This window comes from Acidobacteriota bacterium (assembly GCA_039683095.1).
Taxonomy (GTDB): domain Bacteria; phylum Acidobacteriota; class Aminicenantia; order Aminicenantales; family Saccharicenantaceae; genus RBG-16-66-30.
This window is the reverse complement of sequence record JBDKSB010000012.1, coordinates 1-54,308: the sequence shown is the minus strand read 5'-3', so window position 1 is coordinate 54,308 and position 54,308 is coordinate 1. Positions and strand designations below refer to the sequence as shown.

57 protein-coding genes, 3 tRNA genes and 1 riboswitch (1 of these 61 running past the window's edge) are annotated in these 54,308 nt (G+C 66.1%); of the genes, 34 read left to right on the top strand and 26 right to left on the bottom strand.

All coding sequences use genetic code 11. The annotated features are described in order from the left end of the window. The 5 genes in view from ABFD52_08130 to pstB are tightly spaced (at most 53 nt apart) and all read left to right on the top strand, a layout consistent with a single transcriptional unit that may run on beyond the window. Positions 1-143: the 3' end of a phosphate ABC transporter substrate-binding protein gene (locus tag ABFD52_08130; GenBank protein ID MEN6560725.1), read on the top strand. 655 nt of this gene lie to the left of the window's left edge; the window shows 143 of its 798 coding nt (coding positions 656-798); its start codon lies off the left edge, out of view; it ends in the stop codon at positions 141-143. Between the two features lie 21 nt (positions 144-164). Beyond that, entirely contained in the window at positions 165-1,055 is an 891-nt protein-coding gene (gene pstC / locus ABFD52_08125) for a phosphate ABC transporter permease subunit PstC (protein ID MEN6560724.1), read from the top strand. Positions 1,056-1,108: 53 nt separating this feature from the next. Further along, entirely contained in the window at positions 1,109-1,891 is a 783-nt protein-coding gene (pstA, locus tag ABFD52_08120; protein MEN6560723.1) for a phosphate ABC transporter permease PstA, read from the top strand. Between the two features lie 2 nt (positions 1,892-1,893). After that, positions 1,894-2,652: a phosphate ABC transporter ATP-binding protein gene (locus ABFD52_08115; GenBank protein MEN6560722.1), complete on the top strand. Its 759-nt coding sequence runs from the start codon at positions 1,894-1,896 to the stop codon at positions 2,650-2,652. Between the two features lie 6 nt (positions 2,653-2,658). Then, on the top strand, positions 2,659-3,411 hold the full coding sequence (gene pstB, locus ABFD52_08110; protein MEN6560721.1) for a phosphate ABC transporter ATP-binding protein PstB: 753 nt from the start codon (positions 2,659-2,661) through the stop codon (positions 3,409-3,411). A 24-nt stretch (positions 3,412-3,435) separates the two neighbouring features. On the opposite strand, the gene ABFD52_08105 is transcribed toward pstB, so the two are convergent. Further along, a complete protein-coding gene (locus ABFD52_08105) occupies positions 3,436-4,395 on the bottom strand; it encodes a radical SAM protein (protein MEN6560720.1) in 960 nt (319 codons plus the stop codon). Between the two features lie 61 nt (positions 4,396-4,456). Between ABFD52_08105 and ABFD52_08100 the strand changes: the two genes are divergently transcribed. Further along, entirely contained in the window at positions 4,457-5,116 is a 660-nt protein-coding gene (locus ABFD52_08100; protein ID MEN6560719.1) for a DedA family protein, read from the top strand. Positions 5,117-5,146: 30 nt separating this feature from the next. Here ABFD52_08100 and surE read toward each other — a convergent pair whose 3' ends face one another. The 4 genes from surE to ABFD52_08080 all read right to left on the bottom strand — a co-directional run bounded on the left by surE (position 5,147) and on the right by ABFD52_08080 (position 6,877). Further along, positions 5,147-5,956: a 5'/3'-nucleotidase SurE gene (surE, locus tag ABFD52_08095; protein ID MEN6560718.1), complete on the bottom strand. Its 810-nt coding sequence runs from the start codon at positions 5,954-5,956 to the stop codon at positions 5,147-5,149. Next, complete coding sequence (locus tag ABFD52_08090; GenBank protein ID MEN6560717.1) at positions 5,953-6,306, bottom strand: cupin domain-containing protein; 354 nt, start codon at positions 6,304-6,306, stop codon at positions 5,953-5,955. The genes surE and ABFD52_08090 overlap by 4 nt, the downstream gene beginning before the upstream one ends. A 54-nt stretch (positions 6,307-6,360) precedes the next feature. Continuing rightward, positions 6,361-6,437, bottom strand: a tRNA-Pro gene (locus ABFD52_08085). Positions 6,438-6,475: 38 nt separating this feature from the next. Beyond that, the gene (locus ABFD52_08080) at positions 6,476-6,877 is read right to left on the bottom strand and encodes a MerR family transcriptional regulator (protein ID MEN6560716.1); all 402 of its coding nucleotides are present in this window, start codon (positions 6,875-6,877) and stop codon (positions 6,476-6,478) included. 104 nt (positions 6,878-6,981) lie between these two features. Between ABFD52_08080 and ABFD52_08075 the strand changes: the two genes are divergently transcribed. Continuing rightward, positions 6,982-8,355: a replication-associated recombination protein A gene (locus ABFD52_08075; GenBank protein ID MEN6560715.1), complete on the top strand. Its 1,374-nt coding sequence runs from the start codon at positions 6,982-6,984 to the stop codon at positions 8,353-8,355. On the opposite strand, the gene ABFD52_08070 is transcribed toward ABFD52_08075, so the two are convergent. Next, positions 8,352-8,564: a hypothetical protein gene (locus ABFD52_08070; protein ID MEN6560714.1), complete on the bottom strand. Its 213-nt coding sequence runs from the start codon at positions 8,562-8,564 to the stop codon at positions 8,352-8,354. The genes ABFD52_08075 and ABFD52_08070 overlap by 4 nt on opposite strands. A gap of 93 nt (positions 8,565-8,657) precedes the next feature. On the opposite strand from ABFD52_08070, the gene ABFD52_08065 reads away from it, so the two are divergent. Continuing rightward, positions 8,658-9,779, top strand: a complete 1,122-nt coding sequence (locus ABFD52_08065) for a PQQ-binding-like beta-propeller repeat protein (protein MEN6560713.1) — start codon at positions 8,658-8,660, stop codon at positions 9,777-9,779. 67 nt (positions 9,780-9,846) lie between these two features. Then, on the top strand, positions 9,847-10,392 hold the full coding sequence (locus tag ABFD52_08060) for an HDIG domain-containing metalloprotein (GenBank protein MEN6560712.1): 546 nt from the start codon (positions 9,847-9,849) through the stop codon (positions 10,390-10,392). A 105-nt stretch (positions 10,393-10,497) separates the two neighbouring features. Here the strand turns inward: ABFD52_08060 and ABFD52_08055 are convergent, their stop codons facing one another. Together ABFD52_08055 and ABFD52_08050 are read right to left on the bottom strand one after the other, a co-directional pair. After that, positions 10,498-12,456, bottom strand: coding sequence for a TonB-dependent receptor (locus ABFD52_08055; protein MEN6560711.1), 1,959 nt, complete (start codon positions 12,454-12,456; stop codon positions 10,498-10,500). Next, a riboswitch (molybdenum cofactor riboswitch) is annotated at positions 12,447-12,568 on the bottom strand. It overlaps the preceding gene by 10 nt. 64 nt (positions 12,569-12,632) lie before the next feature. Then, complete coding sequence (locus ABFD52_08050; protein ID MEN6560710.1) at positions 12,633-14,039, bottom strand: amino acid permease; 1,407 nt, start codon at positions 14,037-14,039, stop codon at positions 12,633-12,635. 140 nt (positions 14,040-14,179) lie between these two features. Between ABFD52_08050 and ABFD52_08045 the strand changes: the two genes are divergently transcribed. Continuing rightward, a complete protein-coding gene (locus tag ABFD52_08045; GenBank protein ID MEN6560709.1) occupies positions 14,180-15,811 on the top strand; it encodes a M28 family peptidase in 1,632 nt (543 codons plus the stop codon). A 73-nt stretch (positions 15,812-15,884) separates the two neighbouring features. Further along, the gene (mobB, locus tag ABFD52_08040) at positions 15,885-16,562 is read left to right on the top strand and encodes a molybdopterin-guanine dinucleotide biosynthesis protein B (GenBank protein MEN6560708.1); all 678 of its coding nucleotides are present in this window, start codon (positions 15,885-15,887) and stop codon (positions 16,560-16,562) included. Between the two features lie 60 nt (positions 16,563-16,622). Here mobB and ABFD52_08035 read toward each other — a convergent pair whose 3' ends face one another. The 4 genes from ABFD52_08035 to ABFD52_08020 all read right to left on the bottom strand — a co-directional run bounded on the left by ABFD52_08035 (position 16,623) and on the right by ABFD52_08020 (position 21,047). Beyond that, positions 16,623-17,015 carry a hypothetical protein gene (locus ABFD52_08035; protein MEN6560707.1) on the bottom strand — a complete coding sequence of 131 codons (393 nt, stop codon included), beginning with the start codon at positions 17,013-17,015 and terminating at the stop codon, positions 16,623-16,625. Between the two features lie 344 nt (positions 17,016-17,359). Next, on the bottom strand, positions 17,360-18,937 hold the full coding sequence (locus tag ABFD52_08030) for an aldehyde dehydrogenase family protein (protein ID MEN6560706.1): 1,578 nt from the start codon (positions 18,935-18,937) through the stop codon (positions 17,360-17,362). A 47-nt stretch (positions 18,938-18,984) separates the two neighbouring features. Continuing rightward, positions 18,985-19,212: a MoaD/ThiS family protein gene (locus ABFD52_08025; GenBank protein ID MEN6560705.1), complete on the bottom strand. Its 228-nt coding sequence runs from the start codon at positions 19,210-19,212 to the stop codon at positions 18,985-18,987. Next, positions 19,209-21,047, bottom strand: a complete 1,839-nt coding sequence (locus ABFD52_08020; GenBank protein MEN6560704.1) for an aldehyde ferredoxin oxidoreductase family protein — start codon at positions 21,045-21,047, stop codon at positions 19,209-19,211. The genes ABFD52_08025 and ABFD52_08020 overlap by 4 nt, the downstream gene beginning before the upstream one ends. Before the next feature lie 172 nt (positions 21,048-21,219). Between ABFD52_08020 and ABFD52_08015 the strand changes: the two genes are divergently transcribed. From ABFD52_08015 to panD, 5 genes are all read left to right on the top strand, one after another. After that, positions 21,220-21,423, top strand: coding sequence for a PspC domain-containing protein (locus tag ABFD52_08015; GenBank protein MEN6560703.1), 204 nt, complete (start codon positions 21,220-21,222; stop codon positions 21,421-21,423). Positions 21,424-21,508: 85 nt separating this feature from the next. Beyond that, positions 21,509-22,180 carry a deoxynucleoside kinase gene (locus ABFD52_08010; GenBank protein MEN6560702.1) on the top strand — a complete coding sequence of 224 codons (672 nt, stop codon included), beginning with the start codon at positions 21,509-21,511 and terminating at the stop codon, positions 22,178-22,180. Between the two features lie 128 nt (positions 22,181-22,308). Then, positions 22,309-23,196: a 3-methyl-2-oxobutanoate hydroxymethyltransferase gene (panB, locus tag ABFD52_08005; GenBank protein ID MEN6560701.1), complete on the top strand. Its 888-nt coding sequence runs from the start codon at positions 22,309-22,311 to the stop codon at positions 23,194-23,196. After that, the gene (panC, locus tag ABFD52_08000; protein ID MEN6560700.1) at positions 23,193-24,038 is read left to right on the top strand and encodes a pantoate--beta-alanine ligase; all 846 of its coding nucleotides are present in this window, start codon (positions 23,193-23,195) and stop codon (positions 24,036-24,038) included. The genes panB and panC overlap by 4 nt, the downstream gene beginning before the upstream one ends. Before the next feature lie 10 nt (positions 24,039-24,048). Continuing rightward, positions 24,049-24,411, top strand: a complete 363-nt coding sequence (gene panD, locus ABFD52_07995; GenBank protein MEN6560699.1) for an aspartate 1-decarboxylase — start codon at positions 24,049-24,051, stop codon at positions 24,409-24,411. Here panD and ABFD52_07990 read toward each other — a convergent pair. Genes ABFD52_07990 through secA form a run of 3 tightly spaced genes read right to left on the bottom strand, consistent with a single transcriptional unit; the run spans position 24,398 to position 28,922 of the window. Further along, the gene (locus ABFD52_07990; protein ID MEN6560698.1) at positions 24,398-24,811 is read right to left on the bottom strand and encodes a DUF6529 family protein; all 414 of its coding nucleotides are present in this window, start codon (positions 24,809-24,811) and stop codon (positions 24,398-24,400) included. The two genes, panD and ABFD52_07990, sit on opposite strands and share 14 nt — an antisense overlap. A gap of 30 nt (positions 24,812-24,841) precedes the next feature. Continuing rightward, positions 24,842-26,308: an IMP dehydrogenase gene (guaB, locus tag ABFD52_07985; GenBank protein MEN6560697.1), complete on the bottom strand. Its 1,467-nt coding sequence runs from the start codon at positions 26,306-26,308 to the stop codon at positions 24,842-24,844. 22 nt (positions 26,309-26,330) lie between these two features. Further along, positions 26,331-28,922, bottom strand: coding sequence for a preprotein translocase subunit SecA (gene secA, locus ABFD52_07980; protein MEN6560696.1), 2,592 nt, complete (start codon positions 28,920-28,922; stop codon positions 26,331-26,333). 137 nt (positions 28,923-29,059) lie between these two features. Here secA and ABFD52_07975 point away from each other — a divergent pair, with 137 nt between their 5' ends. Next, positions 29,060-29,878 carry a hypothetical protein gene (locus ABFD52_07975; GenBank protein MEN6560695.1) on the top strand — a complete coding sequence of 273 codons (819 nt, stop codon included), beginning with the start codon at positions 29,060-29,062 and terminating at the stop codon, positions 29,876-29,878. Between the two features lie 39 nt (positions 29,879-29,917). Here ABFD52_07975 and ABFD52_07970 read toward each other — a convergent pair whose 3' ends face one another. Beyond that, complete coding sequence (locus ABFD52_07970) at positions 29,918-32,008, bottom strand: S46 family peptidase (protein ID MEN6560694.1); 2,091 nt, start codon at positions 32,006-32,008, stop codon at positions 29,918-29,920. Between the two features lie 199 nt (positions 32,009-32,207). Here ABFD52_07970 and ABFD52_07965 point away from each other — a divergent pair, with 199 nt between their 5' ends. Beyond that, a complete protein-coding gene (locus ABFD52_07965) occupies positions 32,208-32,450 on the top strand; it encodes a FeoA family protein (protein ID MEN6560693.1) in 243 nt (80 codons plus the stop codon). Beyond that, complete coding sequence (feoB, locus tag ABFD52_07960; protein ID MEN6560692.1) at positions 32,437-34,368, top strand: ferrous iron transport protein B; 1,932 nt, start codon at positions 32,437-32,439, stop codon at positions 34,366-34,368. Before ABFD52_07965 ends, feoB begins: the two co-directional genes overlap by 14 nt. Positions 34,369-34,502: 134 nt before the next feature. Here feoB and uvrC read toward each other — a convergent pair whose 3' ends face one another. From uvrC to ABFD52_07945, 3 genes are all read right to left on the bottom strand, one after another. Further along, the gene (gene uvrC, locus ABFD52_07955) at positions 34,503-36,287 is read right to left on the bottom strand and encodes an excinuclease ABC subunit UvrC (protein MEN6560691.1); all 1,785 of its coding nucleotides are present in this window, start codon (positions 36,285-36,287) and stop codon (positions 34,503-34,505) included. A 30-nt stretch (positions 36,288-36,317) separates the two neighbouring features. After that, on the bottom strand, positions 36,318-38,324 hold the full coding sequence (gene uvrB / locus ABFD52_07950) for an excinuclease ABC subunit UvrB (GenBank protein MEN6560690.1): 2,007 nt from the start codon (positions 38,322-38,324) through the stop codon (positions 36,318-36,320). A gap of 88 nt (positions 38,325-38,412) precedes the next feature. Beyond that, a complete protein-coding gene (locus ABFD52_07945) occupies positions 38,413-38,787 on the bottom strand; it encodes a polymer-forming cytoskeletal protein (protein MEN6560689.1) in 375 nt (124 codons plus the stop codon). A gap of 117 nt (positions 38,788-38,904) precedes the next feature. Between ABFD52_07945 and ABFD52_07940 the strand changes: the two genes are divergently transcribed. The 3 genes from ABFD52_07940 (at position 38,905) to ABFD52_07930 (ending at position 40,748) form a co-directional block, all read left to right on the top strand. Then, a tRNA-Gly gene (locus ABFD52_07940) sits at positions 38,905-38,979 on the top strand. 13 nt (positions 38,980-38,992) lie between these two features. Next, the gene (locus tag ABFD52_07935) at positions 38,993-39,799 is read left to right on the top strand and encodes a biotin/lipoate A/B protein ligase family protein (protein ID MEN6560688.1); all 807 of its coding nucleotides are present in this window, start codon (positions 38,993-38,995) and stop codon (positions 39,797-39,799) included. A 49-nt stretch (positions 39,800-39,848) separates the two neighbouring features. Beyond that, entirely contained in the window at positions 39,849-40,748 is a 900-nt protein-coding gene (locus tag ABFD52_07930) for a hypothetical protein (protein ID MEN6560687.1), read from the top strand. A gap of 100 nt (positions 40,749-40,848) precedes the next feature. Here the strand turns inward: ABFD52_07930 and ABFD52_07925 are convergent, their stop codons facing one another. The 5 genes from ABFD52_07925 to ABFD52_07905 are packed head-to-tail and all read right to left on the bottom strand — an operon-like array spanning position 40,849 to position 43,970. Further along, complete coding sequence (locus ABFD52_07925; protein MEN6560686.1) at positions 40,849-42,171, bottom strand: hypothetical protein; 1,323 nt, start codon at positions 42,169-42,171, stop codon at positions 40,849-40,851. After that, entirely contained in the window at positions 42,161-42,385 is a 225-nt protein-coding gene (locus ABFD52_07920) for a DUF5668 domain-containing protein (GenBank protein ID MEN6560685.1), read from the bottom strand. The genes ABFD52_07925 and ABFD52_07920 overlap by 11 nt, the downstream gene beginning before the upstream one ends. 11 nt (positions 42,386-42,396) lie before the next feature. After that, complete coding sequence (locus ABFD52_07915; GenBank protein ID MEN6560684.1) at positions 42,397-42,885, bottom strand: DUF5668 domain-containing protein; 489 nt, start codon at positions 42,883-42,885, stop codon at positions 42,397-42,399. 18 nt (positions 42,886-42,903) lie between these two features. Beyond that, positions 42,904-43,419, bottom strand: a complete 516-nt coding sequence (locus ABFD52_07910) for a zf-HC2 domain-containing protein (GenBank protein MEN6560683.1) — start codon at positions 43,417-43,419, stop codon at positions 42,904-42,906. Further along, positions 43,416-43,970: a sigma-70 family RNA polymerase sigma factor gene (locus ABFD52_07905; protein ID MEN6560682.1), complete on the bottom strand. Its 555-nt coding sequence runs from the start codon at positions 43,968-43,970 to the stop codon at positions 43,416-43,418. Before ABFD52_07905 ends, ABFD52_07910 begins: the two co-directional genes overlap by 4 nt. Positions 43,971-44,195: 225 nt before the next feature. Here ABFD52_07905 and ABFD52_07900 point away from each other — a divergent pair, with 225 nt between their 5' ends. Genes ABFD52_07900 through ABFD52_07890 form a run of 3 tightly spaced genes read left to right on the top strand, consistent with a single transcriptional unit; the run spans position 44,196 to position 46,790 of the window. Further along, entirely contained in the window at positions 44,196-44,780 is a 585-nt protein-coding gene (locus tag ABFD52_07900; protein ID MEN6560681.1) for a sigma-70 family RNA polymerase sigma factor, read from the top strand. Continuing rightward, positions 44,767-45,192 carry a hypothetical protein gene (locus ABFD52_07895; GenBank protein MEN6560680.1) on the top strand — a complete coding sequence of 142 codons (426 nt, stop codon included), beginning with the start codon at positions 44,767-44,769 and terminating at the stop codon, positions 45,190-45,192. Before ABFD52_07900 ends, ABFD52_07895 begins: the two co-directional genes overlap by 14 nt. Positions 45,193-45,206: 14 nt before the next feature. Continuing rightward, positions 45,207-46,790 carry a PDZ domain-containing protein gene (locus tag ABFD52_07890; protein ID MEN6560679.1) on the top strand — a complete coding sequence of 528 codons (1,584 nt, stop codon included), beginning with the start codon at positions 45,207-45,209 and terminating at the stop codon, positions 46,788-46,790. Between the two features lie 65 nt (positions 46,791-46,855). Here ABFD52_07890 and ABFD52_07885 read toward each other — a convergent pair whose 3' ends face one another. Then, entirely contained in the window at positions 46,856-47,437 is a 582-nt protein-coding gene (locus ABFD52_07885; protein MEN6560678.1) for an RNA methyltransferase, read from the bottom strand. Between the two features lie 93 nt (positions 47,438-47,530). On the opposite strand from ABFD52_07885, the gene ABFD52_07880 reads away from it, so the two are divergent. The 3 genes from ABFD52_07880 (at position 47,531) to ABFD52_07870 (ending at position 48,581) form a co-directional block, all read left to right on the top strand. Then, positions 47,531-47,616: transfer RNA gene (locus tag ABFD52_07880), tRNA-Leu, on the top strand. Positions 47,617-47,863: 247 nt separating this feature from the next. Further along, entirely contained in the window at positions 47,864-48,142 is a 279-nt protein-coding gene (locus ABFD52_07875) for a hypothetical protein (protein MEN6560677.1), read from the top strand. Continuing rightward, positions 48,114-48,581, top strand: coding sequence for a hypothetical protein (locus tag ABFD52_07870; protein MEN6560676.1), 468 nt, complete (start codon positions 48,114-48,116; stop codon positions 48,579-48,581). The genes ABFD52_07875 and ABFD52_07870 overlap by 29 nt, the downstream gene beginning before the upstream one ends. Positions 48,582-48,604: 23 nt before the next feature. Here the strand turns inward: ABFD52_07870 and ABFD52_07865 are convergent, their stop codons facing one another. Continuing rightward, the gene (locus ABFD52_07865; protein ID MEN6560675.1) at positions 48,605-48,853 is read right to left on the bottom strand and encodes a hypothetical protein; all 249 of its coding nucleotides are present in this window, start codon (positions 48,851-48,853) and stop codon (positions 48,605-48,607) included. A 221-nt stretch (positions 48,854-49,074) separates the two neighbouring features. Here ABFD52_07865 and ABFD52_07860 point away from each other — a divergent pair, with 221 nt between their 5' ends. From ABFD52_07860 to ABFD52_07835, 6 genes are all read left to right on the top strand, one after another. Continuing rightward, on the top strand, positions 49,075-49,365 hold the full coding sequence (locus ABFD52_07860) for a helix-turn-helix domain-containing protein (protein ID MEN6560674.1): 291 nt from the start codon (positions 49,075-49,077) through the stop codon (positions 49,363-49,365). A gap of 52 nt (positions 49,366-49,417) precedes the next feature. Further along, complete coding sequence (locus ABFD52_07855; protein MEN6560673.1) at positions 49,418-49,681, top strand: DUF5659 domain-containing protein; 264 nt, start codon at positions 49,418-49,420, stop codon at positions 49,679-49,681. Further along, positions 49,678-51,693 carry a CHC2 zinc finger domain-containing protein gene (locus tag ABFD52_07850; GenBank protein MEN6560672.1) on the top strand — a complete coding sequence of 672 codons (2,016 nt, stop codon included), beginning with the start codon at positions 49,678-49,680 and terminating at the stop codon, positions 51,691-51,693. Before ABFD52_07855 ends, ABFD52_07850 begins: the two co-directional genes overlap by 4 nt. Before the next feature lie 464 nt (positions 51,694-52,157). Next, entirely contained in the window at positions 52,158-52,730 is a 573-nt protein-coding gene (locus ABFD52_07845) for a hypothetical protein (protein ID MEN6560671.1), read from the top strand. A 504-nt stretch (positions 52,731-53,234) separates the two neighbouring features. After that, on the top strand, positions 53,235-53,759 hold the full coding sequence (locus ABFD52_07840) for a hypothetical protein (protein ID MEN6560670.1): 525 nt from the start codon (positions 53,235-53,237) through the stop codon (positions 53,757-53,759). A 277-nt stretch (positions 53,760-54,036) separates the two neighbouring features. Beyond that, on the top strand, positions 54,037-54,276 hold the full coding sequence (locus ABFD52_07835; GenBank protein MEN6560669.1) for a helix-turn-helix transcriptional regulator: 240 nt from the start codon (positions 54,037-54,039) through the stop codon (positions 54,274-54,276). The last annotated feature ends 32 nt before the right edge of the window (positions 54,277-54,308 follow it).

The window sequence follows — 54,308 nt, the reverse complement described above, 5'->3', positions numbered from 1 at the left end:
ATGGCCGCTACCGGCTCGTCCGGCCGTTCCTCTTCGTCAGCCGGGGCGAGCCGGCCGGCCATGCCAGGGAGTTCATCGACTTCGTCCTGTCCGCGGAAGGCCAGAAGCTGGTCACGAAGGAGGGCCTCCTCCCGGTCCGCTGACCGGAAGGGGAGGGGCGGGCGATGACCGGAGCCAAGAGAGCCAGGGCGGGGAACAGGCTCGAGCGGAACGACCGGCTCATCCGGCTGGCCCTCCTGGTCGTCGCCTTCTCGGCCGTCTCCGTTCTCCTGGTCATCACCGTCTTCATCGTCGGCCAGGGAACGCCGATCATGTTCCGCTACGGCCTCAAGAGCTTCCTGGCCGGCTCCGACTGGTACCCCTCTGAGAAGCTCTTCGGGCTCTGGCCCATGATCGTCGGCTCGCTGGCCGTCACGGCCGGGGCCCTGGTCATCGGCGTCCCCTTCGGCCTGTCCTGCGCCATCGTCCTGACGGAGTTCGCCTCCAAGAAGGTCCGCCGCCTCATCAAGCCCGTGATCGAGCTGCTGGCGGGCATCCCGTCGGTCGTCTACGGCTTCATGGGCGTCGTCATCCTCGTCCCCTTCATCCGCCGGGCCTTCGGCGGGCCGGGCCTGTCCGTCCTGGCCGCCTCGATCATCCTCGGCGTCATGATCCTGCCGACCGTCATCTCCATCTCCGTCGACGCGCTCCAGGCCGTGCCGCCGTCCTACCGCGAGGGCTCGATCGCCCTAGGCGCGACCCGCTGGCAGACGGTCAGGATGGTACTCTTCCCGGCCGCCCGCTCGGGCATCATCGCCAGCGTCATCCTGGGCATGGGCCGGGCCATCGGCGAGACCATGGCCACGATCATGATCGCCGGGAACGCCGCCGAGGTCCCCCATTCGCTCCTGGCGCCCGTCCGGACGCTGACCTCGAACGTCGCCCTGGAGATGAGCTACGCCACGGGCGAGCATCGCGAGGCCCTGTTCGCCACCGGCGTCGTTCTCTTCGTCATCATCATGGCCCTCAACACGATCGCCAACGCCACCTCGGCCAGGCGGAGGAAGACCCAGTGAAGCGCCTGGGCCCCCGCGCCGCGGAGAAGGCCGCCCGGACCGGGCTGTGGGCCATGACCCTGATCACGGTCGCGGTCCTGCTCTTCATCATCCTCTTCATCCTGCGCCGCGGCCTGCCGGTCCTCAGCTTCGAGTTCTTGACCTCCAATCCCGTGGACATGGGCAAGTCGGGAGGCATCTTCTCGACCGCGGTCGGGACCGTCGCGTTGACCGCGCTGGCCGTCCTCATCGCCGCCCCGCTCGGGGTCGGCACGGCCATCTACCTGACGGAGTACACCTGGGGCGGCCCGGTGACCCGGGTCATCCGCTTCGGGGCCGAGTGCCTGGCCGGCATCCCCTCGATCATCTTCGGCCTGTTCGGCTTCATCCTTTTCGTCACCAAGCTCAGGTTCGGCTGGTCCATCCTCAGCGGCGGATTGACCCTGGCCTTCATGCTCCTGCCGACCATCATCCGGACCTCCGAGGAAGCCATCAAGAGCGTCCCGGCCGAGTACCGCAAGGTCAGCTTCTCCCTGGGCAGCACCAAGTGGCAGACCGTGACCCGGGTCGTCCTGCCGTCGGCCCTGCCGGGCATCGTCACCGGCATCGTCCTCAGCATAGGCCGGAGCATCGGCGAGACGGCCGCCACGATCTTCACCGCCGGGAGCGCCCTGCGGCTGCCGACCTCGATCTTCTCCTCGAGCCGGACGATGGCCGTCCACTTCTACATCCTGGCCCGCGAGGGCATCTCGATGCAAAACGCCTACGGCACCGCGGCCGTCCTGATCATCGCCATCCTGACCATCAATATCTTGACCTATTACCTGATGAACCGCTTCATCAGGAAGTATTCCTAGCCATGAGCGATATCGCCATCGAGGTCCGGGGCTTCAGCCAGTATTTCGGCGAGGTCCGCAAGATCCAGGCCCTCGACCTCGAGGTGCGGCGGCACGAGATCCTGGGGATCATCGGCCCGGCCAGGAGCGGCAAGTCGACTTTTCTCTGCGCCCTCAACCGCCTCAACGACCTGGTCCGCGGCTCGCGCCACGAGGGCGTCATCGCCGTCGACGGCCGGGATATCTACGCGCCGGACGTCGACGTGGTCGAGCTGCGGCGGCGGCTGGGCATGGTCTTCGCGACGCCGGTCCCCCTGCCGCGATCGATCTACGAGAACGTCGCCTTCGGCGCCCGGCGGGCCGGAGTCCGCCGGCGCGACGAGCTCGATGCCATCGTCCGGGACAGCCTGGAGAAGGGCGGCCTCTGGGAGGAGGTCCTGGACCGCCTGGAGACCAGCGGCCAGAAGCTCTCGGGCGGCCAGCAGCAGCGTCTCTGCCTGGCCCGCATCCTGGCCGTCAAGCCCGAGTTCATCCTCCTCGACGAGCCGACCTCCGGCCTCGACCCCATCTCGACGATGAAGATCGAGGAGTCGCTGCGCCGGCTCAAGAAGGACTACACGATCATCCTCGTCACCAACAACACCAAGCAGGCGGCCCGGGTCGCCGACCGGACGGCCTTCTTCCTGAACGGCGGTCTCGTCGAGGTCGGCCCAACGGCCAAGATCTTCACCGCCCCCGACGATCCGCGGACCGACGACTATCTCCGGGGCAGGTTTGGGTAAACGGCCATGGCCATCATCGAAGTCCGCGATCTCGACTTCTTCTACGGCCGGTTCCAGGCCCTGCGGGGGATCACCCTGGACATCGAGGAGCGCCGCATCACCGCGCTGATCGGGCCCTCCGGCTGCGGCAAGACGACCTTCCTCCGGACGCTCGACCGCATGGCCGACCTCATCGACGACGTCCGGGTGACCGGCCGGATCCTCATCGGCGGGCAGGACATCTACGCCCCCGGCACCGATCTCCTGGAGCTGCGCAAGAAGGTCGGCATGGTCTTCCAGCGGCCCAATCCCTTCCCCCTCAGCGTTTTCGACAACGTCGTCTACGGGCTCCGCGTCCACGGCCTCCGGGACCCCGGGGCCGTCGAGGCCCGGCTCGTCCGCAGCCTCGAGGCCGTCCACCTCTGGGACGAGCTCAAGGACCGCCTCGACGAGAACGCCCTGCTGCTCTCGGGCGAGCAGCAGCAGCGGCTGTGCATCGCCCGGCTCCTGGCGGTCGAGCCTCAGATCCTGCTCATGGACGAGCCCTGCTCGGCCCTCGACCTGGCCGCGACGGCCAACATCGAGGACCTCATGGCCGAGCTCAAGAAGCGCTACACCATCGTCATCGTCACCCATAACATGCAGCAGGCGGCCCGCGTCTCCGATGTCACCGGGTATTTCCTGCTCGGCGAGCTGGTCGAGATCGGGGAGACCCGCCGCATCTTCACCGCGCCCCGCGATCCCCGGACCGAGGACTATATCACCGGACGGTTCGGCTGAGGTCGCGGCCGCCGGCCCGGCCGGTCATTTCCAGCGGAAGGGCTTCTCGTTCCGGAAGTCCGGCATCAGGTGCTCGTCCACCTGAAATGGCTGGGGCTGGAGGAAGAGCCGGTCGAGCCCCAGGGCCAGGGCCGCGTCGGCGGCCCGCCGGTACTCGCCGGCTGAGACGCCGCGCCGGAGCTCCTCCGGCGCCCTGAAGCAGGGATGGTACTGGCTCATCAGGCTCAAGCCGATGAACGGCGAGAGGTTCCGGCCGACCCAGTCCAGCAGGACGAGCGTATCCTCGACCGCGCCGGGCAGGACGAGGTGGCGGACGACGAGGCCGCGGCGGGCCGTGCCGCCGGAGCCGATATCTAGGGCCGGCTGCTGCAGCGACATCTCCTTGACGGCCGCGGACGCCTTTTCGAAGTAGTCGGGCGCGGCGGAGTAGCGCTTGGAGAGCTCGGCGGAATGGTACTTGAGGTCGGGCAGGTAGATGTCGACGACGCCCTCCAGGGCCCGGATGACCTCGAGGCCGTCGTAACCGTTGGAGTTCCAGACGATGGGAAGCTCGAGGCCATCGGTCAGGGCCTGGCGCAAAGCCCGCAGGATCGGCAGGACAACGTGGCTCGGCGAGACCAGGTTGATGTTGCGGGCCCCCCGGGCCTGGAGGTCGAGCATCATGGCCGCCAGCGCCTCGTCGGAGACCGGCCGGCCCTCGAGAAGCCAACTCAACTGGTAGTTCTGGCAGAACAGGCACTTGAGGTTGCAGCCGGTGAAGAAGATCGTCCCCGACCCGGATCTGCCGCTGATGACCGGCTCCTCGCCGAAGTGGAGAAGGGCGTGGGACACGGAGGCCAGGCGCCCCGTCCGGCAGACGCCGCCGGCGCCCGCCGTCCGGTCCGCGCGGCAGTCCCGGGGGCAGAGCGCGCAGGACTTCTCGAGCGGGGAGAGGCGGTCCAGGGCCTTCTCGACGCGTTCGAGTTTCAGGGCGTTCATGGTCATGGACCTATATTACCATAGGGGGTTTGATTACCCGGCCCGCCCCGGGTATATTAAGGGACTAATGGAGCTTGTCCGGAAGATCGCCGATATCGTCCTGCACCTCGACCGCTATCTCGGCGCGATCATCAGCCAGTACGGACTGTGGACGTATTCCATACTCTTCGTCGTCATCTTCATCGAGACCGGGCTCGTGATCATGCCTTTCCTGCCCGGCGATTCGCTGCTCTTCGCCGCCGGGACGTTCGCCGCGGCCGGCAGCCTCGACGCCCGCGTGCTCGTCGTCGTCCTGGCCGCGGCCGCGGTCATCGGGGACACCGTCAATTACTGGATCGGCCGCCGTCTCGGCCAGAGGGCCTTCAGCAAGGACGGCGCCCGCTTCTTCAAGAAGGAATACCTCGACCGGACCCACGCTTTCTACGAGAAGCACGGCGGCAAGACCATCATCATCGCCCGCTTCGTGCCCATCATCCGGACGTTCGCGCCCTTCGTCGCGGGCATCGGCCGGATGTCGTACGGCCGGTTCCTGTCGTTCAACGTCCTCGGCGGGGCCGGCTGGGTCCTCCTGCTCGTCGGCGCGGGTTATTTCTTCGGCGCCATCCCCTTCGTCAGGAAGAACTTCTCCGTCGCGATCCTGGCCATCATCCTCATCTCGGCCCTGCCCATCGCCGTCGAATACCTCCGGAACAGGCGAAGGAAACGGGCCGCGATCCCCAAGCCCTAGCCGGGCCGTCCCGGCCGCCCCTGCCCGGGCTCAGCCGGCCGACCGGAGCCTCTTGGCGATCCGGCGCAGCTTGGCCGCGCCCATGGCGTGATGGGCGGTCATGTCGGTCTGCAGGGGGGTCAGGGAGATGTAGCCCGCGTGGGCGGCCACGACGTCCGTTCCGGCGTCGCCCACCCGGCGCGGCGTCCCCGTCCCTATCCAGTAATAGGAGGAGTTGCGGGGATCGGTCTTCTCGATGATCTCGGGGTCGTAGAACTTCCAGCCTAGGCGGGTGATCTTGACGCCTTTGACCGGCGCCGGCGGGATATTGACGTTGAGGGCGGTCGCCGGCGGCAGGCCGCCGGCCAGGACGTCGGCCGCGATCAGCCGCACGATGGCCGCCGCCGCCTTCAGGTCGAAGCGGCCCCTGGCGTCCGGCAGGAGCGATACGGCGATCGAGGGTATGCCGTGGAACGATCCCTGGATGGCGCCGGCCACGGTCCCCGAATAATTGATGTCCTGCTGGCCCAGGTTCGGCCCCGGGTTCATGCCCGAGACGATGAGGTCCGGCCGCCGCGGCAGGAACTTCTGGAGGGCGAAGTAGACGCAGTCGACGGGCGTGCCGTCGACCGCCCAGACCCGCGGCTTGATCCGTTGGGCCCGCAGAGGCTGGCGCAGGGTGACGGCCAGGGAGCAGGCGCTCTTCTCCCGGTCCGGCGCGACGATGTAGGTCGTGCCGAGCGTTCCCAGCGCCCGGAAGAGGGCCTGGATCGTCTCGCGGTAGAACCCGTCGTCGTTGGTCAGGAGGATGACCGGGCGCCGGCCCCCGCGGCTCGCTTCGGTCCGGGCCGTCGTGCTCACGAGGGCTTCTTGATCATGACCAGGAGCATCTTGAACCGGGTCACCGCCTTGAGGGCGTGCGGCACGGCGGCCGGCATGATGATCATGTCGCCCGGCTTGACCCGGTTGGCCCGTCCGCCGATGACGACGTCGGCCCGGCCTTCGAGGTCGATGACCAGGGCGTCGTAGGGGGCCGTGTGCTCGCTCAGCCGCTCGCCCTTGGCGAAGGCGAAGGCGGTCACCGAGCCGGCCTTCCGGCTGATGATCTCGCGGCTGACGATCGCATCGTCCTGATAGGCGACCAGGCCGGCCGGCGCGAGGGCCCGGCCCTTCAGATCGTCTGCGGCTTTGTTCTTCTTCGTCGCGGCCATCGTGAGCTCCTCGGCCCCCGCCGGCGGCCGGGGCGGGATCTGCGGGGTGAGAGTTGGTCGGGACGGGCGGATTCGAACCGCCGACCCCATGCACCCCAAGCATGTGCGCTACCAGGCTGCGCCACGTCCCGGACCAGGGGCCCCTATTATAGCAGAATCGCGGGGCTTTTCAGGTCTTTTTTTTCCGTCCGCCGTCGAGCGCGGAAACGATGTCCTGGAGCTCGTCGCGGACGTTGTTGAGCGTCTTGCGAAGCCGTTCGGGATGGACCGGGTGGGACGGGGCCAGGTGGAACTCCTCCTCGATCCGGCGCTTGATCCCGGCCATGGTCAGCGTTTTCGCGGCCATGAGCTCCTTGACCCGGGCGACGATGGCCACGTCCTGCTGGCGGAAGAACTTCTCGCCGGCCCCGGTCAGGCCGGCGCTGAGGAACGGGAATTCCTGTTCCCAGGCCGTCAGCGTGGCGACATCGACGCCGGTCAGGCGGCTGACCTCGTCGAGCTTGTAGACGAGCTTGGCTTTGGCCTGATCGTCCCTGCCCGGTTTTGTCGGTTGAAGGGCTTCTTTTTTCACGGGCGTCCGGCCAAATCTAACAGGTTCCGGGATCGAGGTCAAGGCGTCCGGGGCGTCCCGGCCGGTCCGGCGGGATGTGATATAATCCGACCGCGATGCCGCCCATGGAAAAGACCGGAAAGGCCAACAGGAAAGACCGCGGGCCGGGGACCCACACGCCGCTGGCCGAGCGCATGCGGCCGCAATCCTTCGACCGCGTCTACGGCCAGGACCACATCCTCGGGCCGGGCAAGCTCCTGGCCGAGCTCATCGAGTCCAACCGCCTTGTGTCCATCATCTTCTGGGGGCCGCCGGGGTCCGGCAAGACGACCCTGGGGACCATGCTGGCCCGCCGCTTCGACCTGCCCTTCGAGTTCTTCAGCGCCGTCCTGTCCGGGATCAAGGAGGTCAAGGAGTTCATGGCCCGGGCCGAGCAGCAGAAGAGGCTGTTCGGCAAGCCCATGATCCTGTTCATCGACGAGATCCACCGCTTCAACAAGGCCCAGCAGGCCGCCTTCCTGCCCTACGTCGAGAAGGGGGACATCATCCTGTTCGGCTCGACGACCGAGAACCCGTCGTTCGAGGTCATCGCCCCGCTCCTGTCCCGGACGCGGGTCCTGGTCCTCAAGGAGCTCGATCACGACGCCCTTGCCCACATCATCCAGGACGCCCTCGAGGACAGGGAACGGGGGCTGGGCGCGGACGGACTGGCGATCGACCCGGCGGCCCGGGACATGCTCGTCGATTACGCCAACGGCGACGCCCGGAGGGCCCTCAACACGCTCGAGATCGCGGCCGGCCTGACCCGCGGCGACAAGACCATCTCCGTGGCCAACGTCCAGGAGGCCCTGCAGCAGCGGACGCTCCTCTACGACAAGTCGGGGGAGGAGCACTTCAACCTCATCTCGGCCCTGCACAAGAGCCTGCGCAACAGCGACGTCGACGCCTCGCTCTATTGGCTGGCCCGCATGCTGGCCTCGGGCGAGGACCCGCTCTACGTCGCCCGCCGCCTGGTCCGCTTCGCTTCGGAAGACGTGGGGCTGGCCGATCCGCAGGCCCTGGCCCTGACCCTCCACGCCAAGGAGGCCTACGACTTCCTGGGGTCGCCCGAAGGGGAGCTGGCCCTGGCCGAGGCGGTCATCTACCTGGCCGCCGCGCCCAAGAGCAACCGGACCTACGCCGCCTACGGGGCGGTCCAGAAGGAGATCGAGCGGAGCCCCCACGAGCCGGTGCCGCTCCAGATCCGCAACGCCGTGACCTCGCTCATGAAGGAGATCGGCTACGGCCGGGAGTATCAATACGCCCACGACAATCCGCTGGCGACAACGGACATGGAGACCATGCCCGAGCGACTGCGGGGCAGGAAGTACTACGAACCGGGGAGCCTCGGCTTCGAGAAGGAGATCCGCAAACGGATCGATTGGTGGGACGCGTTGAAGGCCCGGATCCGGGAAGGCGCGAAGGCCGGAGACGAGGGGGATAAGACGGGCGGGTCCTAGGCCCCGCCCTCGGACGGTTCCGTCCCGGATCTGTCAGCGCTTTTCTCTTCCCGCTCCTTGAGCAGGTAATAGATCTCCCAGCTGATGTCGTCGGCCAGGCAGCCGATGCAGGACTTCGGGGTCGTGGCGATCTCGTCGTCGGCGATCTTGTCCTTGAGGATCTTCTTGACGATGCGGCGGATCTTGTACAGCAGGATGTAGTTGACCATGCCCGGCTCTCAGTCCGGAATCATACCAGTTTGCGGCCGTCCTGGCAAAAGGCGGCCCCCCTATCCTGATTGATATATAATAACAGCGGCGCCATGGCCCGAAAACCGAAGCTCTCCACCGCCGTCGTTCTCCTCTCTTTGTGCGCCGCGTCCGCAGCATGCTCGGCGTCCGCCGCGCCGTCGCGGAGATCCCTCGTCGATCCCTTTCCCCTGCGCTTCCCGCTCGCCGAGGCCGGGTCGCTCGAGATCGACGGCCTCATCGCCGGCCAGCCGCGGGCGCAGGGTGATGTCGTTTATTGTCTCACGAGGGAGGGCTATCTTACGGCCGTCGCCGTCCCGTCCCGGGCCGTCCTGTGGCGATTCAAGGCTGACCACCCGATTTCCTCGTCTCCAGAGATCCACGGCGATTTCGTCCTCTTCCATGACGATGGCGGCGTTCTCTACGGGATCGTCCGTCCCGGGCTGGCTCTCCTTAAAAGGGCCTTCGCCCCGCAGGTGACGACGCCCGCCCATATCTTCGAAGGCGGGGTCGTGTTCGGGACAGGCGACGGGGCGGTCATGGCCTCCGCGCCAGACGGAGACCAGGCGCACGGGAGCAAGCTGCCCGGACCGGAGGCCGGGATCACGGCCGGACCGGTTCCCGTCCGGGATAAAGACGGCGGGCTGGCTCTGACGCTCTTCGGCCGCGCCGACGGCCGGCTTCAGGCCATCGGCAAGGGAGGCCGGCCGGCCTGGGAGTTCCGGGCCGAAGGGGCCGTCGCCGCGGACCCGGCCCAGATGGGACGTCACATCTTCTTCGGCGATACGCAGCGCATGTTCTATTGTCTGGACGCATTTTCGGGAAAGGTGAATTGGCGGCGCCGGCTGCAGGGCGCCCCGCTTCACCCGGCCGTCGTACGGGGAGGGACAGTCGCCGTGGCCGCCTCGAACAGCGTGGTCTACCGGCTAGCCCGGCGCGGCGGCTCGATCCTGTCCTGGGAGCCGGTCCCGTCCCGGATCGTTTACGAGCTCGCCGCGGCCGGCCCGCTCGTCCTCGTCTCCTCGGCCTCGCCGACCGTCACGGCGCTCGACCTGCGGACGGGCAGGAGCGCCGGCCGATACGATGCCTCCGGGCCCCTCGTCGCGGGCGCGGTCTGGTCGTCGCCCTACGTCATCGTTTTCGTCGGGGACGAGGAGTCCGGCCGGCAGAGGATCGTCTTCCTCAGGTCCCGCTGAAGCCCGCCGCCGGGTTGAAAAGCCCGGACGGATGCCGTAGAATCCGCCTTCCTGAAAGGAGAGACCGATGATTCGCGACGAAGCGCTCGCGCTGCTCAAACAGCATCTCCAGAACAAGAACCTCATCAAGCACTGCCTGTCGGTCGAGGCCTGCATGCGCGCCCTGGCCGTGCGGCTAGGCCACGACCCCGAGCCCTGGGCCCTGGCCGGCATCCTCCACGACCTCGACTACGAAGTGACGGACAAGAGCCCCGAGCTCCACACGACCGAGACGGTCAAGATCCTGCGGGAGAAGGGCATCGACGAAGCGGTCATCCATGCCGTATCCGCCCACGCCGGCAAGGCGCCCTGCGAATCGCCCATGGATTGGGCCATCTATTCCGTCGACCCGCTGACCGGCCTGATCATCTCGGCGACCCTGATGCACCCGACGAAGAAGATCAAGTCCATCGATCTCGAGTTCCTCAAGCGCCGCTACAAAGAGAAGAGCTTCGCCCGCGGCGCCCGCCGCGAGGAGATCGAGCAATGCCGCAACCTCGGCCTCGAGCTCGACGAGTTCCTGTCGATCGCCATCGCGGCCATGCAGGGGATCGAGGCCGAGCTCGGACTGTAAAAAAAGGGGAAGGCCGGAGCCTTCCCCGACTGACTCACCTTTCCGGTTCCTGGAACCCGCGGGCAGGACGGGGGACCGCCCCCGTTCGGGGACGGTCCCTCCCGGTCATTTCAGCACATCCAGATTGACGCCGACCTCGAAGTAGCGGCCCCGCCAGGGGAAGCCGGGCTCGGTGTAGAAGTAGTGGTTGAAGATGTTGCCGAGCTTCATGAAGAGCTCGTAGCGGTCCTTGATCTTGTAGCTGGCGATGGCGTCCAGATTGAAGAACGAGGGGATCGTCAGCAGGCTGGCGGGATTGGTCCGGGTGTTCCACCACCAGGACTTCGAGCCCAGCATGCCGTAGAACCCAGCCCGGACGCCCTTGGCCGGCAGGAACGAGACGTCGAAGTTGAGGTTGTTCTTGGGCTGGGCGTCGAGCGGCCGGCTGTCCGTGTCGTTCTGCGGATCGAGGTAGGTGTAGTTGACCGTGGCCTGCAGCCAGCGCAGGCTCTTCTGGGCCTGGACCTCGAAGCCGTAGATGTGGGCCTTGCCCACGTTGAAATACCGCCTGGTCCCGTCCGGCAGGGAGATCGAATCGATGAAATTCCGGAAGCGGTTGAAGAAGACGCTCCCCATCACGTAGACGGGGCCGTTCCAGGTGCCCGTGAACTCGAAGCTCGTGCCCGACTCGGCCAGGAGGTCGGGGTTGCCCGAGCTCGACGAATACAGGGAGCGCATCGAGGGGAAGCGTGATTTGCGGGCGAAGGACACGTGGAAATCGAGGTTATCGTTGGGCGTGAACTTGACGCCGACGAGGGGGTTGACGGAGGTGTTGTGCGTGCCCCCGGCGAACTTGTGGATGTAGTCGAGGCTCAGGCCGCCGATGATCTTCCACTGGTCCGTTAGGCTGAACTGCTCCTCGACCCCGGTCGACATCGTGCCCTGGTCGTACTTCGTCCAGGGCAAGCCCGTGTCGTCCTGGATGCGGGCGATGTCCTTCTGGTAGAGGAGACTGACCTTGACCATGTTCCGGTCGCCGGCGGGGACCTCGGCCAGGGCGAACCCGCCGTAGGACGAGTTGTCGTAGGTGCTCGCCGAGCTGAGATCGGTCATGGCCGGGTCGTTGTACCAGTCGAGGGTGTTGTAATAGTTGACGTAAAAGCCGCGGAAGCGCAGGACGGCGTCTCCGCCGAGCGAGGTGAAGCCGCCGCCGCTGAGGGTCGAGCGATCCCACCTGGGGAAGCGCCAGTACCGGGCCCGCTGGGTGAACAGGGCCGGCGGCATGCCGTAATCGGACTGGTACGTCCCGCCGCTGACCATGATCTCGGTCTTGCTCGAGGGCGTGTAGTAGAGCTTGCCGCTGAGGTTGAAGCGCTCGAAATCGCTGTTGGCGCGCAGCGTGTCGTCACCGCCCTGGGCGCTGGGGTAATAGAAGCCGTCCGAAGCCTGGTACAGGGCGCTCGCCACGAGCGAGAATTTCTTCCAGGCGTACGACCCGTCGCCGCCAAGGCTCCAGGTGTCCTGGTCGCCGTAGCTCGCGGCCAGCGTCAGGCTGGGCCGGGCCGTCGGCCGCTTGGTGATGACGTTGACCAGGCCGCCCAGCGTGTTGGGCCCGTAAAGCACCGAGGACGGCCCCTTGGTCACCTGGATGGCGTCGATGCCGCCGGCCGAGACCGTCTTGAGGTCGAAGGTGGCGAAGTACGGCTCATAGACCGGCACGCCGTCGACGAGCAGGGCGATCCGGTTGGAGCCGATGCCGCGGAGCTTCAGGGTGTAGGTGTCCTTGTCGCCGAAGGTGACCATGGACCCGGGGATGTACTTGACGACGTCGGACAGGTCGCGGGGCTTGAGCTTGATGATGTCCGTCTCCAGGACCGTCGAGACGGTGGCCAGGGGGACGTCCTTGGGAGCCTTGCCGATGACCTGGATCTCCTCGGTGATCCGGACCGGCTTTTCCTGCTCGGTCTTGGCCTTCTGGTCCTCCCGGGATTCCTGGGCCAGGACCGGGGACGATCCGAGAACGAGGGCCAGGAGGAGGGGGGCCGCGCCGGCGGACTTGAGGATGAGGCGCAGAGAAAAACTCATGGTATTCTCCTTTTCGCGGTGGAAGGAAAAGCCGTTTCCAGCTTCTCCCTGACGGCCGGATGGCGTGGCCCGATAAGGCTTTAGCCCCTCCGGCTCGGAGACATGCGATAGATTAGCAAACCGCTCCAGCCCTGTCAACGCGAGCGGGCCGGAACGTCCCGGTCAGCCGGCGCCCGTCAGGCCGTCTTCTGGAGCTTGCTGTGCCGGACGCCGTAGGCGAAATAGATCGCCAGGCCGGCCAGGAGCCAGACCCCGAACCGGATCCAGGTCACCTTAGGCAGGCTGGCCATAAGATAGAAGCAGAAGACCACGGTGATGAGCGGGGTGAACGGGACGCCGGGGGTCTTGAACTTCCGCTCGACCTCGGGCCGCGTCTTGCGCAACAGGACGACGCCGACCGAGACCAGGACGAAGGCGAAGAGCGTGCCGATGTTGCAGAGGTTGATGATCGCGTCAAGAGGGAAGAGGCCGGCGATGATGGCCGTGGCGATGCCGGTGATCCAGGTGCAGAGGTGGGGCGTCCGGTGCTTGGGATGGACCTTGGCGAAGGCCGGGGGCAGCAGGCCGTCCCGGGCCATGACCATGAAGATGCGGATCTGGCCGTAGAGGGTGACCAGCAGCGTCGAGATCATGCCGATGATGGCCCCGGTGGCGACCAGGGCGCCGCCCCAACGGATGCCGATCCGGGCCAGGGCCGCGGGCAGGGCGTTGCCGATATCGATCTGCTTGAAGGGCACGATGCCGGTCAGGGTGAAGGCGACGGTGACATAGAGGACGATGACCACCCCCAGGCAGAGCATCAGCCCGAGCGGAACGTCCCGTTTCGGGTTCTTGGTCTCCTCGGCCGCCGTGGAAACGGCGTCGAAGCCGATGTAGGCGAAGAAGATGATGGCCGCGCCGGCCATTACGCCTTTCCAGCCGAAGGGCATCATCGGCGTGAGGTTGCTCAGCTTGACGTGGGTGACGCCGAGGATGACGAACAGCACGATGACCGCCACCTTGATGCCGACGATGATGTTGTTGATCTTGGCGCTCTCGCGGATGCCGATATAGAGGATCCAGGTGATGCCCAGGGTGATGAGGATGGCCGGCAGATCGATGATGCCCCCCGAGGCGACGACCTTGCTGCCGGACATCGTGATCGGCGGCGTCAGCAGGGCTTGGGGCAGCTTGATCCCCCATTCCTTGAGCAAGCCGATGAACGTCGTCGACCAGCCCGACGCGACGGCGCTGGCGGCGACGAGGTACTCGAGCATCAGGTCCCAACCGATGATCCAGGCGATAACCTCGCCGAAGGCGACATACGAGTAAGAGTAGGTGCTGCCGGCCACGGGGAACATGCAGGCCAGCTCCGAATAGGTCAGGGCGCAGAAGCCGCAGGTGACGGCGGCGATGATGAACGACAGCAGCACGCCGGGGCCGGCCAGATGGGCGCCTTGCCCGGTGGCCACGAAGATGCCGGTGCCGACGACCGAACCGATGCCCAGGGCGGCCAGGTCGAAGGCGGTCAGGTTCTTCTTGAGCTGGGTGTGTTCCGCCGCTTCTTCGATCTGGGCCGGGGTTTTTGTCTTCCATATGTTCATGTCAAGCCTCTCTTCAGGGCGGTAAAGAGGTGGATTATATCCGTTCCCCCGTGGTAAAAGCAATCCTTCGATTTCCGTTTGACAGGGCGCGCCCGTTGGGTTACGAAGGGGGCTCGACATCCGCGGTCCGGGAGGCGCCCATGAGAACCCGCAGGATCCCGATCGTGCTCGCGGCGGCCGGTTTCGTCCTCGCCCTCGCTCTGGCCGGCTGCTCGAAAGGCCCCGGTCGCCAGGCCCTGGAGTCCATCCGGGCCGGGGACATGACCTTCCCCCAGAAGTTCCTCAGCGCCCCGGAATTCCGGGGCCGCAGCACCCCGTCGGTCGAGCAGGATATCGCCGCCAGGTACATCGCCCTGACGGCCGGGCGGCTCGGCCTCGCGCCGCTCATGCCGGACGGCTCCTTTTTCCAGGAGGTGCCGGTCGAGGTCACGGCGGTCGCGCCGTCCGCCTCGCGGCTCCGGCTGACCACTGCTGCGGGCGAGCGGACCTTCGCCTTTCCCGCGGATGCCACGGCCGGCCGCTGGTTCGAGACCGGCCGGGCCTCCGGCGAGATCGTGTTCGTTGGCTACGGCCTGTCCGCCCCGCAGCTCGGCTGGGATGACCTGGCCGGCCTGGACCTCGGGGGGAAGGTTGCGGTCGTCCTGGAGGCCGTCCTCCCGGAAGGGCACCCCCTCAAGCCGGCCGAGAACCGCCGCCTCCTCAACGGCCGTTACGCCGCCCTCGGCGGGCGCGGCGCCGCGGCCGTGGTCACCATCATCGACGAGGCCCGGGAGCGGCGGCTGGTCGAAAAGGGCCTGGGCTTCGATCTGCCCCAGCGGGCGCGCGTCCCGGACATCGACAACGCCGCCCCCGGCGCCGCGGCCCCGGCCGCCGCGGCTGCCCCGTTCCTCCAGGTCGACGTGCGGCGGGCCGCCGGCGCCGCGATCCTGGGCTGCGCGCCGGAGGACCTCGCGCGGATGTCCGGAGAGCTCCGAGGCGGGAGGCGCGTGGCGGCGAAAGGGCTTCCCGGCCGCCGGCTCGAGATCGGGATCGCCGCGATCCGGCGGCGCGACCGGGCCTTCAACGTCGTCGGCGTCGTGGAGGGCTCCGATCCGGTCCTGAGGAGCGAGTACCTGACCGTCACCTCGCATTACGACCACCTGGCCGTCCGCGAAGGCCGCGTCTATCCCGGCTCGGATGACAACATCTCGGGCGTGGTCGGCATGTTCGAGATCGCCCGGGCCCTGCGCCTCGCGCCGCCCAAGCGGTCGGTCATCTTCGTCTGGAACACGGCCGAAGAGCTGATGCTCCTCGGCTCGTACTACTTCGTCCAGCATTGCCCCGTGCCGGTCGAGAAGATCAGCGCCAACCTCGACCTGGACATGATCTCGCGCAACGCCGCGAACCACATCTACCTCGTCGGCTCGAACAGGCTCAGCTCCGAGCTCGACGCCAGCATCCAGGCCATCAACAGGCGGCCCGGACCCGGGCTTATATTGGACTACACGTACGAGGCCCCCGGCCACCCCGACCGCTTCTTCTTCCGCAGCGACCAGTATCCCTATATCCGCTACGGCATCCCCGGCGTGTGGTTCTTCTGCGGCACGACCGGGGATTACCACACGGAGGGGGACGTCGAGGCCAAGGTCGACTACGCCAAGATGGAGAAGGTCTGCCGGCTCGTCTATCTCGTGGCCAGGGACATCGGCGACAAGCCGGCCCTGCTGAAGCTCGACCGTCACCCGGAAGTGACCCGCCGCGGCCCGGAGAACATGAAGGTCGCCTGGGAGTGAGGCCCGGCCGCCCCGGGCGCGGCAGGCCGCCGGCGCTTTGACTTGCCCCGGGCCCTGTGCTATGTAGAACGCGATGAGGATCGTGGCGGTCGTCGGCTACTCCGAAACCGGCAAGACGCGCCTGGCCGTCCGGCTCATCGGCGAGCTGCGGCGGCGGGGGCTGAGGGTCTCGGCCGTCAAGCGCTGCTCCCACGGCTTCTCGCTCGACACGGAGGGGAAGGACACGGCGGATTTCAGCGCGGCCGGGGCCGATAACGTGGCCATGGTCTCGCCGGAAGGCTGGGCGGCCCTGGGGAGCGCGCCCGACGCAGACGCCTCGGCCCTGGCCGAGCGGCTCTTTCCCGAGGCCGACGTGGTCCTCATCGAGGGCGGCAAGGACGTCCGGGGGCCGCGCAAGATCGAGGTGCTGAGGGCCGGCCTGTCCGACATCCCGGTCAGCCCGGCCGCCGAGCTTCTCGCGATCGTCACCGACGGGGCCCCGCCGGCGGGGGCCGCGGCGCCGGTCTTCGGGCCGGACGACATCGCCGGGATCGCGGACCGCATCCTGTCGCTGAAGGAGGGGGGCATGGCGGACATCACGCTCGAGGTGGACGGACGGGAGGTCAACCTGAACCCGTTCGTCCGGACGTTCATCGAGAAGACCGTGCTGGGGATGGTGACTTCCCTGAGCGGGATCGACCCGAACCCGAAGAAGATCAGGCTCGTCATCGACCGGACGGGCGGCAAGGACAAGCCCCGAACCAAGCCGTGAGGGGCCTGCCGGAATGAAAGGACGGCGGCCGCTCCGGCAGCCGCCGTCCACTTCAAAGACTCAGCTGACCTTGACGATCTTGTGCGTGTGGCGGCCCTTGGTGGCCTGAACCAGGTAGCCGTCGTAGCCGGGGATCCAGATCTCCGAGAGGATGTACTTGTTCCCGACGACGTCGAAGACGAGGCTGGCGGCCTGGGGCTCCGCATGCAGGTCCCTCGTGAGCGAGGTGACGATGTTGACGATGTCGCCCGTCTTGCCCTGGCCCTGGATCCTGAAGACGTACGCCGCGTCGTCCTTCTGGAACTCGTACTCGCCGGCGGGCAGCACCTTGCCTCCGGCGGCGAAAGCGAAGTCGATCTTCGCCTTGACGGCCTCGGCGGATTGGGCGGCGTAAACCGAGCCGAGGGCCATCAGGCCGGCGACAGCCAGCGCGAGAATGATCCTTGATCTCACTTGAAGCCTCCTCATGCTTAGATTTGAAAAGCTTTCTCGAGCGCCCGAAACCTTTCGTTTGATCTTTTTGCATAAAACGTGCCAATGAGGAGGCGCAACTCTCGCCCGCGCTTAAGGCGGGACCGTGGCCGGCGCCGGCCCCGGCGGGGCGGTCCGCCCTGTCCAATCCCGTCGGGCAGGACGCCGAATCCCGGAATACGGCGGGGGGCGGCGCCGTGCCGGCCTGCCGGGAAAAAGGGCCGGCGGCAGGAAGCGCCAAGCGGGCCGCATTCCGTCCGGCAGGACGGCATGGAGCGATTCCCGGGTCGCGGTTCCGGCGCAGGCCCCGGGAAACCGTCCGGCGGTCACAGCGACCGGCGTGTCCAGTCGCCGTCGATGAGCCGCCACATCATCCCCGTCGGGTTGCGGTCCCTCAGCTCGGGCGGCAATCTGTCCGGACGGACGTGGTCGTAGCAGTGCAGGGCGGCGAACCGGGTCAGGGCCGCCGGGATGCCGACCGACGTGAACCCCGGGTGGCCCGAGGCGGGGAAGGGGCCGCCGTGATTCATGGCCGGGGAGACGGCCACGCCCGTTGGCACCTTGTCGTTGAGGAGCCGGCCGGCCCTGCGCCGGAGCAGGGGTTCGAGGGCGGCATAGCCGGCCTCGTCCGAGCCGTCGCCGGCGCTGAAGACGGTCGCTGTCAGCTGGCCTTCGAGCGAGGCGGCGATGTCCCTGGCCTGGGCCAGGTCGCGGGCCGCGACGAGGAGCGAAAGGGATCCGAAGGACTCGACCTGGAAGGCCGCCGGGTCTTCCAGGAACCGGGCCCCCGAGATGCCGAAAAGGGCCGGCCTGAACCGGCAGCCCGGCCCTTCCACCGGTCCCGCCCCGGCTTCAAGCCCGGCCCCGAGCCGGCGCAGGCGCTCGACCCCCGCCTCCAATCCCCGGAGGACGCTACGCCCGAGAAGGACGCCCGGCGGGACGGCGTCGAAGGCCGACGCGAGCGCATCCCGAAAGCCCTCGCTTTCCGGAGAGCCGACCAGGACGATGAGGCCGGGCTTGGTGCAGAATTGACCCATGCCGGCGGAGCAGGAGCCGGCCAGCTCGGACGCCAGCTCGGCGCCCCTCTCCCTGACGGCGCCGGGCAGGATGAAGACCGGGTTGACGCTGGACATCTCGAGATAGATGGGCTTGCCGGCCCGGTCGGCCGCTTCCTTGAGGGCCAGCCCCGCCGGCCGGCTGCCGGTGAAGGCCGTGGCGCCGATGAGCGGATGCGAGACGAGCTTCAACCCCTCGTCGACCGGGAAATGATAGAGGGCCTGGACGGCGGCCGCGGGCAGCCCGCTTTCCGCCAGGGCCTCCGCCGCCGCCTCGGCCATCAGCCGTGTCGTGCCGGGCGATTGGGGATTGGCCTTGGCGATGACCGGGTTGCCGGCCGCCAGGGCGGCCGCGAAATCGCCGCCCCCGACGGCGTTGAAGGCGAAGGGGAAGTTGTTGGGGCCGAAGACCGCGACGGGGCCGCCGAGCGGTCCGAGCTTTGAACGGATGTCGAGCTTGGTATCGATCGTCGCCCGGACCCAGGAGCGGTCTCGGCAGGCCGCGGCCGCCTGCCTCAGCTGGCCGGTCGTGCGGGGCAGCTCGCTCGAGCGGAGACGGGATCCGGCCGGCAGGCCGGTCTCCCGATGGGCCGTCTCGACGAGCGCTTCGGTCCGGCGTTCAAGCCCGGCGGCCATGGCCTCCAGGAACGCGGCGATCCGGCCGGGCTCCGTTTCGGCCATCGCAAAGGAGGCCTCGGCCCCGGCCTCCAGCGCGTCCCGGAGATCGGGCCAGGAGGAAACAGGATAATCGCCCGGGATGGCCTCGCCCGTGGCCGGGTCCACGGCCATGAAGGACCCCGCCGGGACCCGGGCTTCGCGCCAGACGCCGCCGACAAGGATCATGGTCATGGCGAAAATCCTTTTTCGTTCCCGGCCCCGGACGGACGCAGGCCGGCTCAGCCTCCCGAATAGATCGGCGAGATCGCGATCCGGTCGCCGTCGGCCAGGGCTTCGCCCGGCCCGACGGCCCGGCCGTTCCGGGTGACGATCCTGGGCCTGGACTTGTCGACGCCGGCCAGGCCGACGAGGTCGTCGGCGGTCGTCCCGGCCGGGACGTCCAGCGCTTTCTCGCCGAAGCCGAAGATCTGGATGAACGGCCCGATGAGCTTGACCGTGACCTTCATGTGAGCGACCCGTATTTTTCCGCCGCCAGGCCCTCCGCGGCGACGCCCAGCCGCTTCAGGGTCTCCTTGGTCGGGATGCCGCGCCGGTCGTAGCCCCGCTGGTCGTAATAGTGCTGGAGGAGCGCGTCGTACTTGTCGTACTCGAGGCACTTGCCGGCGATGGGGCCCTCGGTGTCGACGTTCGCCGGGTCGAACCAGACGGCCGGGGGATAATCGAGCCGGCGATCGGTCCCGGGATATTCCCGGAGCCAGAAGAGCTTGATCATGGCGTAGATCCGGTCCGAGACGGTCCAGAAGTCGTCCAGGGTCCAATCGAGCCCGCTGACGAGCTTGAAGTACTTGGGGTAGTGCTCGAGGCTCCAGCCGTTCTCGATCCAGGGAAAGCGGCAGGCGACGATGGATTCGAAAAGGCCGCCGCGGATGCGCTGGAGCTCGATGACCTTCCGGGCCTTTTCCGGGCCGTAGGATTCGCGCACGGACTGTTTGAGCTCGAAGGTGATGACCCACGACTCCTTGTGGTGGGCGCCGATGGGGCTGACCCCGAAGGCCAGGGCCATGCCCGGGATGAACTTGCAGTTGTAGGCGGCGACCTCGAGGCCCTTGACCTGCATGGCGTAGTCGATCGAGCCGTGGCCGAACTTGCGCGCGGCCCGCATGGAACCCTCGGCCAGGATATTGCCGATCTCGCCCTGGCGCAGGGCGATCGAGGTCAGGAGCTTCTTGAAGCCGGCCGTGTCGCCGAACCGGAGGCTGCCGGGCGCGGCGCCGCGGTCGACGGCGTCGGCGTAGAAGCTGAGGACGCAGCCGCCCGACATCGTGTCCACGCCGTAGTCGTCGCACATGTAATTCAGCGAGCCGATCGGGGGCAGGTCGAAGATCTCCAGGTTGGGGCCGAGCAGGCCGACGTTCTCGTAGTCGAGCTCGGACTCGCGGCCCTCTTCGTCGCGGATGGTGATGCCGCAGCGCATGGTGCAGTTGGGGCAGCCGTAGGTGGCGATGCGGGCGTTGTTCAGCCGCTCGCCGTCGCACTTCCAGGCGTCCGGGTGGTGAGTCTTGCGGAAGTTCCGCACCGGCAGGGCGGCCACCTCGTTGCACCAGGCGAGGACCCCGTTGGTGCTCTGGATCGACCAGCCCGTCTTCTTGTCGATGGCGTGAACCTCCCGCAGGTCGTCCGTGCCGACCTTCTTCATGCCGGCCGGATCGGCCTGGGGGATCGGCTTCGTGCCCTTGACGACGATGGCCTTGAGGAGCTTGGAGCCCATGACCGCGCCCATGCCGGTGCGGCCGCCGGCCCGTCCCTCCAGGCTGCGGACGACGGCGTAACGGACCAGGTTCTCGCCCCCCTGGCCGATGTTGAGGACGCCGACACCCTTGCCATACCTGGCGTAGATCCAGTCGTTCGTCTCGTAGGTGCCCTTGCCCCAGACCGCGTCGGCCGGCAGGAACTCGACCTTGTCGTCTTCGATGTAAAGCATGGTCGGGGAGGCGGCCCGGCCCTCGACGATCAGGACGTCGTAGCCCGCCTTCCGGAGCTGCTCGGCGACCCGGGTCCCGAGGTTGCCGTCGCCGTAGCCGCCCGTGCTCGGCGACTTGCCGGCCACGACCGCTTTCCCTGTGTTGGGGGCCGGGATGCCGGCGATGGGGCCGAGGGCGACAATGAACTTGTTGTCCGGGCCGAGGGGGTCGATGCCGGGGGCGAGCTCGTCGAACAGGATCTTGACCGCGAAGCCCCGGCCGCCGATCCATTTGCGCGCGAAATCCTCGCTGAAGGGCTCCGTTTTATAGGTTCTTGTGGTCAGGTTGACCCGCAGGAATCGTCCGGTCCAACCGTTCATGATGACGTCCTTTCCGGAGATGAAAATAACCCTCTCAATCGTAACCGGAGGCGCTCCCGGAGTCAAGGCGCTGCGTGGTGACATTTTCTTTCCTTTTCCGGGCGAAAAGGATGCGATTCTCGTATAATCAGGTGAACGGGGACCGCGAGCCCCAAGAGAGGAGGAACGCGCAATGGCCAAAAGGCTTTATCGTTCAGTCAGCCAGAAGATGCTCGGCGGCGTCTGCGGCGGCCTGGCCGAGTACTTCGACGTCGACGTCTCGATCGTCCGCTTGCTCTGCGTCGGCCTGACCCTGGTGACGGCCCTGTTCCCGATGACCTTCTTCTACATCATCGCCTGGATCGTCGTCCCCCAGCAGCCCAAGACCCAGGCTTGAGCCCGGCAGGGACCTGCCCGGGCCCCCGGCGGCCGTTGACTTACAGTCAGAGTTCGGTTATAACCTAATCGATTTCAAGATGGGTATGAAGAGCGCGCTCGAGGTCCCGTTCAAGCATATCGCCGTCGAGGGCGTCTTCCGGTCCAAGAAGACCCAATTGGCCAACGTCCTGGCCCAGCGGATCGGCGGCAAGGTTATCCTGGACAACGTCGGCAACCCCTATATCAAGGATTTCTACAACGAGCGCGAGGGCTCGGCCTTCTTGACCCAGCTCGTCTTCCTGGCCAACCGCTACAACCAGCAGGTCCGCCTCCTCCAGAGGGACCTGTTCGTCGACCGGATCATCTGCGACTACCTTTTCGAGAAGGACAAGATCTATGCCTACCAGACCCTCTCGGACGACGAGCTGCTCGTTTACGAGAAGATCTACGGCATCCTGGCCGAGCGCGTCCCCAAGCCCGACCTCGTCATCTACCTGCAGATCTCGCTTGGCTCGCTCGTCCGGCGCGTCGCCAGGGAAGGGGACTCGATCGAGAAGAACATCTCCGAAAAGTACCTCGAGGACATCGTCGAGGCCTTCGACTATTTCTTCTTCAACTACCAGGGGGCGCCCCTGCTCGTGGTCAAGGCCGACGACATCGACTTCGGCCGGGAGGAGGACGTCCTCGACCTCCTCGACCAGCTGCGCGACATGAAGAAGGCCTCGCTCTACTACGTCCCCCAGAGCTACGGGGGCAAGGGCGCAAAAAAAGGCTGAAAGGCGTAGAATATAGTTCCCGGATGAGGCCCGGAGGCGGCGCGTCCGCCCCGGGACCGGACATTTCGCGGCGGCGACAGACTTTACCTCAATCCCGCGCCAGGCGGGATGGGGAGAAAGGACGGACAATGGCCAACTCGCCCGACGAACGCGTCACCATCCCCCTGCTCCAGGCCCGGAAGGCCGGGGGCCCAAAGATCGTCTGCCTGACGGCTTATGATCATCCCACGGCCAAGATCCTGGACGAGACCGGCGTCGACATCGTCCTCGTCGGGGACTCCCTGGGCATGGTCGTGCTGGGCTACGAGAACACCGTGCCCGTGACCATGGACGAGATGATCCACCATACCCGGGCCGTGACCCGGGCGGTCCGGCGGGCCCTGGTCGTCGGCGACATGCCCTATTTCTCGTTCCACCTGAGCGCCGACGAGACCATCCGCAACGCCTCCCGGTTCATCAAGGAGGGCGGCGCAGCGGCGGTCAAGATCGAGGGGGCGTCGAAGAAGCGGCTGAAGCTCGTCGAGGCCATGGTCGAGGCCGAGATCCCGGTCATGGGCCACGTCGGGCTGACGCCCCAATCCATCCATCGCCTCGGCCGCTTCCGGGTCCGCGGCGCGGCCGTCGAGGAGGCTCGGCGCATCGTCGAGGACGCCCGGAACCTCGAGCGGGCCGGGGCCTTCGCCGTCGTCGTCGAATCGGTGCCGATCGAGGTCGGCGCCGAGGTCACCCGGGCCGTGCGCATCCCCACGATCGGCATCGGGGCCGGCCCGGCCTGCGACGGCCAGGTCCTCGTTATCCACGACATGCTGGGCTTCTCGACCGGCTACATGCCCAGGTTCGTCCGCGCCTACGCCGACATCCACGGCGTCATCAGCGGGGCCGTGGCGGCCTACGCCGGGGACGTCCGGGCCGGACGCTTCCCCGACGACGAAACCTCCTACCATATCAAGCCCGAGGTGGCGGACGAGCTGGCGAAGGCGGCGGCCGCGGCCTCGAAGAGGAGGGTCAGGAAATGACCATCGTCAAGACCGTCGCCGAGATGAAGGCCCTCTGCCGCGGGTGGCGCCGGGAAGGGAAGCGGATCGGCCTCGTCCCGACCATGGGCTGCCTCCACGAAGGGCACCTCAGCCTGGTCCGCGCGTCGAGGGAGAGGGACGACGTCACGGTCGTCAGCATCTTCGTCAACCCGGCCCAGTTCGGCCCGAAAGAGGACTTCCAGAAGTATCCCCGGGACCTGGACAAGGACGCGGTCTGCCTGCGTCAGGCGGGCGTCGAGGCCCTGTTCCATCCCGACGCCGCGGAGATGTACCCGGCTGGCTTCCGGACCTATGTCCAGGTCGAGGATCTTCAGGACCGGCTCTGCGGCGGGTCCCGGCCCGGGCACTTTCGGGGCGTGGCGACGGTCGTCCTCAAGCTCTTCAACATCGTCGCTCCCGACCGCGCTTACTTCGGGGCCAAGGACGCCCAGCAGCTCGTGATCGTTCGGCGGCTGGCCCGGGACCTCGACCTCGACGTCGATGTCGTGGCCTGTCCGCTCGTGCGCGAGCCCGACGGCCTGGCCCTGAGCTCGCGGAACGCTTATCTTTCGCCCGCGGAGCGGAAAGCCGCCCTGGTCCTCTCGACCGCGCTGCGCTGGGCGGAGAAGGCCGTCGCGGCGGGGGAGAGCGACGGGGCCAGGCTGGTCGCGGGCGTCCGCTCGGTCATCGAGGGCGAGCCGCTGGCCCGGATCGACTACGTCGAGGCCGTCGATCCGGAGACGCTCGAGCCCGTCGCCGAGCTCCGCGGCGAGGTCCTCCTGGCCCTGGCCGTCTTCGTCGGGGCGACCCGCCTGATCGACAACGTCCGGCTTCACGCCTGAGGAGGATCCCATGCTCAGAGCCTTCCTGCGTTCCAAGGTCCACCGGGCCACGGTCACCCTGGTCGATGTCGCGTACGAGGGCAGCCTGTCCCTCGACGAGGAGGTCATGACGGCCGCGGGGCTGCGGCCCTACGAGCGGATCGAGGTCTGGAACGTCACCAACGGCAAGCGCTTCACGACCTACATCATCCGCGGCGAGAAGGGCTCGCGGCAGGTCGGGGTCTTCGGCGCCGCGGCCCACAAGGTCTCGGTGGGGGACATCGTCATCATCGCCGCCTACGGCTACATGGACGAGAACGAGATGGAAACGTTCGGGCCGAAGGTCGTCCTGATGGGGGAGGGCAACCGCATCGCCGAGGTCAAAGGAGCTTGATCAGGACGAAATACCCCGCCGTGATCAGGAAGATGACCAGGGTCAGGGCGAAGACCGTCATGCCCAGGGCGGGCGCGAAGCGAAGCTGCTGGCGGTAGGCCTTGACGATCAGGAGCTTGACCAGCAGGACGGCGACCAGCCCGGCGGCCAGGACGAAATGGAAGGCGCCGCGGGTCGGGAGGCCGTCGCCTATCTCAACCAGGAAGTTCGCGCCCAGGGCGGCCAGAGGCGCCAGGATGACGACGAAGGCCCAGCCGGCCTTCTTGTGGAGCCGGCGGAGCCGTTCCGACCGGGCTTCGTCTCCCGGCCGGCCGAATCGGGCCATCATGGCCAGGAAGGCGCAGAGGCCCGTCCCCAGAAGCACAACGGCCAGAACGGTCTTGATCGCGTAGTCGGACATCGCCCCCCCTTTCGAGCGTTCCGTCAGCGCTCAGTCGAGATGATAGTTCGGCGCCTCCTGGGTGATGACCACGTCGTGGACGTGGCTCTCCTTGAGCGAGGCCTGGGTGATCTTGATGAAGCGGGCGTTGGCCTTGAGCTCCTCGATCGTCCGGCAGCCGGCGTAGCCCATGCCGGCCTTGAGCCCGCCGACGAGCATCTGGACGATGACCGTGGTGCTGCCCTTGTAGGGGACCCGGCCCTCGATGCCCTCGGGGACGAGCTTGGCGGCGGTGGGCTGCAGGTCCTGCTGGTAGCGGTCGCTGCTCTTGCCCTCCTTCATGACCGCGATCGAGCCCATGCCCCGGTACATCTTGTAGGCCCGGCCCTGGTACATGACGACCTCGCCCGGGGCCTCCTCGGTCCCGGCCAGCAGGTTGCCGAGCATGATCGTGTCCGCGCCGGCCGCGATGGCCTTGGTCACGTCGCCGGAGTACTTGATGCCGCCGTCGGCGATGAGCGGGATGCCCGCCTTCCCCGTCACCTCGTAGACGTCGGCGATGGCCGTGACCTGGGGGATGCCGGCGCCGGTGATGATCCGGGTCGTGCAGATCGAGCCGGGCCCGACCCCGACCTTGACCGCGTCGACGCCGAGGTCGACGAGCTCCTCGGCCGCCCGGGCCGTGCCGATGTTGCCGGCGATGATCTCCTGGTTCGGGAACTCCTTCTTGAGCGTCCGGACGGTGTCGAGGACGCGCCGCGAATGGCCGTGGGCGTTGTCGACGACGATGACGTCGCACTTGACCGCGACCAGGGCCCGGGCCCGGTCGAGGAAATCGGCGCCGACGCCGACGGCGGCCCCGACCCTCAGCCGCCCCAGGCTGTCCTTGGCCGCGTCGGGATACTGGATGCGTTTGAGGATGTCCTTGTAGGTGATCAGGCCCTTGAGGTGGTAGCCCTCGTCGACGACGAGGAGCTTCTCGATCTTGTGCTCGTGGAAGACCTTCTCGGCGTCCTCGAGCGACGTCCCGACCGGGACGGTGACGAGCTTGCGGGTCATGATCTTCTCGACCGGCAGGCTCAGGCGGCTCTCGAAGCGGATGTCGCGGTTGGTCAGTATGCCGACGAGCTGGTTCGATCCGTCGGTGATGGGCAGGCCGGAGATGTGGTGCTCCCTCATGACCTCGAGGGCCCGGCCGACCGTGTCCTGGGGCCGCAGGGTGATGGGCTCGACGACCATGCCGCTCTCGTGCCGCTTGACCTTGTCGACCTCCTCGGCCTGGCTCTCGATGGACATGTTGCGGTGGATGACGCCGAGGCCGCCCTGCTGGGCCAGGGCGATGGCCATCCGCGACAGGGTCACGGTGTCCATGGCCGCGCTGACGACGGGGATGTTGAGGGTGATGTGGCGGCTCAGCCGGGTGGTGACCACGGCCTGGGCGGGCGCGACGTCGGACTTGGCCGGCAGGATGAGAACGTCGTCGAAGGTGAGGGCTTCCCTGATCTTGTCGTCGAGCATGGCTCCTCCTTGGCTCCCTGGATCAGTGCTTGTGACGCTTGCCCGGGATCATGGCCCGGGCCTGCCTGGACCGCTGGCCCGAGGGCCCCGTGGGCTGCTGGTAGTAGACCGGCGTCTGGCGCCGCACCGGCGCCGGCTGGTCGATGACCGGCTGGATGAGGAAGACGTAGCGCACCGCGTCCTCCTCGATCCGGTCGAGCATGGACTGGAACATCTCGAAGCCCTCCTTCTTGTACTCGATGAGAGGGTCCTTCTGGCCGTAGCCCCGCAGCCCGATGCCTTCCTTGAGATGGTCCATCTCGAGCAGATGGTCTTTCCACTGCGAGTCGATGACCTGGAGGAGGATCATCCGCTCGAACTCCCGCATGAACGGGCCGAGCTGCTTCTCCTTGGCCTCGTATGCGGCCGTCAGGGCCTTGACGATCGCGTCCCTCAGCCCGCCGGGGCTGACCGTGGCCCAGTCGATCCCCAGGGTCTCGACGTCCACGCCGAACTGGGCCAGGACGGCCTGGCGCAGGCCCTCGCGGTTCCACTCCTCGGGCGCGGCATCCTTGTTGGCGTGGGTGTCGAGCATCCACTCGACGAGGCTGTCGATGAGGCCGAGGAAGTAGTCCCGCTGGTCGGCCCCCTCGAGGATCTTGCGGCGCTGGCCGTAGATCGTCTCGCGCTGCTTGTTCATGACGTCGTCGTATTCGAGGAGGTGCTTGCGGACGGTGAAGTTCTGGCCCTCGACCTGCTTCTGGGCCCGCTCGATGGCCCGGCTGATCATGGGGTGCTCGATGGGCACGCCTTCGCTCATGCCGATCCGGGCCATGAGCCCGGAAATGCGCTCGCTGCCGAAGATGCGCATCAGGTCGTCCTCGAGCGAGAGGTAGAAGCGGGACGAGCCCGGATCGCCCTGGCGGCCGGCGCGGCCGCGGAGCTGGTTGTCGATGCGCCGGGCCTCGTGGCGCTCCGTGCCGAGGACGTGCAGGCCGCCGAGGGCGACCACGGCCTCGTGCTCCTTCTGAGTCACCGCGCTGACCTCCCGGAGGACCTGTTCGAGCTGCCCGGGCGGGACCTTGGACGGGTCGCCGCCCCCGCGCTTGAGCTGCTCCCTGGCCAGGAACTCGGGGTTGCCGCCGAGCAGGATGTCGACGCCGCGGCCGGCCATGTTCGTGGCGATGGTCACGGCCCCGACGCGGCCGGCCTGGGCGATGATCTGGGCCTCCATCTCGTGGTACTTGGCGTTGAGAACGACGTGGCGGATGTTCCGCCGGCGGAGCAGGCTGCTGAGGTGCTCGGATTTCTCGATCGAGATCGTGCCGACGAGGACCGGCCGGCCCGTCTTGTTGAGATCGGCGATCTCCTCGACCGCGGCCTGCCACTTCTCTTCGGAGGTCCGGTAGATGACGTCCGGGTTCTCCAGGCGGATGAGCGTCTTGTTGGTCGGGATCTCGATGACGTCGAGACCGTAGATGTGGCGGAACTCCTCCCGCTCGGTGGCCGCCGTGCCGGTCATGCCGGCCAGCTTCTTGTACATGCGGAAGTAGTTCTGGAAGGTAACCGAGGCCAGGGTCTGGTTCTCCTCCTCGACCTTGACCCGCTCCTTGGCCTCCAGGGCCTGGTGCAGCCCGTCGCTGTAGCGGCGGCCGGGCATGAGCCGGCCGGTGAACTCGTCGACGATGACGACCTTGCCGTCCTGGACCATGTAGTCGACGTCCAGTTTGAACAGGTGATGGGCCTTGAGGGCCGTGTTGACGGCGTGGACGTACTCCATGTTGGCCATGTCGTAGAGGTTCGACACACCCAGGGCCCGCTCGGCCTCGGCCACGCCGGCCTCCTGGATGGAGACCGTCCGGCTCTTCTCGTCGAGGGTGAAGTGCTTGTCTTTCTGCAGGCGGCGGACGACGGAATCGACCCGGGTGTAGAGCTGGGTCGACTCGTTGGTCGGGCCGGAGATGATCAGCGGCGTCCGGGCCTCGTCGATGAGGATGCTGTCGACCTCGTCGACGATGGCGTAGTTGAACTCCCGCTGGGCCAGGTCGGCCAGGCGGAACTTCATGTTGTCGCGGAGGTAGTCGAAGCCGAACTCGTTGTTCGTGCCGTAGGTGATGTCGGCACGGTAGGCCGTGTAGCGTTCGGCGTCGCCGAGGTCGTGCTGGATGGTCCCCACGGTCAGGCCGAGGAAGCGGTAGATGGCGCCCATCCACTCCGTGTCGCGCTTGGCCAGGTAGTCGTTGACGGTGACGATATGAACGCCGCGGCCGCTCAGGGCGTTGAGGTAGGCCGGCAGGGTGGCGACGAGCGTTTTCCCCTCGCCCGTCTTCATTTCGGAGATCATGCCCTGGTGGAGGACGATGCCGCCGATGAGCTGGACGTCGAAGTGGCGCATCCTGGTCGTCCGGCGGGAGGCTTCGCGGACGACGGCGAAGGCCTCGGGCAGGATGTCGTCGAGGGAGGCGCCCTGGGCCAGCTTTTCCTTGAACTCGGCCGTCTTGGCCCGGAGCCCGTCGTCGGTCAGGGGCTGGATGCGGGGTTCGAGATCGTTGATGGCGGCGACAAGGGGCCGGATCAGGCGAAGGGTGCGGTCGTTATCGCTGCCGAAGATCTTGCGGTAAATCCACTTGTACATTTACCATTAATTAGCAAAAAGGCCCCGGGAAGTCAATTTGCCCGTCTTCGGTCCGCCCGTCCCTTTCCCTGTTGACAGGGCCGCCGTTCCCGGCTTACACTCCGGCCGGAGCAAAGTGACGGGGGGAGGGAAGGGCCATGAAAAGATCGATCCTTGTCTTCGCGGCCGTCGCGGCCCTGTCAGCCGGCGCCAGCCTGACGGCCCAGTTCACCGCCGCCGAACAGGCCGGCTACGACAGGTGGGAGGATTTCCTCAAGACGGCCGCGGTCGTCGGCCAGAAGCAGCTGACCGGGCCCCTGGCCGTGACCAGTCCCTGGGAGCTGACGCTCGAGAAGGACGGGATCCGGCACAAAGCCCTGTGGAAGAACGCGCTCGGGGAGAGGGTCGCCGGGTTCAGGGAGACCTGGAAGGGCGAGATCGCCGCCTACCGACTGAGCCGCGCCCTGGGCCTCCACATGGTCCCGCCCACGGTCGAGCGGGAGTTCCGGAACGACCGCGGGTCGTGCCAGGTCTGGGTCGAATACTGGCAGAGCCTGGAAACGATCATGAAGAAGAAGCTCGTCCCGCCGCCGGCCAGGGCCGCCGCGTTCGCCCGGGACCTCTGCCTGCAGCGGGCCTTCGACAACCTCATCTACAACATCGACCGCCACCAGAGGAACTACCTCGTCACCGACGACTGGCGGATGTTCCTCATCGACCACTCCCGGTCGTTCGCGACGAAAAGGAAGCTCATCTACGACGAGAAATTCCGGGAAGGGCCGACCTTCATCATGGCCAGCCTGCCCCGGACGTTCGTCGAGGCCCTCAAGGGCCTGACCGGGGAGAGCCTCCGGGCGACGGCCGGCGAATACCTGAACGGCGACGAGATCGCGGCCGTGCTGGCCCGGCGCGACCTGATCATCGCCTGGCTCGACAAGCGTGTCGCCGCGCTCGGCGAAGCCGCCGTCCTCTACTGAGCCCGTCCCGCGCGGCGGGGGCCGTCCCCAGCGGGCCGCCTATTTCCGCCCGAGGATCTCGTCGACGAGCGGCTTGGCGTCGTAGATCTTGAGCAGGGCCTCGATGATGCCGCGGGAGTCGACCATGACCGACCGCGAGATGCTGTCCTCGTAGACGAACCGCGTCGGCAGCGACTGGATGTTGCCGTCGAACAGGACGCCGACGAACTCGCCTTTCCGGTTCACCAGGGGGGAGCCGGAGTTCCCGCCGATCGAGTCGGCCGTCGAGACGAAGTCGACCGGCGCCGCGGGGTTGACGGCGGCCTTCCTGGCCAGGAAGCTGGCCGGCAGCTCGTAGGGGTCCTTGTTGCCGGCCTGGGCCGACTTCCCGTAGAGCCCGGCGAAGGTCGTCCGGTAGGGGACCTTCCTGCCGTTCTCGACGTAGCCCCTGACCGCCCCGAAGCTGAGCCGCAGAGTGCCGGTGGCGTCGGGCGGGATGGACGTCCCCTCGAGCTTGAACATGGCCTTGGCGATCCGGGCGCCGTTGACGGTCTCGACCGCCTCGACCTTCTTCTCGTAGCCGGCCCGCAGGCCGCGCGAGACCGGGTCGACGAGCAGGGCCAGCTTGATCATCGGATCCTGGCACTGGTAAACGGCCTCGGCCCCGCCCTCCAGGAGCTTCTTGCGGAACTCGATGTCCCTGAGCTTCGTGCCGGCGACGAGCTCGCGGGCCGCGTCCTGGGGCGAGCGGCCGGCCAGGATCCAGCGGACCTCGATCATGTCCGGCAGCTCCTCCTGGAGCTGGGCCAGGGAGTCGCCGAGCTTGACGGCCTCGAACTCGTCGTAGATCGGGGCGGGGGAGAGGATGCCCCGCTCGACCGAGGCCAGGGAGGCGTCGCGGAAATCGCGCAGCCGCTCGGTGTTGGGCTTGGGCTTCTCCAGGGCCAGCCGGACGATGTTGCGGGCGATGGCGAAGTAGGCCGTGTAGAAGCCGTTGGCCCGCTCGAAGAAGGCCAGGGGCTTGAACATCGCGGCATAGGCCTTCTCGGCGGCGGCGATCTCGTCCCAGGCCGGGCCGAACTCCTTGGCCAGGGCCGGGTCCTGGGCCACGCGGGCGCGCAGGGCCGCCTCTTCTTTCTGCTTCTTGGCCATCAGGGCGGGGTCGAGCAGGCCCGACTGGTAGCCGGTCGTCGCCTTGAGGCTGTTCTCGATGCCGAAGAGGTTGCGCAGGGCGACGCGCTTCTGCTCCTCGCCCCTGGCGGCGTAGGCGTGCATGTAGGCCTGGCGGCGCTTGAGGTTGGCGATGTTGAAGGGATAGCTCGTGTCGCGCAGGAACTCGAGCTGGCTGGTGGTCAGGAGGCGGCCGGTCGACCCTGGATGGCCGGAGCAGAGCACCAGGTCGCCCTCGCGGACGCCGGCCGACGACCACTTGATGAACTGATCGCTCTTGTAGGGCCGGCCGTTCTCGTAGATGCGGAAGAGGGTGATGTCGAGATCGTAGCGCGGGTAGGTGAAGTTGTCCTGGTCGCCGCCGAAGAACGCGGCGGCGTACTCGGGCGCGAAGACCAGCCGGACGTCGTTGTGGACCCGGTAGGTGTAGAGATGGTACATGCCGCCGGAGTAGAGCGTGACGACGACGCCGCGGAGGCCTTCCCCGGCCCCGGCGTCCTTCTCGAGGCCGGCGACGACCTTCTGGCGGGCCTCGGCGGCCTCGACCGGGCCCATGCCGGGCTTCTCGGCGCCGAGGACCTTGTCGGTGACGTCCTCGATGCCGACCAGGACGCGCAACTCCATGCCTGGCACCCTGAGCTCCTCGGCCCGGGTCCGGGCGTAGAAGCCGGTCTTCATGAGGTCGCGGTCCTTCGTGGACAGGTTCTGGATCGCGCCCTGGCCGACGTGGTGGTTGGTCAGGACCAGGCCGTCCGGCGAGATGAACGAGCCCGAGGCCCCGCCGAAGGAGATCGAGGCCAGCCGGAGGTGGTCCATGAACTCCGGGGTCGCGGCGAAGCCGTACTTCTTCAGGAGGATGTCCTTGGGCGGCTTGTTGAAGAGCCACATGCCCTCGTCGGCCGCGGCGGGCCGGACGAGGAGGAGGGCGGCGAGGGCCGCCAGAAGTATCGGGACGCGATAACGGCTGCGGTTGCGGGACATGGCGATCGTCTCCTTTCGGGAAGCTCGAAAAGGATATTATGTCCCATTTTCAGACGGAATTCCACGGAACCCGCGGAGGATCGACGGGCCCGCCGAAAAACACTATAAAAATAGTAGGAATTAGGCGATGAGCCGGGGGACGGAGGCGATCGCCTTTATTCCCGCCGAAAGTTCTGATAGATTACGCGTCGGAGAAGGAATGAACCTGCTCGAGGCCCCGCCCGGACTGCCCCTGCGGATCGTCGACCTTCGCGGCCGGGAAGGCGTTCGCCGCCGCCTGATGGCCCTCGGCTTCCACAAGGACGACCTCATCCAGCTCGACGGCCGGGCCATCCTCCGGGGGCCGCTGCTCGTCCGCAACCGCACCTCGGACACGACCGTCGCCCTGAGCCGCGGCGTGGCCCAGAAGATCCTCGTCGAACCCGCCCATGAGCCGTCCTGAGGTCCCGACCGTCGTCTTCGTCGGGCAGCCGAACGGCGGCAAGAGCACGCTGTTCAATTCCATCGCCGGGCCCAAGGCCGAGACCTCGAATTTCCCCGGCACGTCCGTCAAGCACACCCACAGCCGCGTCGTCGTGGCAGGCCGGTCGCTCGATATCGTCGACCTGCCGGGGACCTATTGCCTCTGTCCGACGGACCCGTCCGAGCAGGTGGCCCTGACCCATCTGTTCTCGGAGCGGCCGGACCTCGTCATCAACGTCGTCGACGCCTCGACGTTCTGCCGCGGCCTCGAGCTGACCCTCGAGCTCATCGAGCTGGGCCGGCCCCTGGTCGTCGCTCTCAACATGATCGACGTGGCCGAGCGCAAGGGCATCGAGATCGACGCGGCCGGGGTGGAGCGGCTCCTGGGCGTGCCCGTCGTGCCGACGATCGCGGCCTACGGGCGCGGCGTCCGGGAGCTGCTGGACCGGGCCTTCGAGGTCCTCGACAAGGGGCAGGCGCCGCGTCCACTCAAGTTCTCGGACGACGTCGAGGAGGTCGTCGCCGGGGTGGAGCGGGCCCTGCCGCCGTCCTTCCCGGTCGCCGCCAGCCCGCGCTTCGTCGCCGCGAAGCTCATCGAAACGGCCGGACAGGCCTGCGCCGGGTACCTGGGCGAGATCGAGCCGGGCGTCCAGGCGGCCGTCGACCGCGCCAGCGGGATCCTCGAACGGCGGCGCGGCGCGCCGGCCTACGAGGTCGTCTCGGCCGAACGCCACCACCTGGCCATGAAGCTGGCCGAAGCCACGAGCCGCGTCCGCCATGGCCGGCGCGTGACCTGGGACAAGAAGATCGACGCGGTCCTCATGCATCCCGTTCTGGGCTACATCATCTTGGCGGCGGTGTTCCTGGCCTTTTTCTTCGTCATCTTCAGGATCGGGAGCCCCCTCGAAGCGCTCGTCCTCAAACCCTTCAACGGGCTCCGATCGGCGCTCGCGGCGCGTCTCGGGCACGGCCTGCCGTTCTATCTCGCGGAGGGGCTGGTCCAGGGCGTCGGCGGCGGCGTCGGCATCGTCCTGCCGTACTTCCTGCCGCTTCTTTTCCTCATGGCGGCGCTCGAGGACAGCGGCTACCTGGCCCGGGCCGGCTTCCTCCTCGACGCCTTCATGCACCGGATCGGGCTGCACGGCAGATCGGTGCCGTCGTTCATCCTGGGCTTCGGCTGCAACGTCCCGGCCATCGTCTCGGCCCGCGGTCTCGAGTCCCGGCGGGACCGGGTCTTGACCTCGATCCTGATCCCCTTCATCCCCTGTTCGGCCCGGACGACGATCGTCCTGGCCCTGGTGGCCTTCTATCTGGGGCCGCTCTGGGCCGTGGGCTTCTACGCGGCCAACATCCTGGTCGTGGCCCTGGTCGGCCGGATCGTCAGCCGGTTCATCAGGGAGCCGTCGCCCGGCCTGATCCTGGAGATCCCGTCGCTCAAGGCGCCGCGCCTCGGCGCCATGCTCAGCAAGACCTGGCTCCAGGTCCTCTCGTTCGTCAAGTTCGCCTGGCCCCTGCTCATCGGCGGCAGCCTGGTCCTGAGCCTGCTCGTCTATTTTCACGCAGACCGCTGGATCAACGACGTCCTGGCGCCGCTCGTCGTCAAGGGCCTGGGCCTGCCGCACGAGCTGGGGGTGACCCTCGTCTTCGGCTTCCTGCGCAAGGAGCTGTCGCTCATCATGATGCTCCAGGCGCTCGGCGTCGATTACTCGAACGTGCTCTCGGCCATCAGCCGCGAGCAGGTCGTCGTCTTCACCGTCTTCATCAGCTTCTTCATCCCGTGCCTGTCCACGTTCGCCATCTTGTGGAAGGAGATCGGGAAGAAATGGGCTTTCGTTTCGGCCGGACTGAGCATCACAGTGGCGGTGGCCCTGAGCTGGCTCGTCCGGATCATCCTCTGAGCAGGCCCCGGCTCGCGGCCGGTCCGGACTTGACCGGCTCATCGAACGGAGCGCTTTTCCGTCCTTTTTGCCTGAAAAACCGCGGATAGTCCCTTTTGCCGAACTGGAGCTAACCGGCAAATTATTTGATATCTTCAGCTTGGCTTAGCCAAGGCGCCCAATCTTTCCTTTACCGCGGCCGCAGGCTTCTCCCCGAGGATGGACGCGAGCTCGGCCGGCTCGGCCTTCAAGACCAGATCGAGATCCTGGTATTTTGCCAGGAGCGCCGCCTTCTTCTTCGGGCCGAGGCCGGGGATGCCGTCGAGGACGGACTCGAAGCTCTTTTTCTCCCGGCGGCCCCGGTGGAACGTGATGGCGAAGCGATGTGTTTCGTCGCGGACGGCCTGGACGAGCTTCAGCGCCCCGGCCGTCCGGTCGAGACGGATCCCTTCCCGGTGCGCGGGCGTGTAGAGGATCTCCTCTTTCTTGGCGATGGCCACGAGCGGGACCTGCGAAAGCCCGAGCGAGCCCAGCGCCTGCTCGGCCGCCCCGAGCTGGGGCTTGCCGCCGTCGACCATGACCAGGTCGGGGAGGGGCATCCCTTCGTCGAGGACCTTGCGGTATCTCCGGGTGACGACCTCGGCCAGGCTGGCGACGTCGTTCGATCCCTCGACCGTCCGGATGAGGAACTTGCGGTAGGCGTCCTTGTCGGGCCGGCCGTCCCGGAAGACGACGAGCGAGCCGACCGACTCCTCGCCGCCGGTGTTGGAGATGTCGAAGCCCTCGATCCGCCGGGGCGGGGCGGGCAACCCGAGCGCGGTCTGCAGCTCCTCGAGCGGTCCGGCCTCGCCGGCCTGCTTGCGGAGGAAGGCCTCCGCGTTGCGGCCGGCCATTTCGACCAGCTTGAGGTTCCTGCCGCTGCGGGGGACAAGGACCCGGACCTCGGCCCAGCCGAGCAGCGACGAAAGGCCCGCCGCCTGGTCCGGCGCCGCAGGCAGGAGCAGGCGCGGCGGCAGCTCGCGGCCGGCGTAAAAGCCGGCCAGGAACCTGCCCAGGATGGCGGCGTCTGAGGCGTCCGCGGGGCCGGCGGCTATCCCGGCCGCCGAGTTACGGATCTTGCCCTTGCGCATGAAAAAGACGTAGGCCGCCGCCCGGCCCCCCTCGCGGGCCAGGCCGACGACGTCCTGGTCCTCGAGGGCCGTGGAGATCGCGCCGGGGCGGTCCCGGTAGTCCTCGATCGTCCGCAGGAGGTCGCGCCAGCGGGCCGCGTCCTCGAACTTCTCCTCGGCGGCCGCCCGCTCCATGCGGGCCTTGAGGGTCCGGGCCAGCTCGGGCAGGCGGCCTTCGAGGAAGAGGCAGGCGTTCTCGACGTTCTCGCGATAGTCGGCCTCGGAGACAAATCCGACGCAGGGCGCCGAGCAGAGCTTGAGCTCATACTCCAGGCAGGGGCGCTTGCGGCCGCGGAAGACGGCCTCCTCGCAGCCGCGGACGAGGAAATGCCTGTTGACGAGGTGGATGGACGAGCGGGCCCGGCCGGCCGGGCTGAACGGACCGAAATAGCGCGAGCCGTCGGGCTCGACCTTGCGGCTGAAATAGACGCCCGGCCAGGTCTCGCCGGCCGTGATCTTCAGGTAGGGGAAGCTCTTGTCGTCCTTGAGACGGAGATTGAAGCGCGGCTGGTGCTGCTGGATGTAGTTGTTCTCCAGGAAGGCCGCTTCCTTTTCCGAGCCGGTCAGGATGAAGTCGATGTCCGCCGTCTCGCGGATGATGTTGCGGACCTTGAAGTCGGGGTTGGCCAGGAAGTAGGAGCGGACCCGGTCGCGCAGGGAGCGGGCCTTGCCGATGTAGACGACCTCGCCCGCCGCGTTCTTGAAGAAGTAGATGCCGGGCTTGGCCGGAAGCTCGGCCGCCCGCGCCTTGAGCTCGTCGAAGTCCGCCATGCGCGCCGCGTCCCGAGCCTATTATAGCCCCTAGAGCCCCAGCTCGAGCTCTCGCTTCTTGAGCTTGGCCAGCTCGTCGCGGCAGGCGGCGGCCTTCTCGAACTCGAGCGCGTCCGAGGCTTCCTTCATGAGCCGCGACAGCTCCTCCATCCGCTTCTTGCGCCTCTGCGGCGACAGGAGGATGTCCTTCTCCTCGGGCAGGCGCGTGTAGTCGAGGTAATCGCGCTCGTAGACCGAGGTCAGGACCTCGTCGATGCCCTTGACGATCGACTGCGGCGTGATGCCGTGGACGGCGTTGTAGTCCTGCTGGATCAGGCGGCGGCGGGTCGTCTCGTCGATGGCCAGCCGCATGGAGTCGGTCATGGTGTCGGCATAGAGCAGGACCCGGCCGGCGACGTTGCGGGCGGCCCGGCCGAAGGTCTGGATGAGGGCCGTGGCCGAGCGGAGGAAGCCCTCCTTGTCGGCGTCGAGGATGGCCACCAGCGAGACCTCGGGCAGGTCCAGCCCCTCGCGCAGGAGGTTGATGCCGATGAGGGCGTCGAACCGGCCTTTGCGCAGGTCGCGCAGGACATTGACCCGGTCGAGGGTCTCGATCTCCGAGTGGAGGTAGCGGACCCGCAGGCCGAGCTCGTGGTAATGGCGGGCCAGGTCCTCGGCCATCTTCTTGGTCAGCGTCGTGACCAGGACGCGCTCGCGGCGGCCGGCCCGGGCCCGGATCTCGGCCATGAGGTCGTCGACCTGGCCGCGGACGGGCCGGATCTCGATCTCCGGGTCGGTCAGCCCGGTCGGGCGGATGACCTGCTCGACCACGCGGCCGGGCGAGCGCTTGATCTCGAACAGGCCCGGCGTGGCCGAGACGTAGAGGGTCTGGCCGACGCGGGCCTCGAACTCGGCGAAATCGAGGGGCCGGTTGTCGAGCGCCGAGGGCAGGCGGAAGCCGTGCTCGACCAGGGTCAGCTTGCGGGAGCGGTCCCCGGCGTACATGCCGCCGATCTGGGGCACGGTGACGTGGGACTCGTCGATGATGGTCAGGAAGTCCTCGGGGAAGTAGTCGAGCAGGGTGTAGGGCGGCTCGCCGGCGGCCCGGCCGGTCAGGTGGCGGGAATAGTTCTCGATGCCGGGACAGTAGCCGAACTCGCGCAGCATCTCCAGGTCGTAGAGGGTCCGCTCCTCGATGCGGGCCGCCTCGACGGCCTGGCCCCGGGCCTGGAAGAAGGCGACCTGGTCCTTGAGCTCGGCCTCGATGCCGGCGACGGCCGAGCGCAGGGTCTCGGCCGGGGTCGAGAAGAAGGTCCGGGGGTGGATCATGACCGTGTCGAGCTCGTCCCGGACCTTGCCGAGGAGCGGGTCGACGGCGGAGATGGCCTTGATCCGGCCGTCCTCAAGCTCGACGCGGTAGGCCGCGTCCTCGTAGCTCGGGAAGACCTCGACGATGTCGCCGCGGACGCGGAACGAGCCGCGCTTGAAATCGGCCTCTTCGCGCCCGTACTGGACGGCCACGAGCCTCTCGAGGAGCGCCTTGCGCGGCTGGGGCTCTCCGACCGTGAGGGAGAAGCTCATGGAGTAGTAGTTCTCGGGCGCGCCGATGCCGTAGATGCACGAGACCGAGGCGACGATGATGACGTCGCGCCGGGCGAACAGGGAGTTCGTGGCGCAGAGGCGGAGCCGGTCGATCTCGTCGTTGATGGTCGCTTCCTTGGCGATGTAGGTGTTCGAGGCCGGGATGAAGGCCTCTGGCTGGTAATAATCGTAGTAGCTGACGAAGTACTCGACGGCGTTGCGGGGGAAGAAGCGGCGGAACTCCTGGTAAAGCTGGGCGGCCAGGGTCTTGTTGTGGGAGATGACCAGGACCGGGCGGTTGACCCGGGCGATGATGTTGGCCATCGTGAAGGTCTTGCCCGAGCCGGTGACGCCCTTGAGGACCTGGTGGCGGGCCCCCGAGCGGAGCCCCTCGGTCAGACTGTCGATGGCCTGGACCTGATCGCCCTTGGGGACGAACTCCGAGGTCAGGAGGAATGAATCGGGTCTGCGGGACATCTCGCTTCCGTGACGGGGCGCTGCCTGTTTTCCAATCTATCCGTGCCGGCCGGCCGGGCCGTCAAGAGGGGGTCAAGCCCACCCCTCTTTATTCCTTCATCCGGATGCCGCCGGAGAATCGGGCGCCGTTGGCGATGGTGATCTTGGGCGTGACGATGTCGCCGTTCATCTCGCCCGTCTCGGCGATCAGGGCCTTTTCGCCGGCCCGGACCGTCCCCTTGAGCTCGCCGTGGAGGATGAAGGCGCGCACCCGGACTTCGGCCTCGACCTTGGCGCCCTTGGCCACGGTCAGCGTCCCCGACGGGACGGTGATCTTGCCGTTGACCCGGCCTTCGATGAGCATGTCCTCGTGGGCCTCGATGTCCCCGGTGAGGACGACGGTCGAGCCCAGGCGGGTGACGCCGTGGGCCGTCGGCCGGTCGGCGTTGGAGGGCACAGCGCGGTTCGCGGATTCGTCGGACATGGCAATTCTCCCTGAAGGGACGTTCCTATCGGGATTATAGGGGGGCCCGTCCGCCCTGTCAACGAAGCGGAGTTTTGGCTTGGCCGGGTTTTATGATAGAATCCCAGCGCCTGTTGAGCGGGCATAGCTCAATGGTAGAGTACCGGCTTCCCAAGCCGGGTGTTGTGGGTTCGAGTCCCATTGCCCGCTCCATTTTTTTACTCGCATGAAGACCTGGCAGCTGATCGTCGAGCCAGCCCCGCTTCCGGGCTCCTGGAACATGGCCGTCGACGAGCGCCTTTTCGATCTCGCCCGGGCGGATTCGACCCGGACCTTCCTCCGCTTCTACCGCTGGACCCGGCCGACAGCGTCCCTGGGGTACTCCCAGGACGCCGCCCGGGTCGTGGACGTCGATTTCTGCCGGGCCAACGGCATCGATATCGTTCGGCGCATGACCGGCGGCAAGCTGGTCCTGCACGACCGCGAGGTGACCTACTCGATGGCCTCGTCCGACGCCTCGGTCTTTACCGAGACCCTCCGCGACTCCTACCGCCTGATCTCCCGGGCCCTGCTGGCCGGACTGGCCGGCCTGGGCGTATCGGCCCGCCTGGCCGAATCTTCGCCGGCGGGCTACGCCAAGGGGACCATGCCCTGCTTCGCCTTCCCCGCCCGCGACGAGATCGAGATCGGCGGGCGCAAGCTCGTCGGCAGCGCCCAGAAGCGCACCGGCCCGCTCTTCCTCCAGCACGGCTCGATCATCCTCGACAAGGACGAAGCCCTGCTGGCCGCCGTCTCCAGGCCGGGGGAGACCTCCGAGAGCCTGGGCATGACCTCGCTCTCCGAGTCCCTCGGCCGGCCCGTCGATTTCGAGGCGGCCATCGGCCCGCTGGTCCAGGGGTTCGCCGGTTTCTTCGGGGTCTCTCTCGAGCCCTTCGTCCTCGCTCCCGCCGACCTGGACGCGGTGCGGGCCATCGAGGCCGCCCGCTACGCCTCGGACGCCTGGACCTTCCGCCGCGGCCCCGTCTGCCGTTGACTTTCGCCCCCGGCCGGGGCTAAACTCGGCTCGAAGTGAGGGCGAAGTCATGAACGAAGTCGAAGAACTCGCCAAGCTGGATCCGGCCGGCCTGCCGCCGCTCAAGCCGGCTCTCCTCGACGACCTCTATCAGAGCGTCCTCAAGAACCTGCACCTCGAGCTCGGCCGCGGCCCGGCCCTCTACCTTCTCTCGCCCAGCTACTCGGTCCTCAACCCGACCCCGGACGAGGGCATCACCGAGTTCATCACCCGCCACGAGCCCCTCCTCGATTACCTCAAGGAGGCCATCGTCCTGAACCTGGCCGAGTATTCGGTCCTCGTCGACGTCAGCAGCTATTTCATCGATCAGAACGGCGGCCTCGTCCTGGCCCGGCTGCGCGAGCGCGACTCCGACGGCCGGCGCTTCGAGATCAAGTTCTACACCCACGAGCCCAAGGAGCTCCTGACCCGCTACGAGGACAAGATCTACATCGGCCGCGATTTCCTGGACCTCTACAGCCCGGTCCGCAAGTACTTCGGCATCAAGGACGCCATCGTCTCGCTCAAGGCCCAGTTCGAGCGGCTGCCCGAGCGGGCCGGGGTCAAGCTGCGGAAGGCCCAGGACTTCGGGTCGTATTTCCAGGAGATCGGCGATTCGGTCAACGAGCTCCATACCGAGGGCCTGCTCATCCTCCAGAGCCTGCCGCCCCACCTCGACTTCGCCAAGCTCTCCGGCCACGACCTCATCGACATCAACGCCCACTACCGGACGATCAACCACTTCGTCATCGAGCTCCACGACACGATCACGGAGTTCGAGAACCTCCTGCGCTTCAAGGAGCGCTCCGACTTCGTGCGCTACGTCACGAAGTACAAGAAGGACGTGACCAACCTGATCTCCTTCTTCAACATCAAGGTCAACGGGGTCATCGCCCAGCGCATCCACGCCTGCCGTTCCAAGCACGCCTGAAAAACGGTTCTTCTCCAGATTCCGACAGAATCCCTCTCTTCGGCTTTGCTCAGGGCCGGCGCCCGAAGGCGCCGGCCCCTGATCTATCCGACGACCCGCGCTAGAACTTGCGCGCGCCTTCCTCGATGCGGATATCGTCGTAGGCCGTGGCCAGGATGACGAGCGGCGCCGCCGTTTCGGCCGAGAAGGCCTTGACCACCGCCGTGCCGTTCGTCTCGTTGACGTCCGGCTTGTCGGGCAGGCCCCAGTGGACGGAGCCGCCCCTGGCCCGGGCCTCGAGCCGGGCCCGTTCGCCCTGCGGCCAGAGGAGCACGATCGACCCGTGTTCGTTGTCGACGGACAGGCCGCCCTTGAGCGCCCGCGGCTCGAGGCTGACGCTGCCGTTGCGGTCGACGACGCTCGTCTCGGCCGCGAATCCGGCCAGCGAGACGTTCTCGTAGGATGTCCGGACCGAGATCGCCGGCCCCTGGATGTCCAGGCCGACGACCGCCGAGTTGTGCGCCTCGACGGTGAACTTGCCCTGGACGCCCGTCGCCCTGACGGTCTCGTAGCTCGTCCGCACGTCCAGGTCGCCCCGGACGTTCTCGGCCGACACGGCCATGTTGTGGCCGGTGATCGTGGCCGGGCCGACGTCGGCGACATGGACCTTCTCGTAGGAGCTGTCGGCCGTCACCGCGCCGGCGACGCGCAGGGCCTCGATGTCGGCATTCGAGCCGCGCAGGTCGGCCCGGCCGCCGGCGTCCTCGACCCGGATGCGGGCGTAGCTCGTCTCGACCGACAGGTCGCCGGTGACCGAGACGGCCCGGACGTCGCCGTGGCTGTTGCGGATGCCGCAGGCGCCCTTGATCTCCCGGGCCTCGATGTCCTCGTGGCTCGTCTCCAGGGTGCAGGGCCCGTCGATGTTCGAGACGAGGACCTCGCCGTGCCGGTTGTTGACCTTGGCTTCCCTGACGCCTTCGATCCGGACGGCGCCGTAGCCGTTCGTGACCCGGACGACCATCGACCGGGGGACGGTCAGAACGAAGCCCGTTTCGAAGTTCTTCCGCCTGAACTCCTCCCGGTTGGTGGCCAGGTGCAGCGTGTCCGCGGCCGTCGCCGCCGTATATTTGATCCGGCCGGCGAGTTCCCTGGCCGCGGCCTCGTCCCGCCGCCAGACGACCTTCTTGAAGGTCAGCTGGGCGAAGTCCTGGTCGGCGCCGCGGACCTCGACCCAGCCGTGGCCGTTCTCGATCTCGATCGCCGCCGGCAGCGGCGCCGCGATCGTTTGAGTCTCCTCGGCCGTGACCTCCTTGCCGACCAGGCTGAGCCCTTCGCCGTCCCAGTTCCAGGCCCAGTCGAAGTTCCAATGCCCGGTCTTGACCTGGAAGAGGACCAGGCCGGCGAGGATCAGGAAGACGACGAGGACGACCTCTTTAAATCTCATGGGTCTTGTCCGGGCCCGGCTTCTCGGCCTGCCTGTTCCTCTCCTTGAGACCGAGCCAGAGCTTGTCGGCGCCCCAGATGATCAGGATGACCGGCCAGAACCGCCAGACCTGGTCGAAGATGTCGACGTCGAGCTGCTGGAGCAGGAAGAGGACGCCGACGGCGATGAGGATGATGCCCCAGACGAGGGAATTGCCCTTTTTATGATCTGCCATGTGAGCCTCCGTCACTTATCTTGCCTGGACCTGGTCATCGAGTCGTACACGAGCTTGAAGCCGACGACGATGACCGCGACCGGCCAGAAATCGAACAGCCGGTCGTAGGACAGGACCTCGAAATTGGCCAGGATGAGCACGACGCCCAGGACGATGAGGACGATTCCCCAGAAGATCGACCCGGACGACGCCTCCGGCAGCTCCGCGACCGCCTGTCCCGCCGGCGCCTGGCCGGCCGCGGCCGCGTTGATCGCCTTGGCCGACTGGATGTTGTCGAAGAACTGGTAGACGATGTAGCCGGCCAGGAGCAGCCCCAGGAACGGCTGCCCGCCGCCGCGCCCCTGCATGTGGACGAGGCCGGCGAAGATGACCAGGTGGAGCAGGGCCTTGGTGTACTGCCCGTTGTAGAGCGCGCCGGCCCCGAAGGGAAAGATCCCCAGGAGCCCGGCGAACCCGGGCGACTTCAGCGGCCTCTGCGGCATGATTTGCTTCTCTTCCATCTTTTGCCTCCGTTTACGTTATTTCTTTGCTTCCTTGTCCCCGAGCAGGCCCAGGGTGTTGAACGACTTGATGACGTTGCCGGTCAGGGCTCCGACCTGGCCCTTGAGCGTCCCGGCGTCGGCCCAGAGCTTCTCGACCGTCCCGATGCCGCGGTGCAGCCCGACGTCGATTCTCTTCCGGATGCCTTGGCCCTCCGGATGGAAGAGGACGAAGGACAGGACGATGAGGACGGCGGTCGCCGCCGCGTAGACGGGCTGAAGCGACGGCCGGGTCAGCCAGTCGAAGACGGTCCGGGCGGCGCTCTTCCGCTCCCGGGCCTTCTCCGGGATAGCGTAGAGCCGGGCGACCAGGGCCGGCGACGGCTCGATCTCGGGGAAGCCGGCCGCGGCCTCCAGGCCTTCCTTCATCAGGCCGGCGAACTCCGCGCAGGCCGGGCAGGCGGCGAGGTGGGCCTCCACCTCGGCCTTCCCGGCCGGCCCCAACTCGCCCTCGAGATAGGCGGACAGGAGCTCTTCGATCCGTTCGCACGTCATGATAGGCCTCCCCGGCGATCTTTCAGGACCTGGGCCAGCTGGAACCGGGCCCGGTTGACGCGGGACTTGACCGTCCCCAGGGGAAGCCCGAGGATCCCGGCGATCTCCTCGTAGCTCTGCCCCTGCAGGTCTCTCAGGATGAGGATCATCCGCATGTCCGCCGACAGGCTGTTCAGCCCCGCCCAGACGAGAGCCCTGGTCTCTTTCGCTTCCAGGCTTTCCTCCGGGCCGCCGCCGGCCGCCTGGGTCAGGACGCGCTCGTCGAAATCGTCGCGCTGCGTCTTTTCCCACCTGGTCCGGCGGTACTCGTCGATGAGATGGTTCTTGGCCAGGGTCAGGAACCAGGCCGTGAAGTTCTTGCCGGGATCGTATTTCGGCAGGGCGCCGTGAAGCTTGAGGAAGACCTCCTGGGTCCGGTCCTCGGCCTCCTCCCGGCTGCCGCAGAACTGATAGGCCATGCTAAAGATCCTCCTGGCATACGCGTCCACCAGGCTTCTCCAGGCGTCCTGGCTGCCCTCCAGGCAGTCCCTGATGATCGCTTCCAAGTCCACTCAATTCACCTTGGTTGACGGATTCGGATGGAGCTAAGTTCCATTTTGCGGGCCCATTTTCTTATAAATCGCCCCCTCCAGGCAACACGGGACCGTCAGTCTGTCAGCCCGGCCGTCCGCGCCGTCCGCGGGCCGGCCTCCGGGCAAACGGGGCGCGAATTGATATAATGGTAGCGGCGCCGATGTAACTTTCCCGGGGAAACCGGCGTTTTAGGACTACGGAGAATGGACGAACAAGAGCTGATCCGGCGCGTCCAGAAGGGCGATGAGTGGGCGTTTGGCCAGATCATGGCTCTTTATAAGGACAGGATCGTGAATTATCTCTATCAGTTCACAGGCGACTATCAGAAGGCCGTCGAACTGGCCCAGGAGACCTTCATCCGGGTGTATTTCAAGGCCGACCGGTACAAGCCGATCGCCCCGCTGTCGTCCTGGATCTACACGATCGCGTCGAACCTGGCCAAGACCGAGAGCCGCAGGTCGAGGCGCATGAGCACCGTCCCCCTCGAGGATATCCCCAACAACTACTCGAGCGGCACCTGCTACGAGGACCCGGCCGATTCCGGCCTGGTCCGCAACCTCCGGGAGGCCCTGGCATCCCTCCATCCCCGCTACCGCGTCCCTGTCGTCCTCAAGGACATGGAAGGCTTCTCCCAGGAGGAGATCGCCAAGATCATCGACCGGCCGGTCGGCACGGTCAAGGCCCGGATCAGCCGGGGCCGGGAGCAGCTCCGGCGCAAGCTGGAGAAGGCCCGGTACGGCGAGGACGCCGCGGCCGACCACGAGGTGAGCGAACATGGAAGGGCATGAACTTCTCGGCAAGCTGACCAAGGTCCAGGCTCCCCCGGGCTTCGGGGAGTCGGTGCTGAGCCGGCTCCAGGCCGCCCGCAGGGAGAGGAAGCGGGCCCGGCGGGCGCGTTTCGCGTATGCCTTCGCCGGCTCGGCGGCCCTGATCCTGGCCGCGGTCCTCGTCTTCCGCCCCGCGGCGCCCGAGAAGGACGCCGGCCTGACCTACGCCGAACGGCAGGCCCTGACCGTTGCGCCCGGAACGGGGACGACGGGCCTCCCCGCCGCCGGGAGGAACCTGGCCGTCCCCGTCTACGAGACCATGGATTACGCCTCCGAGTTCCGCGAGGCCCAACCCCAGGCCCAGCCCCAAGCCACGACGGTTTACATACTGGAGCAGGTTTCCGAGATCCCGTCTTCGGAGATCATTTATTAGGAGGATCTGAAGGCATGAACAAGATGAACAAGCCGGCCCTTGTCATCATGGCCTGCCTTGCCGTCCTGGCTCCGACGTTCGGCGCCGAGGCGGCCGGGGCGAAGGGCGGGGGCGGTCCAGACATCGCCGCCGTCGCCAGGAAGGTCTATCCGTCCGTCGTCCGGGTCGAGGTCCGGAACCGCACCAGCCGCGTGGCCACCGGGGTGGTCATCGAGAAGGGCGGCTACGTCGCCACGACCGCGCTGGTCTCGCCCCGCGACGAGAAGGTTTCCATCACCACGTCCGAGGGCAAGGTCCTGGAAGCGGAGTTCCTGGGCTTCGACACCGAGACCCAGCTGGCCCTGCTCCGGGCCAAGGACGCGGACCTGCCCGCGATCGGGACGGGGAAGTCGTCCGGACTGGCCCCCGGCTCGTGGATCTGCGTCGTGGGCGTTTCGCCCGAACGGACCGCGGCCGTGACCCAGGGCATCGTCAGCTCGGTCGCCGAGGACAAGCTCCGCCTGAACGTCTGGGTGACGCCCGGGTCGAGCGGCGGCCCGGTCATCGACGATCAGGGGCGCATGGTCGGGCTCCTGCGCGGCATCTACATGGAGGAACGGCCCGTCGTCTTCCAGTTCCGCGACCGGGAGCAGGCCGGCTCCGGCTACGTCATGGGCAGCCGGGCCGAGGCGCCCTCGTCGGGCATGGCCCTGGCCGTGCCGATCGACGTCGTCAGGGATATCGCCGCCCAGATCAAGGACAAAGGCCGGGTCGAGCGCGGCTGGATGGGCATCGGCATCAAGCTGGACGAGAAGGGGCGGACGATCATCGGCAGCGTCGATCCGGAAAGCCCGGCCGGGCTGGCCAAGCTCAAGACGGACGACGTCGTCCTCAAGATCGGGGACCGCGCCGTCTCCGGCCCCGACGTCCTGGCCGCCGAGATCCGCAAGAGGAAGCCGGGCCAGGAGATCGTCCTGGGGATCGAGCGGGACGGCAAGCCCCTGGAGATCAAGGTCAAGCTCGGCGAGCTGGCCGATGACGAGGCCATGAAGGAGATGACCATCCGCTTCCCCGGGCTGTTCGGACCGGTCGCGCCGCCTCCGGGGGCCGCCCCGGGGCCGGGCGCTCCCGGCAATCCGCGAAAGGCCCCCGGCCGGTCCTTCGAAGCGCGGAAATTCATCGGCATCGCCTGCAACGAGCTCAATCCGGAGCTGGCCGCGCACTTCGGGGTCAAGGACGGGGCCGCGCTGATCATCTCCAAGGTGACCGAGGGCGGCCCGGCGGACATGGCCAAGCTCCAGGTCGGCGACATCATCGTCGGCGTCGACGGCCGGCGCGTCGGGACCGCGGACGAGCTCATCGACCACATCCAGTCGAAGGCCAAGGGCGACAAGGTCAAGCTGGAGGTGCTGAGGGACAAGAAGACCATGACCTTCACGGTCGAGGTGGCCGAGCAGGAGAGCGGCGACCCGCTCGAATCCGACAGCCTGCAGAGCTTCCTCGAATCCTGGCAGGGCTACACCGAGGCCCTGCGGAACGAGCTGCAGAACTGGACGGGCGGCTCGTCCCCGATGCTGCGGCGCAACGTGACCCTGAAGGGCAACCTGAGAAGGATCTAAGAGGCCTGCTCCGGTCTCTCTCGTTCCGGAGGGACCGTCCCCGCAAGGGGGCCGTCCCTCCTTTTTTATTCCCCGGCGTTCAGCCAGCGCTTCCGGAGCGACTCGATCTCGGCGGCCGGGAGCCGGGAATCGTAGCCTTTGGCCGCCCTCTGCCGCAGGGCCTCGTAGAGGATGACCGCGACCGAGACCGACAGGTTGAGGCTCTGGACCATGCCGAACATGGGGATGCGGACGTTCCGGTCGGCGAAGGCCAGGCACTCCTCGCTGATGCCCTCGGCTTCGCTGCCGAAAACGAGCGCCGTCGGCCGGGCGAAGTCGATCTCGGTGTAGGGGACCGCGTCGCGGACGAGATGGGTGGCCACGATCTCGTAGCCGGCCCCTTTCAAGGGCCCGAAGCAGGCCTGCGGCGTCGGGTGGACGCCGATCTCCAGCCACTTGTCGGCCCGGGTCGAGATGGCCTTGTTCGGCCGCAGGAGCTCGGGATTGGGCCCGATGAGGTCGAGGTAGAGGACGCCGGCCGCGTCGCACGTCCGCATGACCGCGCTGGCGTTGTGGGCGTTGGTCAGACCTTCGAGGACGACCCGCAGGTCGGCTTGGCGCCGGGCCAGGACCCTCTCGACCTTGGCGATGCGCTCGGGCGTCGGCATGGTCCGACTATAACAGACCGGCGGGGGAGAGACAATCGCGGCCGTGCTCGTCCTTGAATCGGGCGGTCTTTTCTCCTATAGTTATCGAGCCGTGCCGGTGTGGCGGAACTGGCAGACGCGCGGGACTCAAAATCCTGTGCCTAGCGATAGGCGTGTGGGTTCGATTCCCTCCACCGGCACTCTTTCATTATCAGCGATTTACGCCAAAAAATGGGCCGATGTTCAAGGGCGGTTTTTGGCCGTTTTTTGGTCTTTAGGTTTGTGGAACCTTCAGGCGGGATTCGGTTCAGGTTGGAATTTTTAGACACAATCTAGACACACCAACTTAGCCAAAAAACCAAAGAAAATAACTGGGACAAAACTGCAATAATAGCCCTAGGCGGGCTGATTGACAAAAGTCAATCATAATTCTAGGATGGAGTCACCATGAATCAATCGTCAGATCCAAGGGCCATAGCCGAATGCGGCGAAGCTATCTATCTAAAGAAGTACAAAGACGCCTATGAAATTGAACATATGGGGAAATTCGTTGCCATAGATGTATTAACCGAAAAAACATATATTGCGGATTCCCCACTTGAGGCACTAACCCATGCTCGCCAGGACGCGCCCCTGGGTATATTCCATTTGATAAGGGTAGGGGCCACGGGAGCATTTAGGGTAAGTCACGCGATAAATGACGCAACAGATTGGCTCTTTAGGTAACGACGGGGCTCCCCGCCTGAAGATTCTTTTAAGCGGGGTTTTTAGTCAAACACCCCAAGAGTTCGAGGCAATTATTGATACGGGCTTTTCTGGCTTTGTTTGTATGCCCCTTCTTCATGCCTTCCCCCTTGGTTTACCCCTATTTGGCACTTCTGGGGTGACCGTTGCGGACGGAAGAAGTTCCTATAAATTGACAGCCCAGGTAATAGCACAGCTGGGAGACGTAAAAAAGATTGGTGTCGTGATTCTCGAACCAAATTCTAACGACGTGCTGATTGGAATAGATTTTCTGCGCACATTTGAGAAAGCATTGTTTATTCACACCCTGCGGCCAACCGTAGTTCTCGAGGACTGTAAAGTACTTGACGAGGCAATATCGATAAAGGCGGCCGATTTGGCTCCTGCCAAAGGGCCCGACGATAAAAAGGCCGAGCCCTAACCTCGCCCTAAATATAATCCCGCTCAAGTATTCTGGCGGGTCAACTGCTGGTCAACCCAGCTCTTCGCTTCTTTGTGAGCTTTGGCGAATGCTTCTTCCTTCGTTTCTCCCCAATGCTCATGAGCGATATAGTTAACCGGTTTTCTATCGGGAGAACGCATGTCCCGGACCTTCCCGCCGAATCCATATTTACCGCCGACGGGGGGCTTAATATCATAGGTTTCAATATCAAAGGAATATTCACGGTATTGCATTTCCCTCTTCTCCTTCATGCCGCGATGCTGTGGGATTTATGACGACAACTATATGACCATGAAGACGACCCTGTCAAATAGTCACGCCCAAGTCCTGCCCGCTTTGGCAGCCACTTCGTTGCTACCGTCATCCACATCCCTTTTCGGCTCGCTCCCCATTCTCATGACGCCGCGCGTGGGGCGCTATGGGGGCTGAATTCTCCACTTGAACTTTATGCGCTTCTGGCTAAATTCTAGAGGTGAGAGAAATTCAGCGGCGCAACTTCTTCAGCCCCAAGGCCAAGGGAAACGCCGATAGCCCCGCCGCGATCCAGGTTCCCGACCTTCTCTCCGTTGGGCAACTCGCCAAAAAGCTCCACCTCTCGTCATGGTCTATCTACGAGATGGTGAAGCGTAGCGAGATCCCGCACGTCCGCATTGGCGGCAAGATCCTATTTCACCCCGCGAAGATTTGCGTCTGGATCGAGGCGCGTTCTTTCGAGGCGCGGAACGCGGATAGCGTCGTAATCGCCAACCATCCCGCTGCCTAATTACGCCGGGGCCGTGCGCCCCGTCAGCATATAGATTAAAGGAAAAGATAAGATGAAAACCAAGGGCGAAAGTCCAACCCCCCCCGAAATCCCCTCCCTTAAAACTTCCGAGATCGGCCTCGCCGCATTCTTGAGATCCAGGGGCTGCACCCTGGTCGGAACCGAAGAGCACGATGGGCGCGTGTTTTGGATATTCCAGCACCTAGCCATCGAAGACTTTCGGCTGAGTTATCTCAATGATGGCGCGGTTCCCGCCCAGACCTTCCTCACGAACATGCGAACCTTGCGTGGCATGGCGAGAGGGGGCCGTCCATGACCGACCAAGTCATCGACCAGATCATCCACTCCGACCTCCGCCGATACCTTGAAGACGAGGGCCACGCCTTCGTCGGCGAGAACACGCTCTGCCCTCTCCACGCCGATAAGAATCCCAGCTTGCACGTCTCCCAAAAGGAGGGCTCCTGGCTCTGGTACTGCCATGCGTGCAAGAAGGGCGGCAGCATCATCAACTACCTCATGGAGACGCGGGGCTTGACGAAGGGCGAAGCGATCCGCCAGCTAACGGAGCACTTCCACCTCGACGGCGGCAATGGCAACGGCCACGGCAGGCCCGCCCCCTCGGCAACCTACACCTATACCGACGAGGAGAAAAGGCCGCTCTATAGCGTCCTGCGCTTTGAGCCCAAGGCGTTCAAGGCTGACCGCAAAATGGCCGGGGTCCGCCAGGTCCTCTACCACCTCCCAGAAGTCCTGGCCGGCGACCCGGTTTGGCTCGTCGAGGGCGAGAAGGACGCGGACAACGTCAGGCGACTCGGGCTCACCGCGACAACGACACCCTTCGGCGTCAGTCATTGGCGGCCGCATTTCGCGGAGCCTTTCAAGGGCAAGGCTGTCCGGATCTGCCTCGACACCGGCTATGAGTTCGAGTCGGTCAGGCGGGCCAAGGACATCGCCCTCCATGCCCGCGAGGTCAAGATCATCCAGCTCCCCGGCCTGGAGAAGGACCAGGACATCTCCGACTGGATCGAACTGCATGACGCCCAAGACACGGAGGGGCTCCGGGCGGCCCTCGAGGACATCGCGGCAAGCGCCCCCGTCTTCGACGCAAAGGAGCCCGAGCCGGAACCCGTGCCATCGGAGAACTTACCCGAGTCCGCGCCGACCGGCGCGGACTTTCCGGTCATCCACAACGCCTTCCTCAACCGCTACATCGAGTCCATCGCCCGGTCAACGGACGCCTCTCCGATCTTTCTCCTCTTCAGCGGCATCGCGCTCCTCTCCGGCGTCCTCAATAAGTTCTACTTCATGTTCCCTCGCCGGACGAATCTCAACCTCTACATTCTGCTACTGGCACCCTCGACCTATTACCGGAAGTCTACCACGACCGACGTCGTCGCCGATTACCTCAACGAGGTCAACTCTTCGCTCCTCCTGCCCGACTCGTTCACGCCCGAGGCGCTCTACAAGATCCTCAACAAGTACCCGCGGGGCCTCATCATCTGGCGCGAGCTCATCCAGGTCAAAGAGTTCCAGCTCGGCTCCGAGTACAACCGGGGCCTTGCATCGTTCCTCGTCGATATCTACGACTACAAGAAGGCCTTCAAGCGCTGGACCGTCGGAGATGGCGGGGAGATCGTCGTCGAGAACCCCATCGTCAGTATCCTCTCCGCCGGCATCGCCACATGGTTCGTCGAGAGCCTCAAGAAGAAGGACTTCGAGGGCGGCATCTGGACTCGTTTTATCTTCGTCCCCGCACCCGAACAGGACCGCGACTACCGGCTCCCGAGCCCACTCTACCTCGACCGTGGCATTGAGACCCGGCTGAGGGAGCTTGACGCCCTGGAGCCCGACCAAGAGATAGACGTTCGGCCGATCCTGCCGCTCATGGAGGAGTGGGGCCGCGAACACATGCGCCAAGTCATGCGGACCGAGGGCGACCTCCAGGCCGTCTTCCAGCGCCTCGAGGTCATGCTCATCAAGCTCGCCTGTCTCTTCCAGCTCGCGGAGGACGGCTCCCTCAAAGTTGGCGAACAATCCTTCCGCGACGCTGTCACCGTCATCGAATGGATCAAAGCCAAACTGCCCCGGTTCTTCCAAGAGGAGGTCCGATTCGACTGGTTCTCCAAGCAAATGGCGACCATCGAGAAGATCATTCGCAAGCGCGGGCAGATACTACGAAGCGACATCCTCAGCGCGACGCGCATCAAGGCCAAGCTCGCCGACGAGATCCTCAAGCAGCTCATCGACGAGGGCCGCATCGAGGAGATCGAAATCCCTCCTACTTCCAAGGGCGGCCGGACCGGCACGGCCTTCAGGATCAAGCCATGAGTTCCCTTGAAAACAGGCTTTCGAGGAAACCCCCATTTTTTCAAGTAAACCCCCTTCCGGATAGGTTCCCTTGTAGTTCCCTTGATAGCACTTTTCAAGGAAACCTTATTAAAGATTCGCCCCATATGAATGCCAAGAATAGTAGGTTCTCTTGTTTCCTTGATGGGGGGTGGACCCATGAGGTCAAAAAGGCTGTTTTGGGGGTATGGGGGTGGGGGTCATCAAGGAATCAAGGAAACCTCAATCGACACGCCGGAAGGGGTGAAGCAAGGGCTATAGACATCGACCCCGGCACCCCTTGGATGGTCTCCGCATCCGCCCCGAGAGATGGATTCGGAATCCCGTTATCTCTGCCTTATGGGGCGGCCCGGTGTGCCTAGATTGTGCCAGAAACGGGCGACTCATAATTGGGCGTTATTCCGCATCTTTAGTCACTTCAATCACTTAGCGTAGAGGCAAACGACATGACCGAAAAGGCCAAGAATGAGGCGGTCGAGCTGGCCAAGAAGGGCCGGGTCCGCCACGGTATCATCTCATGGATTGACAACAAACGCGTCCCATCGGGCCGCGCCTTCACCCAAGTCCGCAAGGATCTCCAGCGCCTTCGGGACGAGCTGATCGAGCGCCACGGCGGACCGGACAAGATAACCCCCGAGGCGGCCATGCTTGTCGAGTCGCTCATCGAAGCTCAAGGCGTAATCAAGTTGGCGACTCTGTACATCCGCAAGGCCGGGGTGCTGCGCCAGGACTCATTAAAGCACGGGGCCCTTGAGTTGCACCCTATCCTGGGGAAATCGCTCATAGCGTACACGAATACGATTCGCCAGAACTGCCTTGCCCTTGAGACCCTGCGCCAAGCCAAGGGTAAGGGCGAGGATGACGGGATTATCCCCTTGACGCGCTATATCGAGATCCGCGATGCCGAGATAGCTGCCGAGAGGGCCGTCAAGGCCTCCCTGCCTGCCGGGGACGGCCCAGACGCGCCCCAGGACGCGCCAGGGGGGCGAACGGATGGGGGGCAGGGGGAGGAGCCATGATGAGAGGAGGGCGCTGTCGTTGCGGGCATGCGTTCGACCTCGAGATCCTGCCCCGTGCCGAGCATAGTGGCCCGATCCCGGTGATGTTCTCGTGCGCTTCCTGCCGGACATCAACCGTGGTGCCCGTGACGGCGCGGTCGTTGCTCCATTGGCTACGGGAATGGGAGCGTCTGCATCGCCCCGAGGGCAGGGCATAGGAGGACGAATGGCATCGCGGAAGACCCAACGGATTGCCCGGAACCCGTGCGTTAATGCATCAGGTGAGGCGAACGGTAGGGGGCGCGGGGATATTCACGCCCAATGCCCGGTTTGCCATAAGCGATTCCGGCCCAAACGCTATGATCAGACGTTCTGCTCGGCGCAATGCCGGCAGCTCTCGTGGTGGGCGGATCGTCTCGTGGAGGCGGTTGACTCCGGCCTGGCCGATGGCCTTCGGGCGAGGTTCCGCGGGTCCGCCCCTGCCTCTGACAGCAAGGGGCCGGCTGGCACTTCGGGGCTTGCCCCATGACCAAGCTCGACCGCTGGACGGTCCAGCAGATGTGCGAGATGGACTTGCGGAACTTCATCGCCAAGCGGGCCCGGTGCGGCTTTGATGCTCCGCTCGTGGAGGAGGTTCTCGCCAGGGTTTATGCGAGCCTCGAGCGGGTGGGCGAGATTCGGGCAGACCGGGGAGAAAAGAGCGTCCGGTCATTCTGCCGGCTCGTTGCTCTCAGGCGGCTATACGACTACTGGCGACGGGAAGCGTCACGACGGCGTCGGCTTGATCGGGTGACCAGAAACGACATGATGCGGAAGAGGATCACAGATCCCACCCGTCTTGCCATTATGGCCGAGGACGCGGGGGTCGAGGTTATGCACTCGGACTTGATGCGGGCCCATCTCGCCGGGGCGAGTCGCAGGGAGATGGCGGAGCGCTTCGGATTGACGGAGAACCAAGTCAGGGGTCGGCTTGGGTACAGCCGCAGGAAGATCCGGAGCGACTTAGCCCGGAAGATACGGCTGAAAGAGTTTCGCGGGGACGCGCCGTGAACGAATGTCGCCGTTTTTCGCGCAGATTCTGGAGGCTCGTCAATAGCAAATGCCCCTGCCGCTGGCGGTGTAACACCCCGCATGATACGGGAACTTTCCCGCATCATCCGTCCCTTGCACCCCTCTCGTTCAATCTCGGTTGGATAATTCGTGTGGAAGATGAAAGAATCTATATAAAGATTCTTTTTGCCATTCGGCCTCTTTTTGCGACTATGGGGTAGCAGAGAAATCAAGCGATTCTCTGCTCTTCCTTTTCAATCCCCCTAGGACAAATCTCATGAATATCGATGTAAAGCAGTTGCGCACGTCTATGGGTCTAAGCCAGGACGGCTTGGCCAGAAAGATCGGCTGTTCGTGGATTTCTGTACACAACTGGGAGGCCGGTCTGCATCGTCCGACAGGCCTCTATTACGAGGCACTCATCCGCCTTGCCCGCCAGGTTGCACGGCAGAAGGAGCGCGAGGCGGCTGCCAAGCGGATCGCCGAGGCCAACGGGGAGATGCTCCATGTCACATAAGATCCGCCTCGACCGGAAGCGGCCGCTCCGCT

Excerpts from the sequence above, each read along its gene's own strand:
- feoB (MEN6560692.1), top strand. The coding sequence starts at position 32,437 with ATGAGCCGTCCTGAGGTCCCGACCGTCGTCTTCGTCGGGCAGCCGAAC.
- ABFD52_07875 (MEN6560677.1), top strand. The coding sequence starts at position 47,864 with ATGAATCAATCGTCAGATCCAAGGGCCATAGCCGAATGCGGCGAAGCT.
- ABFD52_07895 (MEN6560680.1), top strand. The coding sequence starts at position 44,767 with ATGGAAGGGCATGAACTTCTCGGCAAGCTGACCAAGGTCCAGGCTCCC.
- ABFD52_08020 (MEN6560704.1), bottom strand. The coding sequence starts at position 21,047 with ATGAACGGTTGGACCGGACGATTCCTGCGGGTCAACCTGACCACAAGA.
- mobB (MEN6560708.1), top strand. The coding sequence starts at position 15,885 with ATGAGGATCGTGGCGGTCGTCGGCTACTCCGAAACCGGCAAGACGCGC.
- ABFD52_07840 (MEN6560670.1), top strand. The coding sequence starts at position 53,235 with ATGACCAAGCTCGACCGCTGGACGGTCCAGCAGATGTGCGAGATGGAC.
- ABFD52_07970 (MEN6560694.1), bottom strand. The coding sequence starts at position 32,008 with ATGTCCCGCAACCGCAGCCGTTATCGCGTCCCGATACTTCTGGCGGCC.
- ABFD52_08060 (MEN6560712.1), top strand. The coding sequence starts at position 9,847 with ATGATTCGCGACGAAGCGCTCGCGCTGCTCAAACAGCATCTCCAGAAC.
- ABFD52_07975 (MEN6560695.1), top strand. The coding sequence starts at position 29,060 with ATGAAAAGATCGATCCTTGTCTTCGCGGCCGTCGCGGCCCTGTCAGCC.
- ABFD52_08075 (MEN6560715.1), top strand. The coding sequence starts at position 6,982 with ATGGAAAAGACCGGAAAGGCCAACAGGAAAGACCGCGGGCCGGGGACC.
- panD (MEN6560699.1), top strand. The coding sequence starts at position 24,049 with ATGCTCAGAGCCTTCCTGCGTTCCAAGGTCCACCGGGCCACGGTCACC.
- ABFD52_08015 (MEN6560703.1), top strand. The coding sequence starts at position 21,220 with ATGGCCAAAAGGCTTTATCGTTCAGTCAGCCAGAAGATGCTCGGCGGC.
- ABFD52_08105 (MEN6560720.1), bottom strand. The coding sequence starts at position 4,395 with ATGACCATGAACGCCCTGAAACTCGAACGCGTCGAGAAGGCCCTGGAC.
- ABFD52_07890 (MEN6560679.1), top strand. The coding sequence starts at position 45,207 with ATGAACAAGATGAACAAGCCGGCCCTTGTCATCATGGCCTGCCTTGCC.
- ABFD52_07965 (MEN6560693.1), top strand. The coding sequence starts at position 32,208 with ATGAACCTGCTCGAGGCCCCGCCCGGACTGCCCCTGCGGATCGTCGAC.
- ABFD52_07945 (MEN6560689.1), bottom strand. The coding sequence starts at position 38,787 with ATGTCCGACGAATCCGCGAACCGCGCTGTGCCCTCCAACGCCGACCGG.
- ABFD52_07910 (MEN6560683.1), bottom strand. The coding sequence starts at position 43,419 with ATGACGTGCGAACGGATCGAAGAGCTCCTGTCCGCCTATCTCGAGGGC.
- ABFD52_07925 (MEN6560686.1), bottom strand. The coding sequence starts at position 42,171 with ATGAGATTTAAAGAGGTCGTCCTCGTCGTCTTCCTGATCCTCGCCGGC.
- pstC (MEN6560724.1), top strand. The coding sequence starts at position 165 with ATGACCGGAGCCAAGAGAGCCAGGGCGGGGAACAGGCTCGAGCGGAAC.
- ABFD52_07850 (MEN6560672.1), top strand. The coding sequence starts at position 49,678 with ATGACCGACCAAGTCATCGACCAGATCATCCACTCCGACCTCCGCCGA.
- ABFD52_08010 (MEN6560702.1), top strand. The coding sequence starts at position 21,509 with ATGAAGAGCGCGCTCGAGGTCCCGTTCAAGCATATCGCCGTCGAGGGC.
- ABFD52_08025 (MEN6560705.1), bottom strand. The coding sequence starts at position 19,212 with ATGAAGGTCACGGTCAAGCTCATCGGGCCGTTCATCCAGATCTTCGGC.
- ABFD52_08050 (MEN6560710.1), bottom strand. The coding sequence starts at position 14,039 with ATGAACATATGGAAGACAAAAACCCCGGCCCAGATCGAAGAAGCGGCG.
- ABFD52_07935 (MEN6560688.1), top strand. The coding sequence starts at position 38,993 with ATGAAGACCTGGCAGCTGATCGTCGAGCCAGCCCCGCTTCCGGGCTCC.
- ABFD52_07915 (MEN6560684.1), bottom strand. The coding sequence starts at position 42,885 with ATGGAAGAGAAGCAAATCATGCCGCAGAGGCCGCTGAAGTCGCCCGGG.
- ABFD52_08115 (MEN6560722.1), top strand. The coding sequence starts at position 1,894 with ATGAGCGATATCGCCATCGAGGTCCGGGGCTTCAGCCAGTATTTCGGC.
- ABFD52_07920 (MEN6560685.1), bottom strand. The coding sequence starts at position 42,385 with ATGGCAGATCATAAAAAGGGCAATTCCCTCGTCTGGGGCATCATCCTC.
- ABFD52_08055 (MEN6560711.1), bottom strand. The coding sequence starts at position 12,456 with ATGAGTTTTTCTCTGCGCCTCATCCTCAAGTCCGCCGGCGCGGCCCCC.
- panC (MEN6560700.1), top strand. The coding sequence starts at position 23,193 with ATGACCATCGTCAAGACCGTCGCCGAGATGAAGGCCCTCTGCCGCGGG.
- ABFD52_07870 (MEN6560676.1), top strand. The coding sequence starts at position 48,114 with ATGACGCAACAGATTGGCTCTTTAGGTAACGACGGGGCTCCCCGCCTG.
- uvrC (MEN6560691.1), bottom strand. The coding sequence starts at position 36,287 with ATGGCGGACTTCGACGAGCTCAAGGCGCGGGCGGCCGAGCTTCCGGCC.
- secA (MEN6560696.1), bottom strand. The coding sequence starts at position 28,922 with ATGTACAAGTGGATTTACCGCAAGATCTTCGGCAGCGATAACGACCGC.
- ABFD52_07930 (MEN6560687.1), top strand. The coding sequence starts at position 39,849 with ATGAACGAAGTCGAAGAACTCGCCAAGCTGGATCCGGCCGGCCTGCCG.
- ABFD52_08100 (MEN6560719.1), top strand. The coding sequence starts at position 4,457 with ATGGAGCTTGTCCGGAAGATCGCCGATATCGTCCTGCACCTCGACCGC.
- ABFD52_08045 (MEN6560709.1), top strand. The coding sequence starts at position 14,180 with ATGAGAACCCGCAGGATCCCGATCGTGCTCGCGGCGGCCGGTTTCGTC.
- ABFD52_07885 (MEN6560678.1), bottom strand. The coding sequence starts at position 47,437 with ATGCCGACGCCCGAGCGCATCGCCAAGGTCGAGAGGGTCCTGGCCCGG.
- pstA (MEN6560723.1), top strand. The coding sequence starts at position 1,109 with ATGACCCTGATCACGGTCGCGGTCCTGCTCTTCATCATCCTCTTCATC.
- pstB (MEN6560721.1), top strand. The coding sequence starts at position 2,659 with ATGGCCATCATCGAAGTCCGCGATCTCGACTTCTTCTACGGCCGGTTC.
- ABFD52_08030 (MEN6560706.1), bottom strand. The coding sequence starts at position 18,937 with ATGACCATGATCCTTGTCGGCGGCGTCTGGCGCGAAGCCCGGGTCCCG.
- panB (MEN6560701.1), top strand. The coding sequence starts at position 22,309 with ATGGCCAACTCGCCCGACGAACGCGTCACCATCCCCCTGCTCCAGGCC.
- ABFD52_07865 (MEN6560675.1), bottom strand. The coding sequence starts at position 48,853 with ATGAAGGAGAAGAGGGAAATGCAATACCGTGAATATTCCTTTGATATT.
- ABFD52_07900 (MEN6560681.1), top strand. The coding sequence starts at position 44,196 with ATGGACGAACAAGAGCTGATCCGGCGCGTCCAGAAGGGCGATGAGTGG.
- ABFD52_07855 (MEN6560673.1), top strand. The coding sequence starts at position 49,418 with ATGAAAACCAAGGGCGAAAGTCCAACCCCCCCCGAAATCCCCTCCCTT.
- ABFD52_07845 (MEN6560671.1), top strand. The coding sequence starts at position 52,158 with ATGACCGAAAAGGCCAAGAATGAGGCGGTCGAGCTGGCCAAGAAGGGC.
- ABFD52_07835 (MEN6560669.1), top strand. The coding sequence starts at position 54,037 with ATGAATATCGATGTAAAGCAGTTGCGCACGTCTATGGGTCTAAGCCAG.
- guaB (MEN6560697.1), bottom strand. The coding sequence starts at position 26,308 with ATGCTCGACGACAAGATCAGGGAAGCCCTCACCTTCGACGACGTTCTC.
- uvrB (MEN6560690.1), bottom strand. The coding sequence starts at position 38,324 with ATGTCCCGCAGACCCGATTCATTCCTCCTGACCTCGGAGTTCGTCCCC.
- ABFD52_07990 (MEN6560698.1), bottom strand. The coding sequence starts at position 24,811 with ATGTCCGACTACGCGATCAAGACCGTTCTGGCCGTTGTGCTTCTGGGG.
- ABFD52_08090 (MEN6560717.1), bottom strand. The coding sequence starts at position 6,306 with ATGGCCGCGACGAAGAAGAACAAAGCCGCAGACGATCTGAAGGGCCGG.
- ABFD52_08065 (MEN6560713.1), top strand. The coding sequence starts at position 8,658 with ATGGCCCGAAAACCGAAGCTCTCCACCGCCGTCGTTCTCCTCTCTTTG.
- ABFD52_08070 (MEN6560714.1), bottom strand. The coding sequence starts at position 8,564 with ATGGTCAACTACATCCTGCTGTACAAGATCCGCCGCATCGTCAAGAAG.